Raw genomic sequence first — 57,671 nt, forward strand, 5'->3', positions numbered from 1 at the left:
GCTGAAAATTCTCAAAGCCACCGACACGGTGCTGAGCATCGGCGATGCTATCCGGCCGGGAGCCAATGCAGACTCGCTGGACCAGTCCCATCTGCGCGGGCTGATGGTGGCCGGCGAACTGACCAAACGGGCGCTGGAAGCCGGCGTTCAGGTCATGGTTGAAGGTCCCGGACATGTGCCGCTGAACCACATTCCTTCCGCAATGCTACTGCAGAAACGTCTCTGCTACGATGTCCCCTACTATATTCTGGGCTTTTTGGCAACGGACGTAGCTCCGGGTTACGATAATATTACCGGTGCTATCGGCGGCGCCTTTGCCGGCATGCACGGTGCTGACTTCCTCTGCTACCTGACGCCGGCTGAGCATCTGGGTCTGCCTACTGAAGAGGACGTGCGCATCGGCGTGCGGACCACCAAAATCGCCGCTCAGGCCGCCAATGTTCTGAAACACGGTACCGCCTGGGATCGCGATCTGGCGATGGCGAAAGCCCGGGTTGCGCGCAACGACGAGGAACAGATCCGTCTGGCCATCAATCAGGCCAACCTGACCGCCGCTTTTGCCAAAAGCCCGTCTCACGGCTGCGCCGTCTGCCGTGACACCCGCTGCCCCGCCGACGTGGCGGCCGAATTCTTCGGCCTTGCCTGAAAGCGCATTAACTGCTAAACTAAAAGCGGCAAAGCAACGAATGAAAGGACAAGACATGATCGATACAAAATATACACTCAAAAAAGTCATCGAAAACACCGCGCCGGCTGATCCGAAATGGCAGCAGGCGGCGCGAGATCATATTGAAAAACTGGCGATTCCGCCATGGAGTCTCGGCCAGCTACTGACTCTGGGCGAACAGCTGGCCGGCATCCAGCGGACCATCCATCCCAATGTCGACAAAAAGATGGTGATCACCATGGCCGGCGATCACGGCGTGGTTGCCGAGGGGGTTTCCGCCTGTCCTCAGGAGGTGACGCCCCAAATGGTTGAGAATTTTGCCAAAGACGGAGCCGGCATCAATGTGCTGGCCAAGGCCGCCGGCGCTAAAGTCATCGTTGTGGATATGGGCATCGCCGTCGATCTGCCCGAGCTGGTGGCAAGTGGCAAACTGATCGACTGCAAGGTCGACTACGGCACCAAAAACTTCTACCGTGAACAGGCCATGACCCGTGAACAGGCCATTGCGGCCCTGGAAGCCGGCATCAATGTCGCCTCAAAGGTGATCGAGGAGCAGGGCATCAACCTGCTGGCCACCGGCGACATGGGCATCGGCAACACCACCCCCAGCGCCGCAATCCTGGCCGTGATGGCGGAATATCCCGTTTCATCCGTCACCGGTCGCGGGACTGGCATCGACAACGCCGCCCTGATCAACAAGATCAAGGTGATCCGGGAATCCATCAACCGCCTGCAGCCCGATAAAAATGACCCCATCGACGTGCTGGCCAAGGTCGGTGGCTTTGAAATCGCCGGGATTGCCGGCGTGATCCTCGGCGCCGCCTATCATCAGGTGCCGGTTCTGGTGGACGGCTTCATTTCCACAGCCGGAGCCCTGATCGCCAAGGGACTCTGCCCCGCGTCGCTGGACTACATGATCCCCTCCCATCAGTCGGAGGAGCCCGGTCATCAGCTGATGTGGCAGTCGCTGGGACTGACCCCGCTGCTGAATCTGAATTTCCGACTCGGCGAAGGAACCGGCGCCGCTGTTGCCATGCATCTGGTGGAATCATCCGCCCGGGTGATGTGCGACATGCTGACCTTTGAAGATTCCGGTGTTTCCAAAGGAGCGGGCCATGACAATGCAAGCCTATGATCCCCATAAAAACGGCGGCCAGTATCTAGAGGACCTGGCCACCGCTTACTGGGCGTCCGACGCCCTGTTCACTGCCCTGGAGATGGATCTTTTTGAAACGATAAAAAGCTTTGAAAGCCAGGAGGCAACGCCGTCGGAGCTGGCCACGCAACTGGACTGTGACGCCGCCGCACTGGGCCGCTACCTTGAACTGCTGACCAGTCTGGGGCTGCTGGATCGCTATCAGAGTGTTTATTCCAATTCCCTGCTGACTCAGGAGTATCTGCTGAAGGCGAGTCCCCTCTACCAGGGTGACTCGATTTTGTGGCGGAAGAATCTGACAGCCGACTGGAATACCCTGAAGGCATCGCTCAAAGCCGGCGGCCGGGTCAATTTTCTGCCGGAGGATACCAGCGAGGACGAGCTCAATGCGCGCCGGGAGAGCTACATCCGGGCCATGGACAACATCGCCCGAATCAAGGCCCGAGAGTGTGTCACCTTCTGTGACAATCTGTCCGGCGCGATCCTCGATGTGGGCACCGGGTCCGGCGCCATGGCGCTGGCTTTTCTGGAGCAGTTTCCGGATACGACGGCCACCCTGCTGGATATCCGCCAGGTCCTGCCACACACCGAAAAGATGGTCGAAAAGACACCGTTTGCCGACCGGGTCACCTATCATCCCGGCAACATTCTGGAGCCGGAATGGGGGCTGACTGGGAAATACAAACTGATCATCCTGTCCAATATCGTGCATGCCTATGCTGACGCCGAAAATGAGTTGGTGCTCAAAAACGCCGCCAGCCATCTGGCCGACGACGGTATCCTGCTCGTTCATGATTTTTTCAATGAGCACGACCCTGTCAAAGCACACTTTTCGGATCTGAACATGATGCTCAACACTTACAACGGCAAGGTTTTCTCCGGAAAGTGGGTACTTGACGAGCTTGCCAAAAACGACCTGGCCACCACGCCGCTGATCCCGCTTGCGACCGACACCGCGCTGATTTTTGGCGCCCGGTCAGAAGCCGTTCTCGACGGTCTGGCTATCACGCCGGTTCAGAAGCTGATTCATCCGATCAAGGCGATCGGATTCCATGATGTCTTTGAGATTTCACCGGATTCCGTGGTGGTCACCGAGTTTCCCAAGAACAAGTGCAAGTTCGGCTGCTCGTCCGTCGACAAGAAACACTGCAAAGCCAACGACATCCCGCTGGATGAAACCAGACGGCTGCTGTCGACCTATTCCCGGGCGCTGCTGCTAAAGGGCGAACCGCCCACCGGCGATTTCCAGCACCAGATACTGGAAGCCGAAAAAATCGCCTTCAAAACGGGCTATCACAAGGCTTTCGCCTTCTGGGCCGGTCCCTGCACCATCTGTCCCAGCTGCGACCTCGACAAGCCCTGCCGCAACACCAAGAACCGCCGGCCTTCAATGGAGGGCTCCGGCATCGACGTTTTTGAAACCGTCCGCGGCAACGGCAAAACTCTGGAAACCCGATCGAACAAGGGCGACATCATCAAATACTATGGACTGCTGTTACTGGAGTAACGCGGTCTTTTCGTCTGTTACCAAGTGGTTCCGTTAAGGCACCGTACCGACCAATTGTAAATCAGTTGTATGCTGCAATTCGAACAGGCTACGCCGTGTTCGCCTTGATGCATAGAGCCTGCCCCTTAGGGTGCAACACGATATTACAATTGTCGGTACTACGTGATCCCATCTTGCTTTGATGGTGGTTTTCACAAACTATTTTGTAACGTGTAGGCGAACAGTGTAAAAATAGTTTCGTGTAAACCGGCAGCGAAGCTAACGGCAATTTCGTTACATGCAAAACTACATTCAAGGAGCAATCATGAAAATACTATTCGTTCAGGCGCTCTCGATGGAGGGCATCGATATCGAGCGGGTTTACCCCATCGGCATCGTCGTGCTCGCCTCCGCGGTCGAGCGTCAGACCAATTACCCGCTTCATCTATTCGACATGAACATGTCACCGGACCCCTATGGCGATCTGCGCCAGCAGCTGGATGCCCAGAAGCCGGACGTGGTCTGCGTTTCGCTGCGAAACATCGATCCCCTCGGCAATAAAACCTCCTCACTGATTCCTAACTTTGCGGTGACGCTGGCCTTCATCGACCGGTACTGTCCCGAAGCGAAGATTCTCGTCGGCGGCACCGGTTTCTCGCTGTTTCCCGAACGTCTGATGAGTGAATACCCGGAAATCGACTTCGGCGTCACCGGCGAAGCCGAAAAAATCATCGTCCCGCTGCTTAACAATCTGGACAATCCGCCGCATCTGCCCGGCCTGTGTTTCCGTGAAAACAATCAGGTCAGCATCGTCCCGCCGGTGGGGGATTACGACATGGGAAACTACCAGATGCCCAACCGGGAACTGCTGGATCCCCGCCCCTATCTGAGCGTCAACAAATACGTGGAAAGCATCGGCGTGGAAACAAAACGCGGCTGTAGTTTCAGCTGCGGCTACTGCTCCTATCCCCTGCTGCAGGGGAAACAGATGCGCTGCCGCACGCCGGAATCCGTGGTCGATGAGATCGAATTTCTTTATCAAACCTACGGCGTCACCAGGATTCATTTTACCGATTCTGTCGTCAATCTGCCGGTTGATCACCTGGATAACATCTGCGCCGAAATTCTCCGACGCGGACTTGCAATCAACTGGAGCGGCTTTTTCCGGGAGAACCTGCTGACCGAAGAAAATGTGGCGCTGTATGCCCAATCCGGCTGCGAATGCTTCTCCCTCTCGCCTGACGGTCTCAGCCAGACCGCTCTGGATGCGATGGATAAACACATGACCACCACCGACATTCTCAATACCGCCCGGGTGCTGGCCAACAGTGGCGTCGTGACTGTCTACCACTTCCTGGTCAACACCCCGGGCGACACCGAGGAAACGATTAGAGAAGCCAAGGCGCTGATCGATGCCATCTATGAGATTCATCATCAGTCGAAGACGCTGGGCACGATCGTTCTGAACAACATCCGCATTCTGCCCGGTACCAAGGTGGAACAGCAGGCGCTTGAAAACAGCGTGATCACGCCGGAAACCGATCTGCTCTATCCCACCTATTACAACCCCGCCCCGTTTGACCGGGTGCGTTACGACCTGGAAATCTATCATACCAAGAAAAATATCTTTATGTGGCAGGAGGTCACACCATGAAAGTACTTTTATTAGAACACCCCCGATCCTACGGGGAAGACCGCTGTAACGACATCGCCAATGCGCCGCTGTCCGCCTGTCTGAATACGGGCTATATCGGCGGGATGCTGGCTTCAAAAAATATCGACGTCACCATCGTCGACGGCTATCTGGAAAAGCTGGATTACCCTCAAATCGAGGCGGAGATTGCCAGAATCCGCCCGACGATCCTTGGGATTCACCTGGTTTACCACTGGGAGAACAACCAGACGCTCTACCAGTTCATCAAACACGTGAAAGCCGCCTACAGCATTTCTTACGTTACCGTTTACGGTTTCTATCCCACCTTTGCCTACGAGGAAATCCTGAACCGCTGCCCGGCCATCGACTCGGCACTGCTGGGCGAAAACGAACTGACCTTTCTGAGGCTGGTGGAGAATTTCCCCAACCAGGAGCTTCAGGGTATCGCCTACCGCAAGGACGGCGGCATCACCGCGTCCCGCGGGGAAATCATGATGGATGTGGATTCACTGCCGTTTCCACTGCGCAGCAAAGGCTCTTATTCTTTCGGCGAGGTCAACCTTGCCGGCAGCCGCGGCTGCTACGGCGGCTGCACCTTCTGCTACATTAACCCCTATTACGGCGAAGCCATACGAAAATGGCGAGGCCGAAGCCCCGAAAATATCGCGGCCGAAATCGACGCTATCATGAAGGAAACGGAGATCCGCTATTTCTATTTTGTGGACCCCAACTTCTTCGGCCCCGGCAATGCGGGCAAAGACCGGGTCCTCAAACTCGCCGCCCTGCTGAAGGAGCGAAACATCACTTTCGGTATCGAAGCCCGAGTTAACGATATCGAAGAACAAGCCATTTCGGCCTTGGTGGATGCCGGCCTGCGTCATATCCTGATTGGTCTGGAAAGCGGCCGGGATGAATCGCTCAAACGCTTGAACAAGCTGACTTCCGTATCGGACAATGAAAAAGCGCTGCGCATTTTAAGAAAATACGGCATCGAGCCCAGCGTCGGTTTTATCATGTTCGAGCCAGACTCCACCATCGAAGATCTCAAAATCAACTATGACTTCCTGAAGCGCAATGATCTGCTGGAGAAGCTCGAAATCAGCGTCAACGTACTCTATCATCATATGATCATTCTCCAGGGCAGTGCCTCCTACAAAGCCCTGCAGGATCAGGGTCGGCTCAATATTTCCGACCATTCCACATACGAGGCCGACACCGATTACCAGAACCCGAAGGTTGCCACCATGGCCGGCATGATGCGGGATATGACCAACCATATTTTCGCTTACATGAAGGATACCTGGGAACTGAGTTTTAAAAAGGATCCGGCGACGCTGAGCCAGTACGACCTGGTCAACCGGCTGCTGGTGTACTCCTTCGCCGGTTTGCTCAATGAATTCGAAAGCGGCGAAATGACAGCTGAAAATCGCGATATCTACGTGCGGTCATTCAACCAGTCGGTCGATCTGATCATGTCTTAGGATAAAAAAAACGTACCGGCTCTTGCTGCAGATCATGCGGCAAGGGCCGGTACTGTTTTATCACGAGTGTCTTATCTGGCGTCATCGACTAATAGATCAAGGGGACGGTTCTGTGCTGATTTTTTTGATCAGTACAGAACCGTCCCCTTATGTCCTATTGACTGCCAACACTAATCCGGCTATAATATAATTGATTTTAACTTTAGCCGAAGGAGTGATCTGATGAACTACCTACCCAGAGCCATAGAGCAGACGTTTCTGCGTCTTTCCCAGCAGTTTCCGGCATTGCTGCTCACCGGGCCGCGACAGGTCGGCAAAACAACCATGCTGCAAAAGCTGGCTGCCGAAGAGAATGCCGGGCGGGAGTATGTTACGCTGGACGATTTAACCGAGCGTCAAATGGCCAAGAATGACCCAAAACTGTTTTTGCAAATTCACAAACCGCCGGTATTTATCGACGAGGTGCAGTATGCACCGGAGCTGTTTACCTATATCAAAATCCACGTCGACGCAAACCATCGGGCCGGTGACTTCTGGCTGACGGGTTCGCAGGTATTCAAATTGATGACGGGAATCCAGGAGTCGCTGGCGGGGCGTGTCTGCCTGCTCCACATGGCCCCCCTGTCACAGGCGGAAATCGCTGGCGCCGCAACGACCCCTTTTGTGCTGGATTTGGAGCAACTGTCACAACGCATCAGACAGCGTCACAGCATTGATACACCCGCCCTCTATGCGCGTATTTTCAAGGGGGGGATGCCGGCCCTCATCAGCGGGCAGTATCGGGACGATCGCGCAGTTTATTCCAGCTACATCGGCACCTATATCGACCGGGATGTCAAAGAGATTTCCGGTGCGATCGATTCCCTGAAGTTTATGGATTTCATCACGGCGGCCGCCGCCCTATGTGGACAGATGCTCAACTACCGGACCATTGCCGACGCTGCCGGCATTAACCAGGTTACCGCTAAAAACTGGCTTGGAATTTTAGAGCGACTGGGCATTGTCTTTTATCTCCATCCCTATTCCAACAATATGCTCAAACGCATGGTAACCAAGCCTAAACTCTACTTCTACGACTGTGGCCTGGTGGCCTACCTGACCAAATGGAGTGACAGCCAGACCCTGATGAACGGTGCCATGAGCGGTGCGATTCTGGAGAATTTTGTGGTATCGGAGATTATCAAGAGTTATCAGAACTGCGGACGTGAAGCCTTTATTTATTACTATCGGGATAAGGACACCAAGGAGATTGATATTCTGCTCGAGGACAGCGGCAAGCTCTACCCCATGGAAATCAAGAAAACGACCACCCCACAGCGCAAGCTCACCCGCGTGTTTGAGGTCATTGATAAAGCGCCCCTGCAACGTGGGACAGGAGCAGTGCTTTGCACGACTGACCGGTTATCGGCATTTGACAGCCAAAATTTGATTGTGCCCATTTGGGGAATCTAGCAGATACAAGGGGACGGTTCTTCTTCTGTGCTGTCTGTGCTCTCTCCCTTGTGTTCTCCAAGCGTCTGCTCATAGTATTCCCGATTGAATTCGAACAGTCTCCCCTTTTCCGTGTTCTTCGCTTCATACATCGCAAAATCTGAAAGCTTCAGCAGTTCGGTGACATTATCTGCATCCTGAGGATACCAGGCAATGCCGGATGAAAAACGGATGCGCCGGCTTTCGCCATCCGGCGTCCTGAGACAAAAGCTTTCTTTCTGATCGTGGAATTCGCGGATAATGTCGCGCACCTGATCCGGATGATCAAAGTCATGCAGATAAACTGCAAATTCATCGCCGGAAATCCGCGAAATAATTCCGCCAAAAGGCTCAAAATAGCGAAAAATCTCGCCGGCCCGGACGATCAGGCGATCCCCGACTTCATGTCCGAAACTGTCATTGATGTATTTCAGATTGTCCAGATCCATGAAAATCATCGCCCCGATTTTATCGGGTTTTTCCCGAAGCTTCCGGTTCACCTCGCGTTTGAGCGCAGTCCGACTGTAAAGATGCGTTAACGCGTCGTAATCCAGCTCATTGACCAAACGCCTGTTTTCCTCAATCTCGGTGCTGACATCCTGAATGACGCCAACCACACCGCTTGGCTGTTTGGCTTCGATTATGCGCAGCCACAGCTGCGTTTCCCGTTGTTCGTCATCATAGCGGTAGATATTCGCGTGATCTTCCATCGGATTGGCCCTCAGCCGATTCAGACAGGCCTTCCATTCCTCTTTTGAAACCGGTATTCCCGGCTCGATATGAAGCAGCCAGTACAGGAAATCCGTGAGAATCACATTCCGGCTGCTGTCGTGCACCTCGTACCCGCCGATGGGCAGAAGGCTCAGCTCCAGGATTTTCGAAGTCGTCTGTGATGCCGTCACCAGACTCTGATTGAACAATTCCACGGCTGATGTCAGATCGTCGATTTCACGCATCCCGGTTGGCTTGAATTGAATTTCATCATAGGGAGAAAGCCCACTGACATACTCGGATAATCGTGAAATCTTGCGGGTGAAGAAATAGACCAGCACGAAAACACCTGAAAATGCGAGCAGCGTGGTGATCGCGATGCTAGCGAACAGCTTTTCTCTGACCGACTGTGAATTCTCCATCAGAACCTGACTCGGAACAAAACAGGCCAAGGTCCAGTTCTCGTCGACAAAGGGTGAATTTTCACTGTAGACCTTTAGTTCCCGCATCGAACTGTACATCGCGCCCAGATCATTCAGTGTTGTTTCAGAGATTCCTTCGTCTTTGAGCGCCTTCATTGGGAGCTGTTCACCGCTCTTGAGATAGGTTTTTGCCAGAACACCCCCGGGAATAAACCAGTTCAGATCCAACGCCTGATCGTGCATGCCGGCAATCACGTAAAAACTGTTATGATAGAGGAGATCGGAATCCGGCAGGTAATACTGCGAAAAATAGGGCATGTCGATTTCAACGCCGAGAACGCCATAGGGATTACCATCCTGGTCGAGAACCGGCAGCGTGTAACAGACCACCTGCTGATTGTCCTTTAGCAGGTCAATCGGTTTGGTCCAGTAACCGAACCGTTCGATTTCCGATCCTTTGTATGCAGTCCCAGCCCAGAACGGCTTTTCATAAAAATCAAACTGACTGCCGTCTTCATTTTCCTTCATATCGAGATCCCAGCGGATGCTGGTGGCCATCCCGTAGGATTTGGCTACCGCCGTCGGGCCGATCTCAAGGGAATAATTGGCCGTTTCTTCCGAGTCCGGCGTCGTGTTCCGGATGTAAACGGCCGAGTGAGCCTGACCGTTCGCTTTTTCCGCATTGGAGCCGTTCAGGATGAAAAATGCCCCAGTCACCCGATCCTGTTTCAGAATCGATACCAGCGCATCACTGGCAATCTGTGCCGACTCGTTGTAGGCGATGTCATCACGATAGATGGCCTGCGGCGTGCTTCCCGTTTGCTGTGCCAGATCTGTCATCCGTGTACTGAGCTGTTTTGACTCATCGGCCAGACCGGCAATCATCTGACCGACCGAGGTATCAAACGTTTCCGCCCGGGTTTCAGTCGTGTTGTTCAGCAGCCGGACCGCTTCCGCATCCAGCATGAAATACACCCGGGAAATAAATAGCGCAAAGACCAATGCAAGGCTTTGAAAAATGACAATCAATGCCAGTAGTATATTCAGCTGTCTTCGGAGTGTCCAAGTTTTCTTCATTCCTTTATCCTTTTGTAATTATTCTTCCGAGTAGGCAATTCCCAGTCCGTCGAGCTGGCTGCGGAGGCTCGCCAGCCACGCGTCAAAGCGGGCATCCAGATTCAGCGCGTCAAGCACTTCCTGTTCGCTCATTCCCTGTGCCCGGAATGCTGCTGCATCCTGGCGTCCTGCCACGGTTGTTGTCATCAGCGATTTTTCCAGAATCGTACGCAGATCATAACTCTCGTCAAACGGCGTGGACGCGTAAGTATCCGCATTCATGATCTGATCCAGGGCAATGCCATAGACCGCAGCCACATTTTTTTCGGACTGATCGCCGGCGCTCATCGCATCGAGGGAAGCCTTAAAATCCGTATTTTCGTAAGCTGCTTTTTCAACTGGTAAATAACCGGTGGTCATCGCAAAGTTGATATTCTGTTCTTTCGCGGTAAACCATTTTAAAAACAGCGCTGATCCTTCCTCTTTTGCGGGAGTGGATTTCGTCACCGACATACCGGCTCCCTGTTCAATCGCCGTCGGTATACCGCCAGCAAAGACCGGATAGGACAGAGCTAGAAATTCAATCGGTGACTGGGTATTGTCCTTTTCGATCCAGGTCGGAAAATAGGCCGCGCCGGATGATGAACCGACATAGGCGACGAGATCCCCCGCCTTGATATCATCCGAACGGAATTTGCTGACCGCATTGAAATAACCCAGGCACATCCCGCCATAATAGAGATCGAACACTTTTTTCAGATCGGCCCTATTCAGGACAGCTTTCGAATCCGTCCCATCGATGATTTCCGTTCCCAGCTGCTTGTTGCCGATGATAATGTAGTTGGCCACGGAATCAAATCCCATCAGGCTCTTGCCATCTCCGGCTGTTTCCGGAGTCTGGGCATCAGTCCACTGGTAGTAGGCACGCGCTGCATCATAGATCCCTTCAAAGGTTGACAGGGCACTGTCGTTCAGCCCACTTTGAGACACGAAAGCATTCCAGGCTGTTTTGTTCACGTAGAGAAGCTCTGTGCTTTTGACAATAGGGATATTCAGAAGCCGTTTTTCGTCATACTTTTCGGACTTCAGGAACTCGTCAACATATGAATTCTGTTCATCTTTTGTAAAATAATCGTTGAGGTCGCAGAGTTTTCCCAGCTGATCAATTTCCAGACCCTTGTCCGGATAGCAGGAAAACAGATCCGGCATGGGTTCGGCATTGATCACGCCCTTGGCCGAATTCGTGATGGCTTCCTCCAGATCGACAATACTGCCTTTAGCCACCGCATTGATCACCACCCCTTTTTCGGAACCGACGCTTTTGTTGAATTCATCCACCGCTTTTTCAAGGGCAATTTTATTATCGCCGACATAATAATGCCACAATGTGATGGATACCGGGTTTTTGGGATCCAGCGCGGTCTTTTTCTGACTGGCAGTTGAACACGCAGTCCCAGCCATCACAACGACCAGTAAACTCAAGAGCAGACAGGTTATTTTCAGTTTTCTTTTCATTTTCACTCCTTTTAATGACGATGGCCAGTGCAACGTTTGATCAGTTTTTCTGCCAGTGCAGCAGCGGCCCGAATGCTGGTGTGTGAATCGTTTTCAGATTTTTCCAAAATCCGATGGTTTATTCTTTTATTTTATCATCATACCAGCCCCATTGACAATTTAAATCGAGATAAAATTCAAAATAAAACTGATGGTGACTTAGCCCCATCTTTCAGGCGTTGCTCAAGCGTGAAAATCATGGCCATGGTACTTTGTTGCATTATATCAAATAACCACAAAGACAAAAAGCACTTTGTCCCCTGGCCTTTCTGACAGTGGATCAGAGGGACGGTTCTTTTTTGGGGCTACGATGGAGTTTCCCCCAACAAAACCATCACGCTCGTATCCCCTTTTTTTCTTGACATTTTTTATGATTAATATTATAGTGTGATTGACATCTATATGCAAGTAAAATATTTCAGTTGTGGATTTTGATGCAACCATCTTCTGTGAAAAAAGAAAGGAACCGAGCCATGAGACATGCTAAATATGGCCGTCATTTGCCGGCATTTATCTTATTGTTTTTAGCAAAAGATGCTACCTACGGATCCGCCCTGTTAAGACAGATGAAGGACGAAATGCCCTACAATTTTTCGGATGGTCCGGCCGTCTATCGAGCCCTCAATGAATTGGAAAAAAATGATGCCATCATCGCCCACTGGGATACTTCAGCAAAAGGAGCTGCCAAAAAGTTTTATACCATTACGGACAAAGGCATGCTGATGTTATCTGAATTCAAGACGGAACTGGAACAACGAAAGAAAAACATGGAATTCTTTCTAAATGAACTGGAAAAATTTGAAGATCGTGATAAAAAACATTAACATCCTTTATTCGATACGCACTGGAAGGATGGGCATTTGCAAAGAAATATGTAATCATGATCTATAATCAGATTCAAAATAAATATCAGAGGTGATTTTTTATGGAAAAATGTTGTTTATGCGGTATTGAACTGGAAAAAGAAGAAATCTATGCCGTCAAAGGAAAAATCTTTTGCGATGACTGTGCCCTCGGTCAGCACAAACTGGTTCAGGCCTGTGATCCGAGTGCCGTCCACAGTGCCAAACTGGATCGGCAACGCTCTGGCCACACCGGTATCCAGGGTTTAACCCCCCGTCAAAAAGAATTATATGAGTACCTTGTGGCCAATAACGGCGTCACTGTTGGCCAATTTGTGGAAAAATTCGGACTGACCGCGGAAGAGGTCAGCCTAGAGTTAAGTGTCTTAAGACATGCCGAGCTGGGCAAAGGCCAGAAACGCGCCGATGGTGTCTATTTTGTTCCCTGGGAATCCTGATTCATTATTGAAGTAAAACAAATCAACAGGCCGGCGTTTATGCCGGCCCTTTTTATTTGGAGGAACAGTCAGTTCACTGTGATTATTTCTTGCTCGATATCATTACTTTACTGTAATCGCAATGAATAGTTCGCGTCATTTCAAAACCGAACCGGCAAAAATACTGATTCATCTCACATTTCAGAAAATCCTCAAAGCCCTTGGGTTCCGTTTTTTTAACGAGATAAAACGGGATCTTTTTGAACCGGCTGACAGGTTCCTCCCACTCCACGACAATCAGCTTTCCGGTAGTTTTCAAAACTCTTCTGGCTTCCCAAAGCAGCTTCCCCGCCAGATCAGGGCTTAACTCATGCAATACCAGCGATATCAGTACCACATCAAATTTCTCATTTGGGAACTGCAGGTGTGCCGCATCCATATGAAGCAGCTCAACATTGGATATCCCCTCTTGTCCCAGTTTAGCTGCAGCTTGATGCAACATTGCGTCAGAAATATCAATACCGACCACCTTGGTATATTTTCTGGCCCCGGCAATGGCAATGGCATTAGCCGCGGTTCCGGTACACATGTCCAAGACCATTAACGGTTCATCCCCTAATATGGAAATGACAGCATTTCGGGGGCTGGTGGCTGCCTTTCTAAAGTAGGTCCGATCCAGCACATCGTAGACCTTGGCATTAAATTGATAGAATTCATCTGATCCCATTTTTTCTCACTTTCAGGTTTGTATTCATAGCCAATCTACTAGTTCAGTTGCTATCTCTTGTATTTGCCAGTGATGCTTCCCGTTTGGAGGATATGTCCGCCCATCGCTTCAAGCAAATCTTTCTTTCTGGTGCTGTTATCCAAATCTAAAAAGCAGTCAAGTGCATAAAAGCGAAAAACATATCGATGGCTATTTCTGACAAAAAAAGGCTGCTTCGGCCCTCGATACCGGTTTACACCATATCCAACACCTTGCATCGCCTGCTGAAACGAAAATACCGGTGAACCAGACGGAATATTTTCCGGGATTTTATCTGTTTTGGGAATATTCCATATTAGCCAATGATTAAACTCCTTTATGAAGGGAATATCCAAATCGTCCATGATGATGGCAATCGAACTCGTATCAGCGCAAAGATTTATTAATTGGAACTCCGGCGACATATCGGCATCAAAACCAGTGTGTTTTTTTAGCATATTTCCATTATTTTCAAACGATGGGCATTTTATTTCCAGATCTTTCATGTTTTCTGTTACCTTTCAATATGTTTTACACAAAGAGTGATCAGAGGAACCGTTATGTTAATTCAAGTAATCTTGATGGCATTCATCTGATCCCATTTTCTCATTTTCACGCAAGTCAATATTCTACTAAGCTTTGCTGAAGACAATGTTGCCAACAATCACGCCGTCAGCCTCGATCACAAAATCCAGCTCGCTAATAAAGTCCGCGCTTTTCTCAAATTGTGCAGGACAAAAGGCTCATCGTCACCGTCTTAACAACATCAGAAAATCCTCCTGCTGAACAGCAAGAATCTCAAAGCCGCATTTTTTATAAAGCGCCACTACCGGATTGTTTTGTGTCACACTGAGCGAAACCGTGGTATGACCGGCTTCACGAAGCCTTTTTAGCATCGCTGTCATCAAGTCAAACCCAATCCCCTGGCCCCGCCATTTCGGCTTCACTGCAATTGAGAGCTCTGGCGTCGTTTCGTCATAATAACCATATCCCGGGCAAGTAGCCGGAAACAGTCTCGACCATACCACGCCAATCACTTCTTTCTGCAAAACAGCCACCAAACACTCATCACCCAATTCTTACCGCATTCTCCTTAACTGCTTTGACAATCTCCACCAGCCGCTGCTGTTTGGACAGATCGAACAGCTTGCCGAAGCTTTGGGGTTTGTCGAAGGGCGGTTTCATCAATTCAGTGACGTTTTCGATGTAGCCGTTCTGAACCACGTAGTCGATGACCTTGTGGACAAAGACAATCTGCGGCTGATTCAAGGATTGGTCGTCAATAAAATCTGAGAAGGCCGCCATCGCCGCCTGGGGTTCCAGTTTGGCGATCTTGCGGATCAACAGGCCGAAAGGCGTTTCGCCGAATTCCCGCTGATAATCAGCCTTGCTGCCCAGCTCTTTGGTGAGGATGTGCTCCAGCACCCCATAGTCCGTCTGGGTCAGGGGGATATTTTTGCGCAGTTTCTGGATCGCCAGCGTGTCCTGATGGTCATTAACATAGCGGTTCACCTTCATTTTATAATCGCCATAGTCATAAGCCGCTTCCATCACCAGCCCCTCTTTGCGGTCGAGAATCGGGTCGTAAAGACTGGTGATCACCGGGGATTTTTCCTGACCGCCTTCAATAATAAACTTGATCAGCTCCCGGAGTTCCTGCCGCACTTTTTCAAAGGCCAGCAGATCTCCAGCCGCCCAGAATTCATCAGTGGTCACGGTCTGAATCAGGGGCAGTCTGGCCTTGATCTGGGGGATGGTGATTTTCTTTTCCAGTTCATTCATCAGACTGCAAAGTTGGCGTTTGGCGATTTTATAGGCTGGCAAGGCTTCAATTTGACCCAGCATCAAACCGTAGATCAGGTTGTCAAAGCGTTTGGCCGGCTCGTCGGTGTCATCGATAAAAACCAGCGGCGCAATTTCATTAACCAGGGCGCCCTGATCCGCTTCACTCAGGCAGATATAGGCGCTGGCCTGCCGAAACTGCTCCACAAACCGCCGTTTTAAGTTGACGGCAATCAGTTCCGGGTTGAGGCTCTGAACCTGGGTCAGCACCGTTTCAGTCAGCTCCCGGCGCCAGTCCTGATAGCTGTCCGCGGCAAAGTCGCTGACCTGCAGGTGGCGCATCAGCCGCACCCGTTTGGCAAAGATGGCTTCACTGAGAGAACTGGTCTCGCGGCTCTCAATCCCCTCCTTGTGAGCCCGGAAAAACTCAAAATTGCCCAGATAGTCAAAGATAAAAAAGCGCCGCTTGTCAGCATAGCTGCCGTCGATCAGATCAGTGCAGTCCAGCCCCGGGCAAAGCCGGGTGCCTCGGCCGATCATCTGCCAGAACTTGGTTTTCGATCGAACCTTTTTAAACAGCACCAGATTGACGCATTCCGGGACATCGATACCGGTATCCATCATATCCACCGATACGGCAATATGGGGTTCTTTTTCAGCGATCTTGAAATCGTCGATAATCGACTGGGCGTAGCTGTCCTCACAGGTGATCCGTTTGGCAAAGCCACCCTTAAGATGGGGATAAAGGTGGTTGAACCGTTTGAGAATAAACTCGGCATGCTGTTTATTCTGGGCAAAAATAATGGTCTTGCCGATCCGGTCGCCACCGGCCACATGGATGCCGTTGGCCATTAAATCCTGGAGCACCGTATCGACGGTTTTCTCATTGAACACAAAGGTATTGATTTTCGGTGATGGGATAAAATCCGGCAGGCTGCCGTCGTCCTCGGTGAAGTCCTGCTCATAGCGATCTTTATCGGCCTCGGACAGGTCATCGTAGCTGATCCCCGCTTCCAGAAAGGCGGTCGCGGTTTCGATATTGTAGTAGGGCACCAGCACGTGATCGGTGGCCACGGCGGTTTCGAAATCGTAGGCATAGGTGGGTACCCCCTTTTCGATTTCAAAGAAATCATAGGTGTTACGATCAACATCGGTTTTAGGGGTGGCTGTCAGTCCCACCAGAATGGCGTCGAAATAGTCGAAGATGGTTTTATATTTTTTGAAGATGCTGCGATGACTCTCGTCGATAACAATCAGGTCAAAATGAGCCGGCGTAAACAGCCGCTGACCGTCCTCGTTCTTTTCACTGTCGATGGCGTTGAGCATGGTGGGATAGGTGGAAAAGACAATCCGGGCGTTTTTGTCCTCCCGATTGGACAACAGATTGCACAGCGACAGATGGGGCAGATAATTTTTGAAATCATCCCGAGCCTGTTTGACCAGGGCGGTGCGATCGGCCAGAAACAGCACATTGGTGATATAGCCGCCCCGGGACAGCACATCCACCAGACTGGAGGCAGTCCGGGTTTTACCGGTGCCGGTGGCCATCACCAGCAGATTTTTGCGATGACCCATGCAGATGCTGTCGCACACCGCTTTAATGGCTTCTTTCTGATAATAGCGGTCGGTGATGGCGTTGCTGATGACTACCGTGTTCAGATCCCGCTTTTCCTGACGACGATTCATCAGCTTCTGCAGATCGGATTTGGCGAAAATACTGCTGACTTGCCGCTGGGGATAACTCTGATCGTCCCAGAAATAGGTTTCAAAACCGTTGGTGGTAAACATCATCGGACGACGGCCGGTCTGCCGTTCCAGGCTGTCGGCATAAAGCAGCGCCTGCTGGCGGCCGATGTTGGGGTCCTTACTGGTCCGCTTCGCCTCAATTACCGCCAGCGGCAGGCCGTCTTTCCCGAACAACACGTAATCCGCATAGCCCGCATGACCCGGCTGTCCGGTCATGTCCGTCACCGGCACCTCTTCCATCGCGTCGTCGCCGAGGGTCCAGCCCAACAGTTTTAAATCCACATCAATATAGGTTTTCCGGGTTTTAAATTCCGACAGATCATCAGCGGTAAAGGCCCGCTGTTCCTGGTGCTGATCCTTCTCGGCGGTATACTGCTGGGACAGGGCTTCAATTTTTAAACGCAGGGCGTCGATCTCACTGTCCTTTTGGGTCAGCAGGCTTTCCTGTTCCCGGATTTTGGCGGTATCCACCACCACCTTCTGCCGCGGGATGGCGGCCTCATCAAAGCGCCGTTCCCGATAGTCTGACCCATAACAGTAGTCGATCCACTGGACAAACTCAAACAGACCCTTCAGCGCCTGGATGGCATCGCTACCAGAGACGGCTTTTTCGGTATGCACCGCCAGATTCCCCAGCTTGATGATAAAGGGTATCTTTTTCCAGGTATCATAAACCACCGCATAACGGAAGCTGGCCTCATGGATCAGCGACTGGAGGTTGTCCTTATAGGGCATCTCGATGGTCGTATCCGCCGCATAGACCCACTTCACCGCCAGCTCCAGAGCTTTCCGGCAACCAACTGCGCACATCGCCGGAGCGGACGCAAAAACCCGCTCGGCTTCGGTGCAGGCATTAGCGAACAGGACGTATTCTTTTTGAGTGATCAGGTATTCAAAATTTGATGGCATAAGGTTACCTCGTTTTGATAATTGTTTTCTTCTTCACTAGTTTTCGTCTTTTTTGAAACGATGGATTTTTATAGTTCCAGTTTTCGCTTTTTTTGGAACTATGGATTTCTATAGTTCCAACTTTCATCTTTTTTGGAACTATGGATTTTATCTGCGAAGTCTATAACTCAAATCCGAAAGACATCGAGGTATTTTCTCATAGTATAAACTCGATTTCTCGAATATCCCGTTATTTCTTCTAGAATTCCTTTCTCATGCATTGCTGCCAGGATACGGCTTACCGTCTGCTTGCTAATCGAATTCGATTCTGATAAAACATTTGCATTCTGTATTGGGTTATCATAAAATGCATCGAATATTGCCTGTACATTTTCTGTGCTGCCTGATATCTGAGGCACAAGTCGATTATATTCATCAACAAGCATCACTGCATTTCCAAATTTGACCCGTGCCGATTTTGCCGTCGCAACAGATGCTTTTAGAAAAAAGATAATCCATCCAATCATATCTTGATTCAAACGTACCCGATTCAAGGCATCATAGTATTCAGTTCGATGTATCTCGAAATAATCAGAAATATAAAAGCACGGTTTTTTCAAAAGACCTGAGTCCAATAAAAAAAGAGGAATCATAATCCGGCCAGCTCTTCCATTTCCATCTAAAAATGGATGTATGCTTTCAAACTGGTAATGAATCATTGCGATACGAATGAGTAAAGGCACGTAAATTTCATCATTGTGAATAAATTTTTCCATATCGGTAATCAACTCCGGGATATGTAGATGCGAAGGCGGCACGTAGGATGCATTGGACGGCATACTCCCACCGATCCAATTTTGACTGGTGCGATATTCCCCTGGCGTTTTGTGTTCACCCCTTACCCCCTGCATGAGTTCATTGTGTATTTCTCGAATCAGCCGAGAACTGAGAGGAAAATCATCCCGAATAATGCGATCAACCCCATGTTGCAGGGCTCTAATATAATTCTGAACTTCTCGGGCGTCATCGCGTTTCTCTGGATCCAGATCTCTGATTGGCATAAGTTCTTCTTCAATGGTGGTTTGGGTCCCTTCGATTCTGTTTGACTTATTTGCTTCAACCTTAAGATGCATTCTAATGTATAAGTCTATATTTGGAACCAGTTCAGAATAACTGCCTAATCTCCCCAATTCAAGGTTAGCCTGTTCCAGCAACACATTAATTTCTGGTGTTCTCCATTCCCACTGTTTGTTAATATGTGACGGAATAAAAGCACTGTAATCCGTTTGGCGTTCATATGTACCAGCTTGATATTCTTCTAAATACATGTTTTTTTATTCCTTTCTTCTTAATTGTATTACATTTTGAGCAAGCATCATTCATGACAAAACCTTTAATAGTATTCCTTCAGCCGTTGAGTCGCCCAGATGCGAAACTGGGTGCCCCGGTGAGATTTAACCCGGTAGCCAACGGAGATGATGACTTCAGGTTTGTTACTCAGCTCAAACGCCTTCTTTTACCGCAAAAAAGACGGCAAAATTTAAATATTTGAAAATACAATCCGTTTTGGAAAATCCTTCCGCAAGGAGCCAATCCATCTGATCGTTCAAGGGGGCGGTCAACGCCGCATTTTTTATAACCAGCGGTTGTTTTCGACCAATTCCTTGTTTTTTCAAAAAAAGAAAGGGTGAAAGGATCAGTGGCTGTTTTTTTGTAATATAGTGATTAGAAAAATCTAATCAAGGATTTTCGCCATAATAGGGTTTTTGCCTTTCGATCCTTTCGAATGGCTTAATACAGCCATTTAATCCTTTCGAAAAAATACCCAATGGTTTCGGAAATAGTGCAATTTTACCTCAAATATACCTTGCAGACATATCCAACCCAATTCCCCGATAAAAATCCACCGAAAACCGCCAATAACCACAAATTTTCAATGCTTTTTCAGTCAAAATACTGGCTCATCAGGCTGTCAAAGAGGGTCTGGGTTTCATCGATGGATTGCTGGACCAGGGCTTTCTGCTGGTCGATTTTCTGGACGATGGCGGCGAATTGGTTTTGGAGGGATAATGGTGGCAACAAAATTTTCAAACTTAAAATATCACTATTCGAAATATTAGCTTGCCGAATTCCTCGACTTATACCAGTTAGTTTTCCCTTAATGGCAGGATCTTTAAAATAGTATGACAAATAGAACTTATCCAGTGATTTTCCTAGAACCAATTTAGCATTTCTCTGATTAAGATAATAACATTCAAAATCTCCCCCCAGAATACATACATTTGCGTAATCATCCTTACCTACTGTTCCAGTCAGCGAAATTACCAAATCTCCTGGATATAGTAAATACCGCTTAAGTGCAGTATCTTCTTCCCAATAAACTAAGTTCAGTTTTTTAAATACACCTGTATTAATATTACCAATTTTCAAAACGGGAATTCCTTTTTCAATGAAACCCGTACTTTTAAAAGCATATCCCGCAACAATTGAAAGATGTTTTGATAAGGTACCACTCTCCCACCCTTTTTCATTCCGTACCGGGTCACCAAACATCTGATAGAACACGGACTGGATCAGCGCCTCCAGCTCGGCCAGCTGCTGTTGGCGGAGCTTTAATAAAGTGGCGGCGGTGTCCAGAGTGGCCGCGATTTTTTGCTGGATTTCCAGGTGTGGAAGGGGGATTTGCATATTATCAAATCTAGATTTTGTAATATGCTTCATAGTTGAACCGTGTGTTTCTTTAGACATATCTTTTAACAAATGAGTAATTACATGGATAAAGTACTTTTTATTAATTTCCAATTTATCGAAAACAACTTTGAAAATATGTTGATTTAATAGTGCTCTCCCCTTCGACCATTGATATACACCAAGACTTGCCGACCATGAAATTAAAACATCACCGTCATTGATTTCATATTTATTTTTATCAGACTTTGCGTAATAATTAACTTCATTTCTGCTTTCAGTAAGGTTCTGTATTCTAATAATTGGCAAACCTTGACTAGACCAGTCTTCCGGTTTGAACGCAAATCCATTAACGTAGCTACCAACATCCCCCAACCTCACCTTCTCCCACTTACCCATTAATCATCTCCCGCAACTCTTCCATCTTTGCCCCAATCTCCCCGGCCAGCTCATCCAGTCGGGCCATAATCACTGCCGGTGGATCGTATTCCACCTGCTCGTAGATCACTTCTTTGTAGCGGTTGATCGAGAGGTCGTAGCCGTTGTCGACGATGGCCTGTTTGTCGACGAAGAAAGACGGCTCGGTTTTGGCCCGATCCACTTCCCCATCGAGATTATGGAAGCGGGCAATAATATCGGGGATATCGTTGGCGGCAATGGGGTTTCTTTTGTCGTCGAGGCTGTAGCCGTCGGCCTTCATATCGTAGAACCAGACCTTGTCGGTGCCGCCGGCGCCGGTTTTGGTGAATACCAGAATGGCGGTGGACACGCCGGCGTAGGGTTTAAAGACGCCGGAGGGCATCGAAATCACAGCCTGAAGCTGATGGTTTTCGACCAGTTCGGCGCGCAGGGTTTTGTGGGCTTTGGTGGAGCCGAACAGCACCCCATCCGGGGCGATGCAGGCACAGCGGCCGCCTTTTTTAAGCATCCGCAAAAACAGCGCAATAAACAGCAGCTCAGTCTTCTTGGTATTGCAGACGGCTTTGAGATTATCGTTGATGCTTTCGGCATCGACGGTGCCGGTAAAGGGCGGATTGGCTAGAATCACATCGTACTGGCTGGCAATCTCGTTCTGTTTGGAGAGACTGTCCTGGTAGTCGATATGGGGGTTGGTAATTGAATGGAGCATCAGGTTCATGGCCGACAGCCGCAGCATCGTGCGGTCGGTGTCAAAGCCGGAAAAGGCGGCGCTGTCAAAATGCTGCCACTGGTCGGCGGTCATCTGGGCCTCATAGGTTTCCCGGATATACTCGGCGCTGGTGACTAAAAATCCGGCGGTGCCACAAGCGGGATCACATATTTTGTCGTCCGGGGTCGGCGCCACCAGTCGCACCATCAGATCCCGGATCTGTTTGGGGGTGCGGAACTGCCCGTTCTGTCCGGCGGTAGCCAGCTTACCCAGCATATACTCGTAGAGATCCCCCTGCATGTCCCGGCCGCTGAGATCCTGCTCGTAGAGCTCGTCCAGGCCGGTGATGACTTTCTGGAGCACCTGGGGGGTTGGCATCAGGAACATGGCATCGTCCATATAGCGGGAGAAGGCGGTCTGGGATGACCCGTTCATCTTTTTGATAAAGGGAAAGACCTGCTGGCTGATGATCTCGTAAATCGCCCGGGGGTCTTTTTCCTTAAAGCGGCTCCAGCGCATGGCTTGTCCGGCCTCGGTCTGGGGAAAGACTTTGGGCATGGTTTCCCCGGTGAGATTTTCAAAGCTTTCATTCTCCAGTTCTTTTTCATCCAATGACCGGATAAACATCAGATAGGTTAGCTGTTCGATGACAGTGAGGGGGTTGCTGATCCCGCCCGCCCAGATATCGGTCCATATTTTATCGACTTTGTTTTTTACTTCGCCTGTGATCATTTTTTCTCCTGATTTCCTGTATCTATTTTATTTGCCCAAGCAGGTTTTATTCTGCAGTGTTTTATTTTTTCATTCATTCATAATTATACGCTTTTCATATGGATATGGCTATTCCCAATCACACTTTTACGCCATGCTTATTCCCTGCATTCACTTCTTTTAACAAATGTCAATAATCCACACAACAAACCACCCCGATGCTGTACCACAGTCTTTATTAAACAAAGAATGATACAATACCTTCATCAAATCTACCGATTGGAGTTACAAAAATGAAGAAAGACCTTATCCTGACCAAACAGCTGGCGATTCTTGAAAAGCAGGAGCAGAAGTTTTTGAATCAGAAAGACAGTCCGTTTATCAAATCAAACTTCACTCCTGTGGTCAATAAAATCCAGGCTAAAATACCGGAAAAACTGCAAGCCACCCTCGACACAGCCTTCTACATGGGCTTTCATTTTGTGTTCGAAAAAGGAAACAGTCTCATCGAAAAAACATACAACAAAGATAACATCGATGTAAAATACGATTTAAATAATTACGCGCTTGAAAAATATATGAGTAAAAAACATCTGAAAACGCTGGATAAATCCTCACAGCAGTCCAAAGCCATCAATGAATCCATTGCGGCAATCGAAGGCGGCGTTCTGGGCTTGCTGGGGATTGGACTTCCGGATATCCCGCTGTTTCTTGGCGTCATCATCAAAACCATCAATGAAATTGCCCTGTCCTACGGCTACCAGTACACCTCCCATGAGGAAAAAGCGTACATCCTTTATCTGATCTGTGCCGCCATGACGAAAGAGGATCTGCGAAAAGCCTATGATCAGAAAATCGAGCGTTTAGGCAAGCATATTGATGCCCAAACGCCGATGGACATTGATCTGAAAGCGGTCATGAAAGAAACCTCCGACCTTTTATCCAACACCCTGCTGACTGCCAAATTTATCCAGGGACTGCCCATCGTGGGCGTCATCGGTGGCGTGGTCAATCCCTTGATGGTCAATAAAATCGGTAAATACGCCCGGATCAAGTATAAGAAGCGTTATCTGCTTTCCAAGCTCAGTTCAATCAACGATTCGACCGGTCTATAAGAAATGTAACATGATTTAAAATGAAAACAAACAGGTTTTTTAAAAAATATTTTTCTTCATTTGCGAACCGATTCTGTAAGTCTGGCCCTACACCTCTTCAACTGACAAAACTTTATTGAATCTGAATTAAAGCAAGAAATGTCACATTTTTATACATAATCATTATAATAACTTGAATGTTGTTCGTGATCTGGGTATAATAAAGACGAGGTGATGCACATGTTGACCATTGATGAAATCAAATCTGAATTCGAACCAAATACCCCAATTTTTTTATCTGACTTGGAAAATAGAAATAAAATTTCAAGTGATGCATTAAGAAAATTTTTATCAAGGATGGTTCGTGCCGGCTTAATCAAGCGATTTCAAAAGGGCGTTTATTATATTCCAGAAAAAACAATCTACGGCGAATCATCACTCAACCCGGCTGATGTCATCAAACGAAAATACTTAAGTAACGGTAAAAAGCAGTATGGCGTACTGACTGGTTTGTCACTGTTGAATAAATGGGGGCTTACAACTCAGGTTCCAAACGTTATTGAAATAGTAACCAACAATGAAACGAACCGAAAAAGGTTGATTAAGGTCGGTAGCCAAAGCGTCATACTCCGGTGTGCCAAAACCCCAATTTCGGAAACAAACATCAACATCATTGAATTTCTGGAAGCCGTGTCAAATATTGATTTTAATGATAAAGAACAGGTCAATCGCTTGAGAACTTATTTGAAAAACGAACACTTTTTGAGAACTGTTCTTGATCCGGTGCTGATTAATTATCCCAAACAGACGTATAAAAAATTAGTAGAGAGTGGCATGATCAATGAATTTGCATAAAAACGATTATGGAAAATTGCGTGAAAAATCATGCCTTATTCATCTTAGTTTAGTCATTCTTTTCAATTACACAAAATAATTGAATATCGTCACCAATATGGATATAATAATATTAACCGATGGAAAGGAGCTGATTCAAATGTCACCATTGGCAAAAGAACATGAACCCGATTTGATCGAACAGGAAAAAAATCTATTCAAGCAACTTGATAAAGGTATCGATGAAATGGAGCGAGGACAGGCCATTTATTTAAATGAATCAATCGCACGGATTAGGGAGAAGCTGGAAATCCATGAAGTATAAGGTATTACAAACGCCTGAAGCTGAAAATGATATTTTTCAATTGGCAGACTATCTGGTTAACACTCTAAAAAACCAAATAGCTGCCAATGATTTTTTGAACAGGTATTATCAAATGGCTGAGAGCCTGGAAACCTTCCCTTTTGGCTATCGAGGCATCAGTTTTGAATACAGAGGTTACGAAATTAGACTGAAACCCTATGATTCTTATAATATTTTCTTTATCGTCGATACCAGCAAACGGACAGTTACTATTTTGCGGGTACTTAAAGACCGTCAAGACTGGAAATCACTGCTTTTAAGAAATGAGTAGTCTAAGTGTTTATCCCATTACATTCTTCAACAACTGCCAGACCACCCATATTTATATTGCATTCTGAAGTCAGTGGCTCCATATGCAATATAAATATGGGTGGTGTCTTTGAAAAACCGCATCCCTCCCGGATCCGGTTTTTTTTGATGCTGTCATTTTGTTTTCGCCTGTTCTATCATCGCCATGATCTGTCTGATGCCCTCTTCCCCATTGGTCATCACCTGTCTGATTTGCGCCTGGTCAATGTCGTCCAGATGAAAGCCGGCGCAGACGGTACAGACACAGTGGAATGCCGCGGATACTTTTCGGGCCAGGGGAATGGCCAGGGCGTCATCGCGGTGCTCCCGGGCGGTATAGACGCACATCCGGCCATCGTCGCCGACGGCCGTGCCGCCGATGTGGACGGTGCCGCCGGTCAGAAGAATCAGCACATCGGCGCCAACCAGCGTGATCTCGTAGTGCAGCGCGGTCGGTCCGCTGCCCACTGTCAATTTCATGATTCATGCCCCCAGCGCTGATACAGCGTATGAGGGATGCGCAGGAGATCGAAGACCTTGCCGACGCTCTGGTTGATGACATCGTCGATGGTCTCGGGCTTATGGTAGAAACCGGGCATCGGCGGCAGGATGATGCCGCCGGCTTCGGTGACGGTGGTCATGTTGCGCAGATGGATCAGCGTCAGCGGGGTTTCCCGGACCATCAGAATCAGCGGTCTTCGTTCCTTCAGCGCGACGTCTGCGACCCGGACGATCAGGTTGTCGCTGAAGCCATTGGCGACACCGGCCAGTGTTTTCATGCTGCAGGGGGCGATCACGGTAGCCTCAGTGCCGTAAGAGCCGCTCGAAACCGCCGCCGCCATGTCACGGCTGTCATAGACGACATCCGCCAGGGACCGGACGTCGGCTTCGCTGTAGTCCGTTTCCAGAGCGATGGTTTGGCGGCCCCAGTCGCTGAGAATCAGAGCGATGTGGTGCTCGGTTTCCTTCAGGGCTTCGAGCAGCCTGATGCCGTAGATGACGCCGGACGCGCCGGTTATTCCGACTGTAATTTTCATTTGGTGCCTCTCAGTTTTTCGGTTTTTTCAAAATCAATGCCGGCTGCGGTGATGGCAACGCCATAAACCGTCTCGGCCGTTTGTTTCGTGATAATCTCATCGCGGACATCCTCATAGACTTTTTCGATCGGACGCTTCAGGGGATCACCCCAGCCGCCACCGCCGCTGGTGTTCAGACAGACCCGGTCGCCCTTGACCGCATGGCGCGGGTTTTCCTTGCTCGCCATGACGATTTCCTGACCGTCGTGGACAAAGACGCCCCGATTCAGGCTGCCCTGCTGGCCGCCCCGCAGGCCGTAGGGGGCGAATTTGATGCCGTCGCCGAAATTGACGACATCGCTTTGTTCGGCATAGAGCTCGAAGGCGTATTTCATACCGCAGCCGCCGCGGTATTCCCCGGCTCCGGCCGTATCGGTGTCCATTTCATGATAGAGCGTGATGTGGGGATACTGCACTTCATTGGATTCGATATTCGGTGCCTTGACGCCGCCGAAATTCGACAGGGTGGCCATATAGGGATTGCCGTCATGCCCCTGCATCGCCCCACCGCTACCGAGGGAGCAGAATGAAAAGCCCACATAGTAGCGGTTGGTGCGGGGGTCCACGCCGTAATAGGATGGTCCCAGATAGCGGTGGTAGCCCGCCGCCACCCGGCCGGAAATGGCCTGATCCAGCGCCTGAAAAATCGTGCCGATGATTTCGCTGGCCGGGGTCAGGGTGCAGAGCGTCATCGGCGCCGGCTCATACGGATTGACCAGCGAGCCTTTGGGCAGATTGACATCGATGCAACCGAAGGCGCCGCCGTTTCGCGGAATATCCTTGCCCAGAAACCAGAGCACGGCGATGCCGGAGGCGCAGGTGGCGGTGACCACCGAAGTGTTGATAAAGCCTTTCACCTGCGGATCGGTCCCGGCAAAATCCACCAGCAGGTGGTCTCCCGTCACGGTGACGGAAACGGCAATCTTGACGGGTTCTTCCTGAAAACCGTCGTCGTCGATATAATCCACCGCCGCGTAGGTGCCGTCGGGGATCTCGGCAATGCGTTTCCGGGTCAGCGCTTCGGTCTGTTTGAGCGTATCCTGCACGGCTTTTCTGACCGTCTCAACCGAATAGGTCGCCAGCATTTCTTTGATCCGTTTGGCGGCCACCCGGTTGGAGCCGATCTGGGCCAGAAAATCGCTGGTCAGCATCTCCGGGTTCCGGGTGTTCAGCGTGATCAGATCCAAGACATCCTGGATCATCTCATTATTTTTCATCAGTTTGGTCGGCGGAATACGGATGCCCTCCTGAAAGATCTCCGTCGCCTTGGGATTGTAGCTGCCGGCAGTGGAGCCGCCGATGTCCCCGTGATGGGCGCGGCTGACGCTGAAGAACAGCAGCTCGCCGTCGTAAAAAATCGGCGTGATGATGCCGATATCCGGCAGATGGTTGCCGCCGTCGTAGGGATCATTGATGATGAAGACATCGCCGTCGTCGATGCGGCTGCCATATTTGCGCAGCAGCGCCTTGACGCTGAAGGCGCCGGCGGTGGCCAGAATCGGAATGCCGCTGATCTGGGAGACCAGCTCGCCGTCCTGGTCGCAGATGCAGCAGGCAAAATCACAGGCTTCCGCAAAAATCGGGGAATGGGCGGAATGCTCCAGAGCAATGCCCATTTCGCCGGTGATGCTGTCGAGACGGTTGATGATCACCGCCCGGTTGATAATATCGTCTGTTCGCTGATTCATGCTAATCTACCGCCTTTCTGAGGGCCAGAATTCCCTCGTCTGCCATCGTGCAGAAATAATGTTCCGGAATCACCAGCGTCGTGTAGGCAAAATCGATCAGCGCCGGACCAACAATTTTTTCCTGCAGATCGCCTTCATTGTAGACAGGAACCGCAATCTCGCCGTCCCGGTTAAAGGCGTAGCCAGAAACCTGCTTCGTGACTGCTGCTGATTTTTGGGACCCCATCGGAAACAGCGCATTCTGACCGTTTTCTTCGCAGCAGGCGAGATGCAGGTCGATGATTTCCCAGTCCTTGTCTCTTTGCGCATATTCGTAGATCGCTTCGTGGGTATTGTAGAATTCGCTCTCCACGCTTTTCCAGCTGTCCTGATCGAAGGTACCATGCGTCCACGGTACGCTGATTTCATGATGCTGGCTGACGTAGCGCATTTCCAGAATCAGGTCGAACCGCCGCTGCTCTTTCCCGACATCAAGCCGTTCCAGTTCGCGTTCGCCTTCCTGTCGCATCAGCGCCAGGGTCTGATTGATGCGCTGTGCATCCCACTGGCTTTTTTCCATGAAGAAGCTGCGGGTGACGTCGTAACGGCTGGACGCCCCCAGCATCCCCCAGGAGCAGAAAACCGGCCCCTGCACGGGAATCAGGACTTCCGGCATCTGCAGGGAATCCATGATTTTGGAAGCGAACAGCGGGAAAGCACCGCCGGCACTGATCAGGCTGTAAATCCGGGGATCGTTGCCCTTCTGGGTGGTGACCAGCCGGACCGCATCCGCCATCATTTCGGCGGCGATGCCGTAGATGATCCGGGCCGCCTCCAGCACTGACAGGTTGAGGGGCACGGCCACCTTTTCACGCACCGCCTGCTCGGCCTTTTCCCGGGACAGGGCCAGCTTGCCGCCGAGAAAGTTGTCCGCGTTGATCAGTCCGAGCAGTAGCAGCGCATCGGTCACGGTGGGTTCTTCCCCGCCGAGGTTGTAGCAGGCCGGACCGGGCACGGAGCCAGCGGAATCCGGTCCGATGAAGACGCGTCCGCCGACTTCGACGTGGGCGATGCTGCCGCCGCCGGCGCCGATGGAGCTGATGTCGATCATCGGAATGCTGAGCGGATAACCGGCCAGCTCGGTCTGGGGCACCAGCTGGTTGCTGCTGCCGCTGACGACATGAATGTCGAAGCTGGTGCCGCCCATGTCCGCCAGTACCGTATCGGTTTTGCCCAGCAGCCGGCCGATGGTTTCATTGCCGACGGCGCCGCCGGCCGGGCCGGACAGCAGGGTTTTGACCGCAAAGGTCGCCATCGCGTCGGTATCGCTGAGGCCGCCGTTGTTCATCATGATGTGAATCGGTTTTTTAAAGCCGTAGCGCGCCAGTTCCTTTTTGATCACGCCCAGGTAATCGGCCAGAACCGGGGTCAGATAGGCATTGATCACCGTCGTCGTGGTCCGTTCGTATTCACGGATGCGGGGCGCGACATCAGATGACAGAGACACAAACACGTCCGGCAGTTCCTCTTTGATGATTTCGGCCGTCCGCCGTTCATGTTCGGGATTGAGGAAAGAAAACAGATAGCAGACCGCGATGGCCGCAACCCCCTGCTCCCGGCATTTGCAACAGGCTTCCCGGACTTTGTCTTCGTTGAGGGGCGTGACCACCTCCCCCTGGTAGTCCAGCCGTCCTTCGATCCCCAGCCGTAGTCTGCGGGGCACCAGCACCAGCGGTTTTTCCACCGCCAGGTCCCACTGGTTTTTTAACTGGGAACGGCGGATTTCCAGCGCGTCCCGAAAGCCCTCCGTCGTGAAAAGCGCCGTCTTGACACCTTTTTTTTCGAGCAGGGCATTGAGCGCCAGCGTCGTCCCCAGCGTTATTTTTTCCGTTTCGGAAAGCAGTGTCGCAAGATCCGTCTGCCACTCGTCGGCCAGTTTCACCAGGCCTGCCATGATGCCCGCGGCGGGTCGTTCATGGTTGGTGGGATTCTTGACAAATAGTTTGCCGTCGGTCCGGCCGCCGAAACTCCCCACCGCGGTGTAATCCGTAAAGGTTCCCCCGGTATCAATTGCTATTTTTATCATCTTTTCGCCTTCTTACTTAATGTACTGATATAAACGTTTGATCGCTTCCTGGGCATTTGCATCGATCTCGATCTTTGGTGCAAAGCCGGACAGCGGTTTGGTGGCATCGATCCCCATTTTGTCGGTCCGGCTGAGCTCGTCGGAAGACGGGTCGAGGGTTTCGCCCATGGCATTCGGAATCACGATCACCCCTTTGGCGGCCTGGAGCCTTGTGGCCATGGCCCAGAGCACTTCCTGCTCATTGAAGACATCGACGTCCTCGTCGACGACGACGGCCATTTTGATGTGATGATCCATGCCCAGTGCCGTCAGAATCGCCTGCATCGGCTGGCCTTCGGCAATTTTCTTCATTGAAATATAGCAGTGAAAAATCCCACAGGATGACAGCGGCGAATGCACGGCCTTGATATTCGGCAGGTTCTGTCTGAGTGTCGTCAGGATATCGCCTTCGCGCTGGATTGAAACGATCGTGATGTGCTCGCTGCTCATCGCCGGCGTCAGATCGTGGAAAATCGGATTGTCGCGGTAGCGGATCGCATTGGCCTGGAAGACATTTTCGGTGCTGCGGAAGCATGCGTAGTTGGTGTATTCCGCAAAGGGGCTTTCCGGTTCCCGGACGTTGGCCAGCACTTCACCTTCCAGAATAATTTCGGCATAGGCCGGTACCTGCAGATCGATGGTGGCGCACTGGGCTACTTCCAGCGGTTCGCCGAACAGGCCGCCGATGGCACCGAATTTGCCCAGCTCATAGGGAATGCAGGCCTGGGAACCCAGCGAAATATTGGGATGCACGCCGATGCAGATGGCCATCTTCATATTTTCGCCGCGCTCCTCGCTGCGTCTGAAATATTCCCACATGCGGCCGCGGGAATGAAAGGAGATACCCAGTTTGTTTTTGGCCTTCAGCTGGAGCCGGTGGAAGCCGCAGGTATCGGAACCGGTTTCCGGATCCTTGGCGACGCAGAGTCCGGAGGTGATGTAGGGGCCGGCATCAATCGGGAAATGTTTGATGATCGGGAATTTATACAGATCGACCTGATCACCGGTCATCAGATTGGCATTGGCCGGCGGGTTCTCGATGACTTTGAGATCGTCGAAGCGGTTCTTGACCCGTTCGCCGAATTCGATCGAAATGTCTTCGGTCTCAACGCCCATGGCTTTAGCAAAGCGCTCGCGCGATCCCAGAATATTGGTGACCACCGGAATGTCGCTGCCTTCCACCTTATCGAACCACATGACCGGGTACTGGCGTCTTTTCTCCAGTTCCATCATCAGCGTACTGATTTCATACTCCCGCTTGACCTCTTCCGGCACATGGATAATGTCGCCGTCCTTTTCAAGCTGCTCCAAAAAATCGCGTAGATCCTGACTCATTTGTTTACCTCACTTAATATGATTTTGATGTTGACAAAAACGTTTGTCTGCTTGGCAGCCGGTTACGCGAACCAGTTGTTACACTGTACGGCGGACAGTCTGACGACTGTTCGCCTACACGTTACACAACAGGTTGCGAAACCGACTGCCAAGCGATCAACTTTTGCAATTTTAAATTTCTTTATAACGACTATAACGACAACTGCTTCATCCTTGTTCTTGCGAGCCCAGGGATAAAACAATTGCCGTTAATGATACTCATTTGATTTAATTAGGCCAAAAGATTATTTGACCAGACCTGATTTTTTAACTGCTTCATAGACTTTTTTGGTCAAGATGGTTGCCAAAGGCCAAGTGACCCCAATGGTGATCAGGGTTTCAATGATTGCCACGTTAACCGGAATCCCAAAGATAAAGAGCATCCCGATCCCGACAATGATATTACCTAAAATACAAACCCCAGCCTGGGCCAGAATATGATGCGACCATTTGGTCATATCGTATTTTGCAGCAATAATCGATACCCAAATCGTACCGATGCCATTGGCAAAGATAAAAGAGACCCAAAGCGGTGAATACGAGACAGATACCAGCGCCTCTACTTCTGCTGCAATGATTCCGCCGGGCTGTTTGTAAATAAGGGTAATTAGTGCGGTAAAAAATGCCCAGACGGTTCCGTTAATTAAATACATCCCCATTTTTCCGGTCGGCAGCATATCATCAATCTGCCCGGTGATCTGGCATGCAATAACAAAAACAATCCCCATAATAACGCCGCCAATCAGCGATTTGGTATCCGTTTTGAAAATATTTCCTTTTACTAAAGCCTGTTCTTTTTCCATTTCTTTCTCCTTTTTTATGTTGAATTTTTATAAAAACACTGTGTACAGCAACAGCGAAATGTACGCAATGATAATTAACAGAATGGCAATTCCTTCAAAAGTACTCATTTCAATGGGTTTGTTAAAACTTCTGGTATCGTATCTCCCATAGCCTCGCAATTCAATCGAAAGAGAAGCATCGTTTGAAATTCTCAAAGCCCGGTAAATCAGGGGCAACATCGCTGCCGGCAAATTTTTGATATGCTCCATCACCGTGTCGCAGGGAACGCCTCTCACCGAATGGCTGTCGCAGATCGACTTGTATTCGTTGACCATCACCGGAAAAAAACGTGCGGTAATGGGCACCAGCATGGCGTAGCGGTAAGGCACATGCCATTTAATCAGCATCTGGGCAATGTCAGTGGCATCGGTATTGCAGGCAAATTGAATGGCTCCCAGTGAAATCACACTGATTCTTAAAAAACCCATGATGGCGGCACTGATAAAACCGCTGTAAATACTCAGAAATCCCCATGAAAACAGCAGCGTCCCCGCTCTGCCAAACAGCAGATTAATAATCAGAATCTGGGAACCGACAAGCAGCAACAGGATTGCCGGGACTTTTAGCCGCTGCAAGCTCTTTTGGGTCATTATTTCGATGACGACAATGCAAAACAGCAACACGCCATTTTGCACCATGCTTTGCGAAACCAGAGCGGTCAATATCAGAAACAGGCACCAAGTCAGCTTCACACGGGGATCCAGTTCTTTCACGTTAATCATCTTAAATAGCCTCTCCTTCCAGCAATTCGATTTCTACCAACGCCTTGGTATATTCATCCATCTCGTCCGCCTTGAAATCCAGTATCAATTGATGCTGGTTCATCACGACGATCCGATTGGCAAAATATTTGGCCTCACTTAAATCATGGGTGACCAGCAGAATGGTTTTGCCCTGAGCAGAAAGTGTCGCCAGCTTTTCCAGCACCAGTCTGCTTTGGATTTCATCCAGTCCGGATGTCGGTTCATCAGCGATGATCAGCTCCGGTTCGTTGATTATAACCGATCCCAACGCCAGCAATTGTCGCTGCCCCCGGCTGAGTCGCTGCGGATGCACCTCATCCCAGCCCTTAAGTCCGACAAATTCCAGGGTATCCTGAATTTTTCGGTTTTTTTCCTCTTCTTCGCAGGCTTTTCCTTTTAAAACATATCCGATTTCCTCTTTAATGGAGCTGCAGAAGATCTGATCGTCCGGATTTTGGAAAAGAAAGCCGGTGCGTCGGCGGAGCTGACTGATATTTTTTTTGGTGACTTGCGTCCCAAACAATTCAACGGTGCCCTCGGTGGGCTTCAGCAGTCCTTCAATCAGTTTTAGCATTGTTGATTTTCCAGAGCCATTCTGTCCGATCACCGCGGTGAAGTCGCCCTTTTTCAAGGTGAAATGAATGTTTTGACACCCGACAATCCCACTTTTGTAAAGATGGGATGCTCCGTTTAATCTGACAATGTCCGTTTCCCGATCAACCCTGATGGGAAGGTTATTTTTTATCTTTGTGTCGGTCCGGTATTTATTCTGATAGTCGTCTACCGTCAAGCACTCCTTCATGGTGCCGTTTTCCATGACCACAACCCGGTTGGCATATTTTAAAACCTCTTTGGATTTATCCATGACCACCATGGTTGTGACATTTTTCTCGCGATTAATCCGGGCCAGATGTCTGTATAATTCCGCGCTGGTTTTGGGGTCAAGCTCTGCGGTGGGCTGATCCAGCAGCAGAACCGGTGACTTTAAGGTAAGGATACTGCCCAACACCACTTTTTGGGCCTGACCACCGGACAAAGCATCGGTATAGCGGTGTGCGAAATCATCGATGGACAAAAATGACATGATTTTTTTGACTCGGGATTCAATTTCGCCATTGCTCAGATTCATATTGGCGACGCCGAAGGCCAGCTCGTCGTAGACGGTCCGGCTGATCATCTGGTTCTGGGGCTCCTGCATCATGTATCCCACGTAATCCGCCATTTCACAAAGCGGAATTTCCGCCACATTCCGGTCTGCCACTCTGACGGTGCCGTCGATCGCACAGGGATAGAATTTCGGCGCAGCCGACGTGATGGTATGCAGCAGCAGGGATTTTCCCGAAGCCGCGCCGCCGGTTACCGCAATAAAATCGCCCTTTTTGATGTCCAGTTTTATATTTTTCAGGGCCGCCTCTTTTTCCTCCGGAAAAACCAGCGCCTTTATATCGATGCTTATCATGGATTCCATTTTTACTGATATTCCTCTCGTGAACAAAAAAAAGCTCCGACTATAAAATATAGTCGAAACTTTACCTTCGTTTCTCGCAAATAATTTCTGGCAGGTCTCCTGACTCAGGTCTATCTGTCTTTACGCCTTCCCGTTTTACCAGTGACATCTGTAAAAACAAAACCATTCACAGTGATGGGTTCGTCCAGGATTCGCACCTGATTCCCTATTCTCCTCTTTCAAGGCACCACAAATTCTTCAATATTATTCTTATATTATAATAACCGATTTCTGCGCGCTTGTCAAATCAAATTGTCAGATTTTCTGCTAAAATATAAGCAGCTGCGAGCTTCGCTGCCAGTTTACACGAACCAATTTTTACACTGTACGGCGGACAGTCTATCGACTGTTCGCCTACACGTTACAAAATTGGTTGTGGAAACTGACATCAAAGCAACAACGGTTCGATTCATTTGAATCGTTATTCACTAAACAATTTTGATAGCCGGATAATGCCCGTCCCAGACGATGCAACGGTAGTTCTTTCGGTCGGTGTCCCCTTCGGTGCTGAAGCACAATATCCTGGCATGTTCATCGAGTTTCAGTTCGTCTTTGAGCCATTTCAGGTCCGGCCGGGTCATCACAGCGACGACCAGACCGGTGGTGACCGCGCCGCTTTCACCGGAGATGATCTTCGGATCCGCACCGGCCGCATTTCCCAGCACCCGCATGCCTTCCGCCGCTACCCAGTCCGGGCATGAAACGGCGTAGTCGCAACATTCCCGGATCACGTCCCAGGCAATGGTGCTCGGTTCACCGCAGGCCAACCCGGCCATGATCGTGTTCAGGTCACCGGTCACGAAATGCAGCTGACCGTCATCGGCTTTCGCCGTCTGATAGATGCAGTCGGCACCGTTGGGTTCCACCACTGTAATCACGGGTTTCTGGTCGCCGTAGAAATCCGTCAGGAAAGCCGCGATCGCCGCGGCCAGACTGCCGACGCCGGCCTGCAGAAAGACGTGGGTCGGCACCGCCTCCCCGAGCTGGGTGACGGCTTCCATGGCCATGGTCAGATAGCCCTGCATGATCAGGCGCGGGATTTCCTCATAGCCTTCCCAGGCGGTGTCCTGGACTACGATCCAGCCGTTTTCTTCACCTTTGCGCAGCGCATGCCGCACCGCTTGATCGTAACTCAAGTCTGTGATGGTGGCGTCAGCCCCTTCGGCCCGGATGTTCTCAAGCCGCTCTTTGGCGCTGCCTTTGGGCATGTAGACCACAGCGTGGCTGCCCAGCTCCCGGGCGGTCCAGGCCACACCCCGGCCGTGGTTGCCATCGGTGGCGGTTACAAAGGTCAGCTTGCCGAGCTGTTTCTTCGTCTGGGGCAAGGTCAGCTTGTCATAGGTCAGTTCCGCTTCACTGATTCCCAGCTGCTTTGCCAGCCATCTTCCAATGCTGTAGCTGCCGCCGAGCACCTTGAAGGCGTTCAGACCAAACCGGCACGACTCATCCTTGACGTACAGGCCTGTAAGCCCCAAGATGCCGGCCAATTTGTCAAGCTCGCAAAGCGGCGTTTCGGTATAAGCCGGAAAGCTCCGATGGTAGGCAGCGGCGCGCTCTCCCGCCGCGACGCTCAAAAAAGCCCGGGCATCCGCCCCCACCGCTGCCTTCGGCACCGCGGCCATATAAAATCCGTCTTTCATGAGCTATCGTTTGATTTCCAGCATTTTCTGTTTCAGATCATTTTCCAGTTTCTGCAGCTCAACCTCGGCCGTCTTGCGTCTTTCGCGGCCTTCCTGCTGGATCTTGAGGACTTCATCGAAGGTTGAAATCAGGGATTCGTTGGATATCTTCAAGGTTTCAATATCGACAATGCCGCGTTCGGATTCTTTGGCCGTGTTGATGGTTTCCATCTTCAGGGTTTCAGCATTTTTGCGCAGCAGCTGATTGGTCATATCCGTGACTTCCCGCTGAGCCCGGGCCGCCTCGCCGGAATGAGCCACACCCAGCGCCAGCACCATCTGACTTTTCCACAGCGGAATGGTGTTGACCAGGGAGGACTGGATTTTTTCCGCCATCAGGGTATCGTTATTCTGAACCAGACGAATCTGCGGTGCCATCTGCAAAGAGATCATCCGGGTCAGCTCCAGATCATGGAGTTTTTTCTCGAAACGGTTGGCCATCGCGGAAAAATCGTTGACTGCCTGGGCATCCTCCGGCAAGCCGGTCATCTGGGATTTCTGAATCAGCGCCGGCATTTCCGTGCTCTCGATCAGTTCGAGCTTTTTCTTGCCTGCCAGAATATACATCGACAATTCCTTGAAATAGGTCTTGTTGACCTCGTAGAGTTTGTCCAGCATCGCCACGTCTTTCATCAGCTGGATCTGGTGTTTTTCCAGCGCCTCGCAGATCCGGTTGATATTGGTTTCCGCCGCCGCGTATTTCGTCTGCATTGAAGCAATTTTATTGGCATTTTTCTTGAAGAAACCGAAAAAGCCCTTTTCCTCTTCCTCGGCATCGAAATTTCTCAGCTCATTGACCATGTCCCCGAGCATCTGACCCACTTCGCCCAGATCCTTGGTGCGCACATTAGTCAGTGCTGTTTCTGAAAATTCGGCTATTTTTTTCTGCGCCCCCACGCCGTACTGCATAATCAGCGCCGAATTACTCAGATCGATTTTCGCAGCAAATTCGCTAACCATTTTCTGTTCTTCCGGTGACAGACGGGACTCGTCAAAAATCCGGTCTTCCGTCGCCAGCTGATTTTTCTGAGCTGATGCCGGCGCAGCATTTGCACCGAAAGGCTCAAAAGTGAGGGTTGGGGTTACCTGGTCAAAATCATTCTGTTGATCTTCCATGTTATTCTCCTTTTTCAAAATCTTTTTTCGTCAGCCCTTCCTGAGCCAACATGGTGTTTAACACCGATATGTCCGTTGAAACATCCAATGCGGTATCTTCATAAAAACCGTCAAGCAGGTTTTCGAAAGCGTGATTGATGGTATCCAGGGTCTCTTCGATCTCTTTTTTTGTGGCCATGATATTGGCGCCCTGAATCGGCTCCGCATCCATATCCTGATAGACCTTCACGAGCTTCAGCGTAGTCGGGAGATAATAGTTCATAAATTTGCGGATCTCGGGAACTTCCCCGGGGTTTTCGTCGATATAAGTGAATATCTTCGTGATGACGGTTTCGAGCCGATCCAGCTTGCTGGAAATGGCCTCGCCCGGGATGTCGTCGTTGGCTTTCCGGATCTGACGGATGGTTTCCTCACCCTCGTCGATGACATCCTGGACCGCCTTCAAATCCGGATCACTGCGGTTGATAACTTTCTGCCGTTGTACTTCTTCCATGCGCTTCTTTTCCTCATCCTGGAGGCGTTTGCCCGCGAGCATCTTCAGCTGGGCATCATAGGATTCATCGCTGATAAAAAGGTAGGTCCCTGCCTCATCGATATGTCCCTGGGGAAACATCCCCACCTGGAACATTTTTTTCAGATCTTTGATGACGTATTTCGGATTGCGTCCCAGCGGCTGGGCCAGCTCCCTGATCTCGCAGAAAGTCCGTCCCTTGAGACGCGAAACGTACTGACGGAAGCGCTTGACCCGTCCGCGCAGGCTTGATCCTTTCGCCACCATGCCGATGCACAGCAGCAGAATGAACAGCAGGGTTCCCAACGAAAACTCCATTGCCCCGATCGATGCGGTGATCACGCTGGACAGAATCAGAACCACCAGGGAAAAGATCACGGTCAGACCGATCCCGATACTCCCGAAAATGGTCAGCAGCATCCCTGAGATGCGGCCGTGGGGTGACTTTGTGATATAATTTGTCTTTTTGTCGGTTAAGTAATTTGTTTTATTTGGTTGCAGCACGGTTTTGTTTTGTTTTAACTCCTTCGTTTCCACGGTTTCGTAATCAGTAAACGTCTCCGGTTTTTTAAACTGTTTCGAACCGTCGCTGCCCTGGTTCCAGTTCTGCGAGTTTTTTCTGACTTCATCCAGGGCGCGATTGACTGTTTCCGTAATATTCTGATTCAGTTTCTTGAAATCTGTTGAGCTCAGAGCATCTTGTACGATATTCCTGATATCGTCCCCCAAGTTCGAGTAGTCTTTTTTCGCCATCATCTAACCTCCAACTAATGAAAACATTATATCGTATTGAATCTTAAAATACAATTATGAATCCAAACCTTCTTGCCTATTCTTAAGATTAATCAGCATAAAAAAAAACGGGCAGGCATTGCCCGCCCGATGCTTGTGATGCTCTGGTTAAATCTGGTTTGAAAACAGGGACTGCCGGTTTTGTTCAATCTTGATCCGTTCCAGCTTTTCCAGTTTCTGCATGCACAATGGCAGCTCCAGGCTGCATTGCAGCAGCAGTTCCTCATCAAGCAACAGCTTTTCCACGGGGCCGTCCGCAAAGACACTGCCCTGGTTCATGATGATGACGCGATCGCAGATTTCGAGGGCCATGTCCATATCGTGAGTCGCGATGATTTTGGTCATTTTGAGTTTATCCAGCGTGTTGATCACGTTGCGTCTAGCCTTCGGGTCGAGAAATGAGGTCGGTTCGTCAAAAAGGATGATCTCCGGTTTCATCGACAGCACCGACGCGATGGCGATCACCCGCTTTTCACCGCCGGAAAGGCGATGGGGCATCCGATCCCGCAGATGGGTAATTCCCAACACTTCCAGCGCCCCGGTAACCCGTTCTTCGACTTCCTCGTCGGACAGCAGTTCGTTCCTCGGTCCGAAAGCGATGTCGTCATAAACCTTGGTCATGAACAACTGGTCGTCGGGATTCTGGAAGACCATGCCGACTTTTTTGCGGATCTCCTTCAGGGTTTTCTTCTCCACCGGCAGGCCACCGATTTTGATGGAGCCTTCCTTGATATCTGAGATCCCGATGATCAGCTTGAAGAGGCTCGATTTTCCAGCACCGTTGGCACCAACCAGAGCCACGCTTTCCCCTTCATTTATTTTCAGATCGATCTCCCGGATAGCGTTATGTCCATCCGGATAAACATAGCTCAATTTTTCTATCTCTAACACGTTTTTTACCTCTCTATAAGAAACTGCCGATAAACTGGCTTAAATTGAAGAATCGCATCAATAACAATAAACCAGCGGTCAAAAGCAAAAATAGCCAGTCCGCCGACTTCATGGGGTCCGGCTTGGCGTAGACATAATGACCATCGTACCCCCGGCACTTCATCGCAAAATAAATATTTTCCGCCCGGTCAAAACTCTTGAGCAACAGCTGCCCCACAAAAATGCCCATGTCCTTCATCTTGATGCCCTTGGCTCCGGGCGACCGCAGCATATAGGCCGTGTACATATTTGAAACCTCCTGCATCAACACCGAGATATAGCGGTAGGTCAGCATGATCTGCTCGACAATCAGTTTCGGCACCTTGATGGACAAAAGCTGATAGGAAATCTGGGGCAGTGAGGTGGTGGCGATCAGAATCAGCACCGCCATGACCGTAAAGACCGTTTTGATCATGATTGAAAAAAACGAGATGACACCCGTCGTAACCGGCACCGTTCCGATCAGAAACAGCAAGTCCCGGTCGAAGATGATGTTCGAAACGCCGGCAAAAAAAGCGAAGGGCAAAGCCACCAGCAGCCGTGTCAGCAGTGGTTTGTAGGGAATTTCCGCCAGCGCCATCATGATCACCGGATAGAAAGCAAAGAAAACCAGGCCGGTAATATTGTAGGGATCAAACGACACCACCAGGACAATATATAAAAGTGTGATCACCAGCTTGACCATCGGATGAAACTGATGGATGATGGTTTTGCCGTCAGCCATTTCTTCAAGCGAATTGATGGTGCTCATGGAATCTGAAATGTTTGCCATAAGTAGTTCCTTCCAGAAAAATTTATAATCCGGGACCGCCGCAGAACGGTTTGCGCAACGATCTGTCAGTGCGGCCGCCCCGGTTCGTTACATTCACATAGACAAAGAATAACCTCTACTTTTCAGCAGAGGTTATCAGCAGAATCTTTTATTATTTTATCATATGTATCAGTAAATGATAAGCGAAATATCAAACTTTTTAAGCTTCCGGTTGATTTTTCTTTTTATGCTTGACCGCATAAATCAGATAGCCTGTTCCGCCGGCCAGCAGCAGCGTTACCCCTGCTCCCAGAAGCCCCGAGAAACTGGTTCCGGCCGCCGAGCCTTCTTCACTGCCGGATTTGAAGCCGTAGTCCGGCAGGAATGCCGTTGCTTGCTGAATGCCGGCAAAGGCATTGTGGACACTGTCGCTGGCTTCCAGTTCGCTGGTGCCGGCAACACGTTGCATCGCCCATTCCAGTCCATCCGGATTGGCGGAAGCGAAGAGTGAAATTGCGCCGCCTAAAACAACCGCGAAAACCAGCAATGACAGCATGACTTTTTTAAGGGAAACGCCGGGCGTCAGTTTGCTATTTTCCAGCGAGGATTCCAGAATCTCCGGTCGCATTTTGTAGACAAACACCAGAATCGCACCGGTGACAATGCCCTCCACGGTACCGATGACCAGATGAATCGGCATCATCATTCCGACAAAAGTTGAAAACGGCAGTTCCGTAATGCCGGATGCCAGGGTTTCAAGTACGACTGAAAATGCTCCGCATGAAAGCGCCAGAACGACGGATACAATCGAGGCAACTGTCAGCCGCGTCGGCGTGAAGCCTTTTTTGACAATCGGTCTGAATACCAGCGGATAGACCAGCAGGCAGGCATAAAAGCCCATGTTCCAGATATTGCAGCCCAGCGCCAGCAGCCCGCCGTCGGCAAAGAATAAGCTCTGAATCAGCAACACTGCCGTGATGGCTAAAAACGCCGGAAATGGTCCGAGCAAAGCCGCCAGCAGAATGCCGCCGCCGATATGTCCGCTGGAACCGGTTCCCGGAATCGTGAAATTAATCATCTGTCCCGCAAAAATAACGGCTCCCATTACACCCATCAAGGGGATTTTCTTTTCATCCAGATCGTCCTTGCATTTATATGCCGAATAAGCGATTGCTCCGGCACTTGCCGCAAGCATGATTCCTCCTATCGCCGGTGAAACCAGCGCGTCTGCCATATGCATGATAAAACCCTCCTATTAAATAAAAAATGCCATGAAGTAATAAACCCTGCTTCTGCAAAGAAAATACCTTCATGGCATTGTTAATTTTATTAAACTTTTATGGTCATCCAGATCATCTTGATCTTTGTTATATTATAGTCAATCCTGCCGTTTCTGTCAAGGAAAATATTCAAAACCTGATTAGCGCTGCTCCGGCATCATCGCCTGTTCCGGCCGCTGCCATTGCGACTGCTTCGATTACCGCTGCTGTTTTTGAGTTTGATTTTTTTATACTTAATTTTATTTTTGCGCATAAAATCGACATACATGATTCGCAGAATCGCCGCGAGAATCAGCAGCACGACGATGGTCACGTACCAGTACATGATCGGATAGTCGATCCAGTTGCGGGCCTTCATCGTATTGGCCGCATAGACGGGTGCGGACTCGACCATTTTATCGCCGTTGTAAACCTCCAGCACGCCGAGCTCGTCCCCTTCTTTGACATCGCTCTTGAGCGAGGCAAGGGTTTCATTGCCGATCAGACGGTTTGTATCCCATTTGATATCTGAAGTGTAGCCATTTTTTTTGGCTTCGGGAACAAGGCTGATCAGCGGTTTATCAGTGCGGATCTTCAGCATTTTACCGTCAAACACATGATAGTTTTCGATCTGAACTTCGCCGCAGGCATTGTCATCTTTGGTCCATTCGATAAAATCATATTCCTTGATCAGGGTATTGATGGTATCGCTGGCTTCTTTGAATACCGTCGTTTCCTCCCCATCCATGATGATCCCGATGATATTCTCGCCATTGCCTTCACCTTCAAAAACCAGGCATTTTCCCGCTTCTTCCGTGAATCCGGTTTTCCCGCTGGTGGCATAGCCGTTGAAAAGCGCATTGGTGCCGGCTGAAAGGTTGTTCGCCACGCGGTAGTCTGCCGGCAGTTCATCAAAGTTGGCATACAGCATCAAATTGGTATTGTACCATTTATGTTTGACCTTGTTCGTCTGGATCTCATGTACCTTGGCCCGGGTCACATCCCTGATCGTCTTGTCGGCAAAGGCTGCCTGGGCCAGCTTTAGCATATCCGCCGGTGTCGTGTAATGATTGCTGTCCTGCAGGCCATGGGGATTTACATAATTGGTACCTTTCATGCCCATTTCTTTTGCTTTTTCATTCATCGCCTTGATAAACAGATCATAGGCTTTTGTCGCATCGAGGGTCGCATCGCCCCCTATCTTTCGTCCCACACTGACAGCGATGGTTTCCGCCGCATCATTGCCCGAGGGCAGCAGCAGTCCGTAGAGCAATTCCTTCAGGGTGATCGTCTCGCCGGTTTCCAGATCCGCCACACTGCTTGAGGCATCAATCGTGTCGATCTCTTCGCCGATCGTGATGGTTTCATCCAGATTTCCTTTTTCAACCGCCACCAGCGCCGTCATCAGCTTGGTGGTGCTGGCCGGATAGCATTTTTCGTCCTGTTTCTGTTGAAAAAGCGTATCCCCGCTGTTGGTCTCAAAAATTATTACACCTTCGTCGGTGCCGTAGGTTGGAAGACCTGCCGCACAGATGCCTGTCGTAAAAAAAACAAGGCTAATTATCACCAATAGTCCTATTTTTCGTTTCATATCCCCTCCATGCAAACGCTACTTGATATAACGTGTGATCTTGAACAATTCTTCATTTTCCTTGATTGCTTCTTCACTGCCCAGGACGCAAAGCACGTTTTTCTCAAGAACCGCTTCAATCATCCCGGCGAAGCTTTGCAGCTGTTCAACCGTGGTCTCCAGAATCTCGTTTCTTTCTCTCTGAAGGTCTTCCGGCGTAATGCCGCTGAAATAGAAATTGTCCGCAATCTCACCTTTTACCGACGTGCTCAACGGCACATCTTTGCTGCTGATCGTTCCGATAATGTATTTCTCCAACTCCCGCTGCGAAAGATCCAGATTTCTGATATAGTCCACCGTGCCGGCATAGGCCTCGAACGTCTTTTTCAGCTTCGGATCGCGATAGGAGCCGAAATAGAGATCACCGCTGCGGCCGATGCTGAAAAATGCACCGTAGGCACCGCCCTGAACGCGGACCCGGTTCCACAGATAATCCATCGACAGAATGCCTTTGAGTACCAGCTGCGCGCCGGAATAGGTATAACCCAGCTCCCGGATATTGTATCCCTGGGATACGTACTGAATTTTAGCCGCCGTCAGAAAGCCTTCGTTGGCGATGCCGATATCGAATCGATAGGGATTCTTTTTTTCCTCCCGCTGCTGCAGTGGCGACAGATAGCCAGCCAGCGCGCTTAGCGTCTTGTCTTTGATCGCTTCCGATCCGGTAATGCTGATCACCGGTTTTTTGGTGGTGAATAAAGCCTTTGCAATCTGGGCCAGTTTTTGGGCCAATTCATCGAATTTTTCGTCAAAATGCGCTTCCAGCTCGGCAATAAAACGATAGAATTCAATGCCGCCGAATTCTTCAAACAGACGGGCCGACTGCGAATAGTAGGACTGCAGCCGCTGAACGCTGACCACATGCCCGGCGGTCAGAAACTGCGTTTCCTTCTGCGTCTTGATTTCCCGGATCATATCGTAGATCAGATTTTTTTCCGTGAACTGCGTCTGTGTGAGCACATCCGTGATCAGACTGATCAGAGTCGGTATTTTCTCGGTAATCGCTTTTCCCTTCACATAACAGTTGGATCTGAACGCACCCGGCTGATGGACATCATCGTAGGATTCCACGCCAAAAGACAGTCCCCCGGTATGGATTTCGATTTCCTGATTGAGGCGATGGAAATCCATATTTTTTGTGCTCAGTCCGCCCAGCATTTTGCACAGCAGGGACAGATATTTCAGATCCTGCTGGGGCAGACTGCTGTAATCAAAATAGAGTTTCAGGTAGGAAATATCACCGGTGTATCCCGGATGAAAAAGCAGCGTCGTATCCAGCGCTTCTTTGATTTCAAGCGGATATTTGCGTCCTTCCCGGCTGATATCTGAAAGTGCCAGCTTGGGAATTTTTTCCAGGTTCTCCGGACTGTCTTCCTCATTCTGCCTCTTGATCAGCGTCTGCGTTTCGCTGACCAGATCCGCCAGCTCTTGCTCTGACCGGGAAGCCTTGAAAGCCGCCAATTTTTCTGCGAGTTTCTGGTCTGCCTGTTCCTGCAGATTTGGATCCGGCACGATGGTCACCAGTGATTTGTGCGTGTTTTCAAGCAGAAAATGCTGAATCATCTTTTCAAAATAGCCGTCTTGCCAGCTGGCTTTGAACTTCTTGAACGCGCCTTTATACTTGAGATAGTCCGTCGGTTCATGGTCGTAGAGCCAGTTGTCCATGATATCGATGCCATAGATCAACCCCTTTGGATAGGCGCCGTATTCCGCTTCAATATGGGAGAATTCATAGATATTGATGCCCGCTTCCACGCTCAACGGGTCGAGTCCGTCTTTGACAAGCTTGCTCAGCACCGCTGCCACAGTCTCTTCAAAAAGCGCCTGATGCTTGGCCTCAGTGTTTTTCAGTACGATTGAAAAATAGGGCTGTTTCAGGGCACTGCTGTAATGATAGCTGACATCCTCGGCAATCTGCAGCGCCTGCAGGGCTTCCTTCAGGGGCGATGAATTATTGTTCAAAAGAATATGCGACAGGATATCAAAGGCCAGGGCCTCCTCATAGGATAAGCTGTCTTTCAGCACATAATTCAGTGACAGATAAGCGCGGTTCGCCAGCGGTTCTTCCCGGGAAACGCCATAGGGAACGACGAGATTCTGCTCCTGCAAAAGCGGTTCCTGCTTCCCGATCGCACTGTCGATTGTCTGTTTTTCAAAGGCATTCAGGTATTCCTCATTGAGATATTTCAAGTGTGCCCTGACGTCACCGTCACCATAGAGGTAAATATAGCTGTTGGACGGATGGTAGTATTTCTTGTGGAAAGCCAGAAATTCCTCATAGGACAGCTCCGGAATCACATCCGGATCACCGCCGGATTCAAACCGGTAGCAGGACTGGGGATAAAGTGATTCAAAAACCTTGTTCTGAAGCACCTCCTCCGGATTCGAGAAAGCCCCCTTCATTTCATTATAGACCACCCCGTTGTAGGTGATCGGATCTTCGGGTTTTTCAATATGGTAATGCCAGCCCTCCTGGTAGAAGGTATAGGGATTCTCATAAATGTTCGGATAGAACACGGCGTCCAGATAGACATCCATGAGGTTCATAAAATCCTTGGCATTGGTGCTGGCAATCGGGTACATCGTTTTATCCGGATAGGTCATGGCATTAAGGAACGTGTTGAGCGAACCCTTGGCCAGCTCGACAAACGGTTCCTTGACCGGATATTTTCTTGACCCGCACAGTGTCGAATGCTCGATAATATGCGGCACCCCGGTGCTGTTGGCCGACGGCGTTCGGAAACTGATCGAAAAAACCTTGTTTTCATCTTCCGTTGAGATGTACAGGCATTGGGCGCCGGTTTTTTGATGAACAAAACTCCTGGCAAACCCATCTATTTCTTCGATGAACTCTTCCTTCTTCAGGATAAAGCCCTCGACATTTTCTTCCAATTTAAACATTATTTTCTGTTGATCCATTATTTCTTTTTTCAAATGTCTCTCCTTCTCTATGTTCTGGTTTTGGCAATTGCAAAATTCAAAAGAACCGAACAATCGTTGCTTTGATGCCGGTTTGCAGATACCTATTCGATTATTTTATTTTTTTTGAGATATTCCATCATTTTTTGTTCAAAGCCCATCTCGGTGGGTTCATAAAAATGGGTGCCCACCAGGTCATCCGGCAGGTACTGCTGAGGCACATAATGCCCCGGATAACTGTGGGGATACTTGTACGTCAGCCCCCGGCCCAGTTTTTCGCTTCCCGAATAATGGGTATCCTGGAGATGCGCCGGCACGTTGCTGTTTGAAGCATGCGAAACCGCCGCCAGCGCCGCATCAATTGCCACATAAGAGGCATTGCTTTTGGGCGCGCAGGCCAGAAAAACCACCGCCTGGGCCAGATTGATCCGCGCTTCCGGCATGCCGATAAACTGAACCGCATCAGCCGCCGCCATCGCCACCGGCAGTGCCAGCGGTTCGGCATTGCCGATATCCTCCGAAGCCGATATGACAATCCGTCTGGCGATGAATTTCGGGTCCTCGCCGGCCGTCAGCATTTTGGCCATCCAGTACAGCGCCGCATCAGGGTCCGATCCCCGGATGCTCTTGATGAACGCGGAAATCGTATCGTAATGATTGTCCCCGTCCTTGTCATACTGAACCGCTTTCTGCTGAATGCACTCCTGCGCCGTTTTCAGATCGATGCGAATCACGCCCTCCTGATCCTTGTCGATCGTAAGGATGCCCAGTTCCACCGCATTCAGCGCCCTGCGCACATCGCCATTGGACACTTCCGACAGGTAATCCATGGCGTCCTCATCGCATTTCACTTTCATCGCGCCGTAACCGTTGACTTTGTCGGTGATGGCTCGTTCGATGACGCCCCGGATATCTGCCGGAGTCAGTTTCTTGAATTCAAAGATGGTCGAGCGGGAAAGAAGCGGTGAGTTGATCTCAAAATAGGGGTTTTCGGTGGTTGCCCCGATCAGCGTAACCAGTCCTTTTTCGACACTGGGCAGCAGTGCATCCTGCTGCGCCTTGTTGAAGCGGTGAATTTCATCGATGAACAGAATGGATTTCTTGTTGTAGACACCCAGATTGTTTTTCGCTTTTTCCAGCACTTCGGTGATTTCCTTTTTTCCCGAAGTGACCGCATTCAGTTCATAAAAGGCGGAATTCGTGCGGTTTGCCACAATTTTTGCCAACGACGTCTTGCCGGTTCCGGGCGGGCCGTAGAAGATCACCGAAGCAAGCTTGTCCGCCTCGATGAGCCGGTACAGCAGCTTTCCCTTTGCAATGATGTGTTTCTGACCCGCAAATTCTTCAAGGGTTCGGGGCCGCATCCGAACAGCCAATGGCGAATTATCAGCTATTTTTTCCTGATAATTGATTCCAAAAAAACTTTCCTGCATCTTCCCCTCACCCTTCTTTTTCTATTTCCTGTATTTCTATTTCTGTCAAATTAAAATATGCGTTGATCCATTGATCGACTGTTTTAAGAATTTCGGCACGATTGTGTTCATCCCCGCAACCGCCGGTCCTGATAATTTTATCATAGAATCCCGCAAATAGCCTAGTGCTTTCTTCATCAAGATCCGGAATTCTGAGTTTCAGCAGTGTATTGGGATAATACTCATATAGTTTTTCGCCCAGCTTTTTGGCATAGGATTTGAAATAATAATTATAAAGCCGGCTGTTCAAAAGCACAACCAGAATTTCCTCCGTGATTTGGTGATAAAGCCGGGGCATCAGAATCAGCCCGTAAACGTCCGCACTGAAATAGCATTTATTCTCATCGATGGCAAAACGGTTTTTGGTCGCCTTGTAGGGGAAAATAATCTTTTTCCCGTCGAAATGGCCGGCGTCCCGGCCCCATTGCAGCGCGGTCCACGGCAGTTTGCCGTTTCTGCATTCCCGGCGTTTTTCAAGCTTTGCGCGGTGTTTTTCCAGATGCTTGATGATCTGGGGATAGGTCTCGATGGCATCGATGCCGTTGGTGTAGAGAATTTTTTTCTGCGGCTTCGCGATCGCGAAAGCGCCCACATCCTTGTTTTTGATCCAGGGCCGCAGCTGATCATCGCAGAAATCATCCAGTCGTTCATCTGTATCATCAAAAATAAAGGCCTTGTCGTTTCCGGTGATAATCCCCTGAAAACTCTGGACGATATTTTCCAGAACAAACGGCGACTGCTTCTCGATTTTTCCGATGATCGCGTTGGTGACCGGTGAATAAAGGCACCAGAGGTCATCACCCAGAGTATCCTGAAGAACCGGATAGCCTTCAAAAGGCTGCTCGCCGGCAGTGCTGTTTTCCCGCAGCGAACGGATTAGCTCGGAATAAGTATCCGGCTTATGATTTTTTATAAAGAACCGTTTGACGTCAATCTCCCAGTTTTCTCCAACCGTCGCGGCCTTTCTCAACCTGATGATGGCCGGGTCAATCCCGACTCCTGGGATGATCCGCACACCATTGAAATCGACGATTTCTTCAATTTCAAAGGAGTTTTTCATGAATCGCCGCAGCGGTTTTCCGTTATAGGCTTCCAGGAAATAGCGGGACGTGATGTGTATCAGGGTGCCGCCCTGTTTGAGCAGTTCCCAGCCGCGGTTGATGAAACAGTAGGACAGATCGCCCTTGTCCTGATAGACCAGCGGATACCGGCTTTTGAGTGTTTTCATATAGCTGCTGTCGATTTCCTTGTGGCCGACGTAAGGGGGGTTGCCGATGATGACGTCCACCGAGTTTCCGGTAATCAGATCTTCGGTCAGAATATCGCCGCAGGCAATGCCCAATGGTCTGACATAGGTGTCCCCTTTCAGAACGAGAATCAGCCGGGTCACCAGACAGGCAACCGGATCCCGGTCGACGCCTATCAGGTTTTTTTCCAGCAGCCACCGGTGTAAGTCCTCTTTTTCGTTGCAGTTCTTTCCTTCTCCATATAGATGAAATATCCGGTCATATGCGGCATTTAAAAGGGAGCCACTTCCACATGCCGGGTCAAGAACCCGGGTGTTTTCAAATTCTTCCCCCACTTTTAATTTTTCCACTGCTTTGATTGCCATATAATCAGCGATATTAGCCGGCGTGTAAAAAATCCCGTGATTTTTTTTGTGATGCAGCAGCAGCCCTTCCTCGTAGAGATCTCCGATGATCCCGGGGTTCTCTCCCGCAAAATAAGGCGGTGCCATCACAAAATCATCGATCCACGCCCAGATGTCACTGCCAATAGGTTCCCCATCCGGTTCTTCCCAGAAGCTTTCATCAATGGGGTGACCTGTCCATAAACCGAGGAAATAATCAAAGGTGAACTGGTTTTTCAGATCTTTTTCATGCTGACCGAAATCCACATGATGGTTGTTCACCAGATATTTTAAAAAAATACACTTCAGAAAAAAAAGTGTATTGCTTTTCGTTTGGCTCAGATAATTGTATCGCTTCAAGAAAACCGCCATCTTATCTGAAATACTTTGGAGATTCATCATTACCTCTCAATTTTAGGATGTTTTTTGTCGTTTTTTTATTATAACATTTTTTTGACAAAAAAGATAAATTCAGGACGAATTTCCATTGTCTTTTTATCAACTAACTCAATATTTTTATTGCATTTCAACGGATTATATTGTATAATAATAAAAACTCCGAAGTTTAATGATTCTAAGGTCATCAGGACTATGAACGTAAACCGGAAGGGTATAGTCGGAAACGATTATGTCTCCCAATGTGGAAAAGGGGCTTGACTTGGGTATATCCCTCGTTATTTTTGCATTTCTATAGTGCAGAATAAAAAGGCCATTTCTACGGAAGTGGCCTTTTTATTTTTCCCATATGTTCCTGAATTCTATTTATTTGTAACCGCAATAATGATATTTGGGACGCCTTAAAAAATAAAACCAGAGTCGAACTAACCAATTGACTCTGGTTTTATTTTTTTTTGTTGCTCAGCCTCCTGCAACCGGCGGAAAGATCGCCAGATAGCCGCCATCCTTCACCGGCACCGTCAGCATGGCATCAACCTTGCCGTCAACGCCGTCCACAATAATCGCCGCAATTTCAGGTGCGGTGATGCCCAGGGCGTCAATGACATCCTGGCCTGTCATCCCCGGGGTGTAGTCCATCTGCACGATTTTTCCCCGGCCTTCTCTGAAATTCGCAAACAGTTTGATGCTAATTGCCATAATCCCTCCTGAAAAAAAGGGACGATCTGAGACCGCCCCTTAAATTTATTCTATCGTCAACAGTGTTTTATAAGCCCAGTTTTTCAAGCCGTTCATCTGTCGGAATCCCGTCTTCATCCCAGCCTCGTTCCTGATAGTAGAGTGGAAGCAGTTCATCCAGTTTGTGAACCCAACCTTTGGTCGGTCCTTCCGGCATTTCTTCTTCCAGAAAACGTGGTGGCAGGGTATCTTCTTCCGGTGAAATACCGGCTTCAAGATTGAAGAGTTTTTCAAGATTCCAGATACGTTCTCCGGCCAGCAGAATATCATCCGCTGTCCATTCTGTTCCCAGAACTTCGTTTAACATATCCGCATACTGCTGAGCGCCCAATGCGAATGATGTAAACAGACATAAGCCGGTGGAATCGATCAGCGCCGTCAGATCCTGGAAGATTTTTGCCCATACCGGTTTACCCGCTAATTCAAAACGATCCAGTTTTTCCGGTAAACCGAGGATTTCCGGAGAAATCAGGTAGCCACGGACATGACAGCCGCCACGGTTGGAGGTTGCATATTGAAGACCCATCCCCTGGATACCACGCGGGTCATAGGCCGGCAGATCCTGTTTCTTGACTGACATGGAGTATTCCGGTACGCCGAAAAAATCAGCCAGTCGGTAGGAGCCTCTGGCCAGTAAATCACCGAAGCCTTCCCGTTTGCCCATTTTCTTGAGCCAGTGGATAACCGATTCAGCATTGCCGAATTTCAGGATCACGTCATCATCCAGCATTTCATCGGTGATATAACCGCGTTGGTACAGTTCCATGGCAGCCGCCAGGGTTGCACCGGCAGAAATAGTATCCAGACCGAATTCGTTGCACCAGTAGTTGGCATCGATAACGATATTCATGTCATTGATTCCCAGATCTCCGGCAAATACCCAAAGGGTTTCATACTCTGGTCCGCCGACACCTTCCGGGCTGTGTTCGCTTTTGACCCAGCGGCCGCAACCGATCGGGCAGTGATGGCAGGGATTACGCTTGATCAGGTATTCTTCCGTCAAGGTTTCGCCGCTGACTGCTTCAGCGCCAGGATCATGGCCGCCCTGGAAGTTGTTCGTCGGGTAGACACCGTGTTCATTGATGATATTAACCAGTACGGCTGTTCCGTAGGTCGGCAGGCCGCCGCCGGTAACGCCGTTTTCCTTGAGCATGCCACGACATTCTTTGGTAACCGCCTTCAATCCGTCCGGATTGGCAATGACCGGTTTCTGAGCCCCTTTAACGGTGATGGCTTTGAGATTTTTAGATCCCATCACCGCACCGACGCCTGAACGGCCGGCAGCACGATCGTTTTCATTCATGATGGCAGCCATCTGAGACAGCTTTTCGCCTGAAGGTCCGATGGTTAAAACCTTAGAGTCCGGATGTTTTTCTTTAAGTGCAGCACTTGTTTCTGATGTGTATTTGCCCCAGATATCCAGTGCCGGTAAAATTTCAACTTTTTCTTCTTCGATATTAATATATACTGGAAGACTTGCTTTTCCTTCGATGATAATCGCATCATAACCGGCATATTTCAGATATGCTCCCCATTCTCCGCCTGAGTTGGAAGAAGCGATGCATCCTGTTAACGGCGATTTTGTCACTACCATGTACCGACCACCAGTAGGGGTAGCTGTTCCTGTCAACGGACCGTTGATAAAGATGATTTTGTTCTCTGCAGCAAAAGGATCAATTTGAGGATCAACCTCATCCATATACATTTTTGTTCCCAGACCGCGACCGCCAATATACTTCTTGGCCAGCTCAAAATCCAAATCCTCAGTGCCAATAACACCAGTCGTTAAATTGATACGTAATATTTTTCCCATATAACCAAACATTTCGTACGCCTCCTAAATTTTATTTATTTGTAACCAATTTCATTATAGCTAATTTTTATCCTTTTATCAATTAAAATATCAAAATTAATGAATATTTAAACTTTTCTTTGCCTTTGTCGTTGAAACGCATTCATTGTAATCGCTATTATTTTCATGGTTACAGTAAATTTTTTCTCTATTATAAGGGTTGCGAAATTTTTTGGCTACAAAATGGTCTATTTTCGACTGCTGCCTAGCGCTGCGAATTTCACAAACCGGTCATCACGGTCTGATGATTTCTCCCGGCCGGTCCAGGCCGTAACCGCCCAGCTGATCCAGGGCCGCCTTGAATTCACCGGACTTGAGCACGTCGATGAAAGTCTGAATCCGGGGATCGTCAAGATTCTCCTGCAGCACGACAAAATCGTATTCCTCATCGCCGATGGGGATGAAATCCAGATCCATCATATTGGCCGCCGACAGCACCCCGATCCCCACATCGCAGGAGCCGGATTTCACCGCCGAGGCCACCATCATGTGGGTGTTCATCTCGCGGGTGTAGCCCAGCACATTTTCCGGATCGATGCGGTTCTTTTTCAGCAGGAAATCCAGCAGCACCCGTGTGCCTGATCCGCGCTGGCGGTTCACGAAGCTGATATCATCCCGGGACAGATCCGTGACCGCGACGATATTTTTGGGATTGCCCCGGGGAATCATCATGCCCTGGGTGCGCCTGACCCCCTTGATCAGAACCACATTCTCCTTCTCCAGATAGCGTTTGAGATAGGCGAGATTATAAATCCCTGTTTCTTCATCCAGCAGATGCACCGGCGCGATGTGGCATTCTCCCTTTTTGATGGCCATGATGCCGCCGAGGCTGCCCACATGGGCCGAAGACAGGCTCATGATTTTGCGGCTCTTGTGAATGATATTCGCCACCACATCCATCAGCACGTCGTGGCTGCCGATGGAAACTAGCGTGTTTTCGATTTCCTCCCGGGGCCGCATCAGAACGATCTCCACCATTTCGCCGGCCTCGTATCCCTCGACATTCTTGGGAATCTTCAGAATGCCGTCCGCATTCACCAGCGACATGGTCACGCCCGCCCCGCGGTCCAGCGGGGTGGCCACAAATTTATCGTTCACCCGGCCGCATTTCATCCGGACAAACTCCAGATGTTTCAGCGACGACATCAGGCGTTTGGACAGAACCGCCATGATCGAGCGCTCCTGCGTCAGCGTCTGGTGATTGAATGAAAATATAATCGGCTTGACAAAGCTTTCAAAGACAAAATAGGCTGATACCGGATAGCCGGGAATGCCGATCACCGGCTTCCCCCTGACAATCCCCAGCACCACCGGTTTACCCGGTTTGATGGCTACTCCGTGAACGACCACTTCCCCCAGCTCCTCGATGAGCCGGCGCGTGTAGTCCTCGGTGCCGGCCGACGAACCGGCCGAAATCAGCACGATGTCATTTTCAGCCACCGCCTGCTCAATGGCGTTCTTGATCAGCCCGTAGTCATCTTTGACGGTCGGATAACGGTTGGGCTCGCCCCCGTATTCGCTGACCAGGCCGGCAAACATGTGGGTGTTGGAATCGATGATTTTTCCCGCCGCCATCGCTTCTCCCGCTTCCACCAGCTCGGTTCCGGTGGGGATGATGCCAACCTGCGGTTTTTCCATCACTTCGATTTCAGTGATGCCCCCGGCCAGCAGGGCGCCGATATCCATCGGACGGACGCGGTGGAAAGCCGGAATGATCAGTTCGCCGGCGACGATGTCCTCTCCGATCGGACGGACATGCTGCCACAATGCCACCGGGGCGTTGATGCTGACCTGCTCATCATCCGTCACAACGACGTCTTCGATCATGATGACGGCATTGTAGGGCTCATCAATCACGTCTCCGGTATCGACGAACTTGAAATCCGCTCCCTTGGTCAGCATCTTCGGGTGGCGCTCGTCGACGCCGGCCATCTCCAGCGCATTAACGCAGATTCCATCCATGGCGGAGGCGTTGTAGAAGGGTGATGATATTTTGGCAAACACCGGCTCTTTCGTCACTAGCCCCCGGGATGCGGTCACCGGCAGAAAACGGCTCTGCTGGTCCTGCTCGTCAAAGGACAGCAGCGCCAGATACTTTTCTACCGCCGCGTCCAGATCCTCATTCTTCAGATATAAATTCCGTTCATCCTTTTTCGCTGTATTCTCTGTGTTCATTCGTCGTCTCCATTTCTTTATTTTACTGCTACCAACTTAAAACAGGGTTACTTCCACCAGGTCGCCGGCGTTTTTGCCTTCTTCGTTTTCCGTGATTTCAATGTAGCCGTCGGAATAGGACAGCAGGGTGATCATGCCGGATTTTCCGTGGGTCGGCGTCACCTCAATGGCCCCACTGTTTTCTTTGATCGAGACGGTCTGAAAGGTCCGTCGGCCCGGCGCCGCATGGATGTTCTGCATCAACCGGCCCTGAACCCGTTGGTACCTGACACCATCTCGGCCGTAGTAAAGCGTCATAAATTCCCCGAGCATGATCATGAAGACCATGATGGCGGAGGCCGGCTGTCCCGGGAGTCCGACGACCGGTTTATCGTCGACTTTTCCCAGAATCGTCGGCTTTCCCGGCTTGACGGCCAGACCGTGGAGCAGCACCGTTCCCATTCGGTCGATGACTTTGACGGTATAATCCTTTTCTCCCATCGAGCTGCCACCGGACAGAATCACCATGTCGCTTTTTTTAAAGGCGTCCCGGACGGCTTCCTGAATGACGTCGAAGTCATCTCTGGCATAGGAGGTCGCAACCACATCTGCTCCCAGACGCCGGGCCACTGCCGCCAGGGCCGGTGTATTGATGTCGATGACTTCGCCGGGCTTCGGCATTTCCCCCGGGCGGATGATTTCATCCCCGGTGGAGATGATGCTCAGCTGCGGCCGTCTCAACACTGCCACCTGCAGATAGCCCAGCGCGGACAGCACACCGATGTCCTGGGGTCTCAGAAAATGTCCCCTGACAAAGGCCGTTTCACCGTCGCGGATGTCGTCACCGATACGCATCATGTTTTCATTGGGGCCCGCATTCTGATAGACGGCCAGATCGCCGTCGCCCATTTTTTCGGTGTATTCCACCATCACCATGGCTTCGGTTCCCCCGGGAACCATCCCGCCGGTGGGAACATAAACGGTCTCGCCCTGTTCAAGCGTCAGATGGGTCTCCATCCCCATCTGCACTTCGCCTTTTATCTTCAGAAAGCCGGGAATCGATGCCGATGCTCCCTGTACATCCGTCAGCTTCACAGCGTAGCCATCCACCACGGAGCGGTCGAAATGCGGTACATTCATCGTCGCGACGATGTCTGCGGCCAGCACGCGTCCCAATCCGTCATCGATGCTGATTGTTTCCTTTTCCAGCGTCAGATGGCTGAACTGTTCTTTGATCATCGTCTTCATTTCATCGACGGTTTTGACTTTAAGTAACTCCATAATTTTCTCCTTATTTTGTTTTAGGCTTATTGCCTGCGGTGCTATTTTGACAGCCGCATGCCTGCTCCGGACAGAATCGCGGCAATGTTTTCGTCGGTGAGATCCAGATCGAACCACTGTTTGTAGTAGTCCTTTGTGGTCTGTGAAAGATCGATGTCCGAAAACTGCTCCGGATAAAAATGCATCGCGATAAACAGTGCCGCCATATGAGGTTCCATCGATCCCGGATGACACCATCTGGTGACGCCGATGGGCAGCGTCGTCACGCGCTGATTGACGACGGCCCCGAGTCCGGACCATTTCGAATCGCTGAGCATATATTTGGTCGCGTTGATGTCGTTAGCAATGATCGCGTCCGGATTCCAGGTGTAGATCTGCTCCAGTGTCGTCATCGTTTTTTCGGCATCGGTAATCAGACTGCCGCCCTCCGTCGATACATTGATGACGCCGGCCACATCGGTAATCTGGGAACAGAGATCCCCCTTGAGATCGGTTCTGGCCGCCTCATTGACGGCATGATAGACGCGAACCCGGGAGGTCTCGGGAATCTGGCTGACCCGGCTGGCCACCAGATCGAGCGTTTGCTGAAGATCGGCATTGTAGCCGGCGGCCCGCTCCTGCCGGTTGAACACTTCACCGGTGACGGCAACGGCTTTTTTCAGGCCTGCCAGGCTGGCGTAATCCACCACCACCCAGGGAATGCCGGCTTTATCGAGTTTTTCGGTTTCCCCTTTATTAACGGCCGTGCTCTGTCTGATCAGAACCAGATCGGTATCCGTCGCCAGCAGCTCCTCGATATTGATAGCGCCGTCCTGAAACGGCACCGAGATCGCATCGATGTCCGGTATTTTGTAGGCCATCAGCACGTCGCGCTTGATACCGTTGGGGATGCCGACGATCTTGTCCGCTTCCCCCAGCATCGCCACCATATGGGCGGTTGATGCGTAGAGGCAGGCCACCCGTTTCGGTTCCTGCGGAATCACCACTTGCCGGTCCATGCAGTCGACGATGGTTTTTGTCGGCCCCGTGGTCGTCGCCGTCTGTGTCTGGCAGCCGGTCAGTGCCAAAACCGCCAGCGCCAGTAAAAACACGATGCCCAACCTCACGATCCAGGTTTTTTTCATAGCAGCTACCGCCTTTCCTAAATTGTCGTTGCTTCCCTACCGAATATTTTTCAGGGGAACGATGTATTTCCGGCAGATGCCGTCTTCATTGGTGATTCCCAGCGAAGTGATGATTCTGAAGACATCCTTCAGGCTGTCCTTTGTCAGCACTTCAGTCGGCGTTCCGACGGCTTTGAAGGTTCCCTGATTCATCAGGGCGACGCGGGTTTTAACCCCGGCGTTTTCCAGATAAAAGGCCTGGTTCAGAAAATGGGTGGCCATGATGATGGAGAAGCCTTTCTCCTGCACCAGCCAGGTGATGATTTCCATGACCATCAGTTCATGGCGAAAATCGAGATGGGCGGTGGGCTCGTCCATCAGAATAATCCGCGATTCCTGTGCCAGAGCTCTGGCAATCAGCACCAACTGAAGCTCGCCGCCGCTCAACTCGGTGTACAGCCGGTCCTCGAATCCGGCCAACCCCACCTGCGCCAGACTTTCCAGCGCCCGATGGCGTTCTGCGGCATTCGGCGCCGTGAACATTCTGGCGGCATGGGTCCGGCCCATGACCACAATGTCGAGAACCGAGTAGGGAAAGGTTTTGACATGATTCTGCGGAATATAGGCGATGTTTTCGGCAAATTCCCGCGGCTTCATCCGCCGCAGATCGGTACCCGATACTTCAATGTGTCCGCTCTGGGGCTGGTTCATTCCCAGAACGCTGTCGATGAGCGTCGTTTTGCCGCAGCCATTGGGTCCGATAATACAGAATACTTCGCCCGGCCCGATCTCAAAGCTGATGTTTTCAAAGATCGGCCGATCGGCCTGATAACCGAAGGATACCTCGTGCAGACTTAATAATGACATTACCAGTTCCTCCCTTTTGTCTTTTTGAGCAGGTAAATAAAAAACGGACCG

45 protein-coding genes, 2 pseudogenes and 2 riboswitches (2 of these 49 cut by a window edge) are annotated in these 57,671 nt (G+C 50.1%); of the genes and pseudogenes, 12 read left to right on the plus strand and 35 right to left on the minus strand.

The genetic code is table 11. The annotated features are described in order from the left end of the window. From bzaB to GH808_RS06625, 6 genes are all read left to right on the plus strand, one after another. Positions 1-646, plus strand: partial view of a B12 lower ligand biosynthesis ThiC-like protein BzaB gene (bzaB, locus tag GH808_RS06600; protein WP_186841991.1) — the 3' portion only. The gene continues 632 nt to the left of window position 1, outside the view; the window shows 646 of its 1,278 coding nt (coding positions 633-1,278); the start codon falls outside the window, past its left edge; it ends in the stop codon at positions 644-646. Positions 647-686: 40 nt separating this feature from the next. Continuing rightward, positions 687-1,802 carry a nicotinate-nucleotide--dimethylbenzimidazole phosphoribosyltransferase gene (cobT, locus tag GH808_RS06605; protein WP_243166137.1) on the plus strand — a complete coding sequence of 372 codons (1,116 nt, stop codon included), beginning with the start codon at positions 687-689 and terminating at the stop codon, positions 1,800-1,802. Beyond that, on the plus strand, positions 1,783-3,330 hold the full coding sequence (locus GH808_RS06610; protein ID WP_186841993.1) for a DUF2284 domain-containing protein: 1,548 nt from the start codon (positions 1,783-1,785) through the stop codon (positions 3,328-3,330). The genes cobT and GH808_RS06610 overlap by 20 nt, the downstream gene beginning before the upstream one ends. 304 nt (positions 3,331-3,634) lie before the next feature. Continuing rightward, positions 3,635-4,963, plus strand: a complete 1,329-nt coding sequence (bzaD, locus tag GH808_RS06615; protein WP_186841994.1) for a B12 lower ligand biosynthesis radical SAM protein BzaD — start codon at positions 3,635-3,637, stop codon at positions 4,961-4,963. Further along, positions 4,960-6,444, plus strand: coding sequence for a B12-binding domain-containing radical SAM protein (locus tag GH808_RS06620; protein ID WP_186841995.1), 1,485 nt, complete (start codon positions 4,960-4,962; stop codon positions 6,442-6,444). Before bzaD ends, GH808_RS06620 begins: the two co-directional genes overlap by 4 nt. 222 nt (positions 6,445-6,666) lie before the next feature. After that, positions 6,667-7,896: an ATP-binding protein gene (locus tag GH808_RS06625; RefSeq protein WP_186841996.1), complete on the plus strand. Its 1,230-nt coding sequence runs from the start codon at positions 6,667-6,669 to the stop codon at positions 7,894-7,896. On the opposite strand, the gene GH808_RS06630 is transcribed toward GH808_RS06625, so the two are convergent. Together GH808_RS06630 and GH808_RS06635 are read right to left on the minus strand one after the other, a co-directional pair. Continuing rightward, on the minus strand, positions 7,893-10,124 hold the full coding sequence (locus GH808_RS06630; RefSeq protein ID WP_186841997.1) for a GGDEF domain-containing protein: 2,232 nt from the start codon (positions 10,122-10,124) through the stop codon (positions 7,893-7,895). The two genes, GH808_RS06625 and GH808_RS06630, sit on opposite strands and share 4 nt — an antisense overlap. Positions 10,125-10,142: 18 nt before the next feature. Beyond that, positions 10,143-11,618 carry an extracellular solute-binding protein gene (locus GH808_RS06635; protein ID WP_186841998.1) on the minus strand — a complete coding sequence of 492 codons (1,476 nt, stop codon included), beginning with the start codon at positions 11,616-11,618 and terminating at the stop codon, positions 10,143-10,145. A 512-nt stretch (positions 11,619-12,130) separates the two neighbouring features. Between GH808_RS06635 and GH808_RS06640 the strand changes: the two genes are divergently transcribed. Then, a complete protein-coding gene (locus GH808_RS06640) occupies positions 12,131-12,481 on the plus strand; it encodes a PadR family transcriptional regulator (protein WP_186841999.1) in 351 nt (116 codons plus the stop codon). 101 nt (positions 12,482-12,582) lie between these two features. Continuing rightward, positions 12,583-12,957 (plus strand): hypothetical protein, encoded by a 375-nt coding sequence (locus tag GH808_RS06645; RefSeq protein ID WP_186842000.1) that lies wholly within the window; start codon positions 12,583-12,585, stop codon positions 12,955-12,957. Positions 12,958-13,039: 82 nt separating this feature from the next. On the opposite strand, the gene GH808_RS06650 is transcribed toward GH808_RS06645, so the two are convergent. From GH808_RS06650 to GH808_RS06685, 8 genes and pseudogenes are all read right to left on the minus strand, one after another. Next, positions 13,040-13,663 (minus strand): class I SAM-dependent methyltransferase, encoded by a 624-nt coding sequence (locus tag GH808_RS06650; protein ID WP_186842001.1) that lies wholly within the window; start codon positions 13,661-13,663, stop codon positions 13,040-13,042. A gap of 50 nt (positions 13,664-13,713) precedes the next feature. Next, a complete protein-coding gene (locus tag GH808_RS06655) occupies positions 13,714-14,187 on the minus strand; it encodes a YbhB/YbcL family Raf kinase inhibitor-like protein (protein WP_186842002.1) in 474 nt (157 codons plus the stop codon). Between the two features lie 243 nt (positions 14,188-14,430). Then, positions 14,431-14,757: a GNAT family N-acetyltransferase gene (locus GH808_RS06660; RefSeq protein ID WP_186842003.1), complete on the minus strand. Its 327-nt coding sequence runs from the start codon at positions 14,755-14,757 to the stop codon at positions 14,431-14,433. Continuing rightward, positions 14,750-18,118, minus strand: a complete 3,369-nt coding sequence (locus GH808_RS06665) for a DEAD/DEAH box helicase family protein (RefSeq protein ID WP_186842004.1) — start codon at positions 18,116-18,118, stop codon at positions 14,750-14,752. Before GH808_RS06665 ends, GH808_RS06660 begins: the two co-directional genes overlap by 8 nt. Before the next feature lie 167 nt (positions 18,119-18,285). Further along, a complete protein-coding gene (locus GH808_RS06670) occupies positions 18,286-19,425 on the minus strand; it encodes a Fic family protein (RefSeq protein ID WP_186842005.1) in 1,140 nt (379 codons plus the stop codon). Between the two features lie 46 nt (positions 19,426-19,471). After that, positions 19,472-19,583: pseudogene (gene rhuM, locus GH808_RS06675) on the minus strand (RhuM family protein); the annotation flags it as partial. Positions 19,584-20,041: 458 nt separating this feature from the next. Beyond that, a complete protein-coding gene (locus GH808_RS06680; protein WP_186842006.1) occupies positions 20,042-21,184 on the minus strand; it encodes a restriction endonuclease subunit S in 1,143 nt (380 codons plus the stop codon). Then, a complete protein-coding gene (locus GH808_RS06685) occupies positions 21,177-22,646 on the minus strand; it encodes a type I restriction-modification system subunit M (RefSeq protein WP_186842007.1) in 1,470 nt (489 codons plus the stop codon). The genes GH808_RS06680 and GH808_RS06685 overlap by 8 nt, the downstream gene beginning before the upstream one ends. 272 nt (positions 22,647-22,918) lie before the next feature. Here GH808_RS06685 and GH808_RS06690 point away from each other — a divergent pair, with 272 nt between their 5' ends. The 4 genes from GH808_RS06690 to GH808_RS06705 all read left to right on the plus strand — a co-directional run bounded on the left by GH808_RS06690 (position 22,919) and on the right by GH808_RS06705 (position 25,188). After that, positions 22,919-23,740, plus strand: coding sequence for an EcsC family protein (locus GH808_RS06690; RefSeq protein WP_243166138.1), 822 nt, complete (start codon positions 22,919-22,921; stop codon positions 23,738-23,740). Positions 23,741-23,959: 219 nt separating this feature from the next. Continuing rightward, positions 23,960-24,574, plus strand: coding sequence for a DUF6088 family protein (locus GH808_RS06695; protein ID WP_186842008.1), 615 nt, complete (start codon positions 23,960-23,962; stop codon positions 24,572-24,574). Positions 24,575-24,713: 139 nt separating this feature from the next. Next, a complete protein-coding gene (locus GH808_RS06700; RefSeq protein ID WP_186842009.1) occupies positions 24,714-24,878 on the plus strand; it encodes a hypothetical protein in 165 nt (54 codons plus the stop codon). After that, positions 24,868-25,188, plus strand: a complete 321-nt coding sequence (locus GH808_RS06705) for a type II toxin-antitoxin system RelE/ParE family toxin (protein WP_186842010.1) — start codon at positions 24,868-24,870, stop codon at positions 25,186-25,188. The genes GH808_RS06700 and GH808_RS06705 overlap by 11 nt, the downstream gene beginning before the upstream one ends. A gap of 152 nt (positions 25,189-25,340) precedes the next feature. On the opposite strand, the gene lpdD is transcribed toward GH808_RS06705, so the two are convergent. The 25 genes and pseudogenes from lpdD to GH808_RS06830 all read right to left on the minus strand — a co-directional run. Then, complete coding sequence (gene lpdD, locus GH808_RS06710) at positions 25,341-25,685, minus strand: prenylated flavin chaperone LpdD (RefSeq protein WP_186842011.1); 345 nt, start codon at positions 25,683-25,685, stop codon at positions 25,341-25,343. Next, positions 25,682-26,242, minus strand: coding sequence for a UbiX family flavin prenyltransferase (locus GH808_RS06715; protein WP_186842012.1), 561 nt, complete (start codon positions 26,240-26,242; stop codon positions 25,682-25,684). The genes lpdD and GH808_RS06715 overlap by 4 nt, the downstream gene beginning before the upstream one ends. Beyond that, positions 26,239-27,969 carry a hydantoinase B/oxoprolinase family protein gene (locus GH808_RS06720; protein WP_186842013.1) on the minus strand — a complete coding sequence of 577 codons (1,731 nt, stop codon included), beginning with the start codon at positions 27,967-27,969 and terminating at the stop codon, positions 26,239-26,241. Before GH808_RS06720 ends, GH808_RS06715 begins: the two co-directional genes overlap by 4 nt. Position 27,970: 1 nt before the next feature. Next, the gene (locus tag GH808_RS06725; RefSeq protein WP_186842014.1) at positions 27,971-30,034 is read right to left on the minus strand and encodes a hydantoinase/oxoprolinase family protein; all 2,064 of its coding nucleotides are present in this window, start codon (positions 30,032-30,034) and stop codon (positions 27,971-27,973) included. A 12-nt stretch (positions 30,035-30,046) separates the two neighbouring features. Further along, on the minus strand, positions 30,047-31,408 hold the full coding sequence (locus GH808_RS06730; RefSeq protein WP_186842015.1) for a UbiD family decarboxylase: 1,362 nt from the start codon (positions 31,406-31,408) through the stop codon (positions 30,047-30,049). A gap of 284 nt (positions 31,409-31,692) precedes the next feature. Next, positions 31,693-32,250, minus strand: a complete 558-nt coding sequence (locus GH808_RS06735) for a hypothetical protein (RefSeq protein ID WP_186842016.1) — start codon at positions 32,248-32,250, stop codon at positions 31,693-31,695. Positions 32,251-32,277: 27 nt separating this feature from the next. Continuing rightward, positions 32,278-33,012 (minus strand): energy-coupling factor transporter transmembrane component T family protein, encoded by a 735-nt coding sequence (locus tag GH808_RS06740; RefSeq protein ID WP_186842017.1) that lies wholly within the window; start codon positions 33,010-33,012, stop codon positions 32,278-32,280. A gap of 1 nt (position 33,013) precedes the next feature. Continuing rightward, the gene (locus GH808_RS06745; RefSeq protein ID WP_186842018.1) at positions 33,014-34,501 is read right to left on the minus strand and encodes an ABC transporter ATP-binding protein; all 1,488 of its coding nucleotides are present in this window, start codon (positions 34,499-34,501) and stop codon (positions 33,014-33,016) included. Between the two features lie 72 nt (positions 34,502-34,573). Continuing rightward, positions 34,574-34,747: riboswitch (cobalamin riboswitch) on the minus strand. Positions 34,748-34,968: 221 nt separating this feature from the next. Continuing rightward, entirely contained in the window at positions 34,969-36,180 is a 1,212-nt protein-coding gene (gene dpaL, locus GH808_RS06750) for a diaminopropionate ammonia-lyase (RefSeq protein WP_186842019.1), read from the minus strand. A 3-nt stretch (positions 36,181-36,183) separates the two neighbouring features. Next, positions 36,184-37,335 carry a toxic anion resistance protein gene (locus GH808_RS06755; RefSeq protein WP_186842020.1) on the minus strand — a complete coding sequence of 384 codons (1,152 nt, stop codon included), beginning with the start codon at positions 37,333-37,335 and terminating at the stop codon, positions 36,184-36,186. A gap of 1 nt (position 37,336) precedes the next feature. Further along, the gene (locus GH808_RS06760) at positions 37,337-38,602 is read right to left on the minus strand and encodes a 5-bromo-4-chloroindolyl phosphate hydrolysis family protein (protein ID WP_186842021.1); all 1,266 of its coding nucleotides are present in this window, start codon (positions 38,600-38,602) and stop codon (positions 37,337-37,339) included. Between the two features lie 366 nt (positions 38,603-38,968). After that, a pseudogene (locus GH808_RS06765) lies at positions 38,969-39,529 on the minus strand (energy-coupling factor ABC transporter ATP-binding protein); the annotation flags it as partial. A gap of 13 nt (positions 39,530-39,542) precedes the next feature. Further along, positions 39,543-40,340, minus strand: coding sequence for a cobalt ECF transporter T component CbiQ (cbiQ, locus tag GH808_RS06770; RefSeq protein ID WP_186842023.1), 798 nt, complete (start codon positions 40,338-40,340; stop codon positions 39,543-39,545). Between the two features lie 199 nt (positions 40,341-40,539). Next, positions 40,540-41,559: an energy-coupling factor ABC transporter permease gene (locus tag GH808_RS06775; protein ID WP_186842024.1), complete on the minus strand. Its 1,020-nt coding sequence runs from the start codon at positions 41,557-41,559 to the stop codon at positions 40,540-40,542. Between the two features lie 197 nt (positions 41,560-41,756). Next, on the minus strand, positions 41,757-43,169 hold the full coding sequence (locus tag GH808_RS06780) for a D-alanyl-D-alanine carboxypeptidase family protein (protein ID WP_186842025.1): 1,413 nt from the start codon (positions 43,167-43,169) through the stop codon (positions 41,757-41,759). 18 nt (positions 43,170-43,187) lie between these two features. Continuing rightward, on the minus strand, positions 43,188-46,142 hold the full coding sequence (locus GH808_RS06785; RefSeq protein WP_243166139.1) for an insulinase family protein: 2,955 nt from the start codon (positions 46,140-46,142) through the stop codon (positions 43,188-43,190). Positions 46,143-46,231: 89 nt separating this feature from the next. Next, positions 46,232-47,560 carry a replication-associated recombination protein A gene (locus GH808_RS06790; RefSeq protein ID WP_186842026.1) on the minus strand — a complete coding sequence of 443 codons (1,329 nt, stop codon included), beginning with the start codon at positions 47,558-47,560 and terminating at the stop codon, positions 46,232-46,234. Positions 47,561-47,567: 7 nt separating this feature from the next. Further along, positions 47,568-49,628 (minus strand): Eco57I restriction-modification methylase domain-containing protein, encoded by a 2,061-nt coding sequence (locus GH808_RS06795; protein WP_186842027.1) that lies wholly within the window; start codon positions 49,626-49,628, stop codon positions 47,568-47,570. A 145-nt stretch (positions 49,629-49,773) separates the two neighbouring features. Continuing rightward, a riboswitch (molybdenum cofactor riboswitch) is annotated at positions 49,774-49,897 on the plus strand. A 190-nt stretch (positions 49,898-50,087) separates the two neighbouring features. Beyond that, entirely contained in the window at positions 50,088-50,324 is a 237-nt protein-coding gene (locus tag GH808_RS06800) for a MoaD/ThiS family protein (protein WP_186842028.1), read from the minus strand. A gap of 67 nt (positions 50,325-50,391) precedes the next feature. Further along, complete coding sequence (locus GH808_RS06805) at positions 50,392-52,188, minus strand: aldehyde ferredoxin oxidoreductase family protein (protein ID WP_186842029.1); 1,797 nt, start codon at positions 52,186-52,188, stop codon at positions 50,392-50,394. Between the two features lie 261 nt (positions 52,189-52,449). Next, complete coding sequence (locus GH808_RS06810) at positions 52,450-54,390, minus strand: molybdopterin biosynthesis protein (RefSeq protein ID WP_186842030.1); 1,941 nt, start codon at positions 54,388-54,390, stop codon at positions 52,450-52,452. A 36-nt stretch (positions 54,391-54,426) separates the two neighbouring features. Next, entirely contained in the window at positions 54,427-55,650 is a 1,224-nt protein-coding gene (locus tag GH808_RS06815) for a molybdopterin molybdotransferase MoeA (protein WP_186842031.1), read from the minus strand. A 41-nt stretch (positions 55,651-55,691) separates the two neighbouring features. Beyond that, on the minus strand, positions 55,692-56,774 hold the full coding sequence (locus GH808_RS06820; protein WP_186842032.1) for an ABC transporter substrate-binding protein: 1,083 nt from the start codon (positions 56,772-56,774) through the stop codon (positions 55,692-55,694). 36 nt (positions 56,775-56,810) lie between these two features. Then, entirely contained in the window at positions 56,811-57,620 is an 810-nt protein-coding gene (locus tag GH808_RS06825) for an ABC transporter ATP-binding protein (RefSeq protein WP_186842033.1), read from the minus strand. Beyond that, positions 57,620-57,671, minus strand: the final stretch of a protein-coding gene (locus GH808_RS06830) for a FecCD family ABC transporter permease (protein ID WP_186842034.1). 962 nt of this gene lie beyond the right edge of the window; only the last 52 of its 1,014 coding nucleotides appear in the window; its start codon lies off the right edge, out of view; the stop codon is at positions 57,620-57,622. Before GH808_RS06830 ends, GH808_RS06825 begins: the two co-directional genes overlap by 1 nt.

This window comes from Acetobacterium fimetarium (genome assembly GCF_014284475.1).
Classification (GTDB): domain Bacteria; phylum Bacillota; class Clostridia; order Eubacteriales; family Eubacteriaceae; genus Acetobacterium; species Acetobacterium fimetarium.

Bases quoted from the DNA above. Each gene is read 5' to 3' on its own strand.
- GH808_RS06685 (WP_186842007.1), bottom strand. From the start codon at position 22,646: ATGATCACAGGCGAAGTAAAAAACAAAGTCGATAAAATATGGACCGAT.
- dpaL (WP_186842019.1), bottom strand. From the start codon at position 36,180: ATGAAAGACGGATTTTATATGGCCGCGGTGCCGAAGGCAGCGGTGGGG.
- GH808_RS06760 (WP_186842021.1), bottom strand. From the start codon at position 38,602: ATGATGGCGAAAAAAGACTACTCGAACTTGGGGGACGATATCAGGAAT.
- GH808_RS06735 (WP_186842016.1), bottom strand. From the start codon at position 32,250: ATGGAAAAAGAACAGGCTTTAGTAAAAGGAAATATTTTCAAAACGGAT.
- GH808_RS06635 (WP_186841998.1), bottom strand. From the start codon at position 11,618: ATGAAAAGAAAACTGAAAATAACCTGTCTGCTCTTGAGTTTACTGGTC.
- GH808_RS06800 (WP_186842028.1), bottom strand. From the start codon at position 50,324: ATGGCAATTAGCATCAAACTGTTTGCGAATTTCAGAGAAGGCCGGGGA.
- GH808_RS06630 (WP_186841997.1), bottom strand. From the start codon at position 10,124: ATGAAGAAAACTTGGACACTCCGAAGACAGCTGAATATACTACTGGCA.
- GH808_RS06725 (WP_186842014.1), bottom strand. From the start codon at position 30,034: ATGATAAAAATAGCAATTGATACCGGGGGAACCTTTACGGATTACACC.
- GH808_RS06670 (WP_186842005.1), bottom strand. From the start codon at position 19,425: ATGTATTTAGAAGAATATCAAGCTGGTACATATGAACGCCAAACGGAT.
- GH808_RS06640 (WP_186841999.1), top strand. From the start codon at position 12,131: ATGAGACATGCTAAATATGGCCGTCATTTGCCGGCATTTATCTTATTG.
- GH808_RS06625 (WP_186841996.1), top strand. From the start codon at position 6,667: ATGAACTACCTACCCAGAGCCATAGAGCAGACGTTTCTGCGTCTTTCC.
- GH808_RS06820 (WP_186842032.1), bottom strand. From the start codon at position 56,774: ATGAAAAAAACCTGGATCGTGAGGTTGGGCATCGTGTTTTTACTGGCG.
- GH808_RS06775 (WP_186842024.1), bottom strand. From the start codon at position 41,559: ATGCATATGGCAGACGCGCTGGTTTCACCGGCGATAGGAGGAATCATG.
- GH808_RS06690 (WP_243166138.1), top strand. From the start codon at position 22,919: ATGAAGAAAGACCTTATCCTGACCAAACAGCTGGCGATTCTTGAAAAG.
- bzaD (WP_186841994.1), top strand. From the start codon at position 3,635: ATGAAAATACTATTCGTTCAGGCGCTCTCGATGGAGGGCATCGATATC.
- GH808_RS06680 (WP_186842006.1), bottom strand. From the start codon at position 21,184: ATGGGTAAGTGGGAGAAGGTGAGGTTGGGGGATGTTGGTAGCTACGTT.
- GH808_RS06610 (WP_186841993.1), top strand. From the start codon at position 1,783: ATGACAATGCAAGCCTATGATCCCCATAAAAACGGCGGCCAGTATCTA.
- cbiQ (WP_186842023.1), bottom strand. From the start codon at position 40,340: ATGGCAAACATTTCAGATTCCATGAGCACCATCAATTCGCTTGAAGAA.
- GH808_RS06695 (WP_186842008.1), top strand. From the start codon at position 23,960: ATGTTGACCATTGATGAAATCAAATCTGAATTCGAACCAAATACCCCA.
- GH808_RS06815 (WP_186842031.1), bottom strand. From the start codon at position 55,650: ATGGAGTTACTTAAAGTCAAAACCGTCGATGAAATGAAGACGATGATC.
- GH808_RS06795 (WP_186842027.1), bottom strand. From the start codon at position 49,628: ATGAATCTCCAAAGTATTTCAGATAAGATGGCGGTTTTCTTGAAGCGA.
- GH808_RS06650 (WP_186842001.1), bottom strand. From the start codon at position 13,663: ATGGGATCAGATGAATTCTATCAATTTAATGCCAAGGTCTACGATGTG.
- GH808_RS06645 (WP_186842000.1), top strand. From the start codon at position 12,583: ATGGAAAAATGTTGTTTATGCGGTATTGAACTGGAAAAAGAAGAAATC.
- cobT (WP_243166137.1), top strand. From the start codon at position 687: ATGAAAGGACAAGACATGATCGATACAAAATATACACTCAAAAAAGTC.
- GH808_RS06780 (WP_186842025.1), bottom strand. From the start codon at position 43,169: ATGAAACGAAAAATAGGACTATTGGTGATAATTAGCCTTGTTTTTTTT.
- GH808_RS06825 (WP_186842033.1), bottom strand. From the start codon at position 57,620: ATGTCATTATTAAGTCTGCACGAGGTATCCTTCGGTTATCAGGCCGAT.
- GH808_RS06810 (WP_186842030.1), bottom strand. From the start codon at position 54,390: ATGAACACAGAGAATACAGCGAAAAAGGATGAACGGAATTTATATCTG.
- GH808_RS06740 (WP_186842017.1), bottom strand. From the start codon at position 33,012: ATGATTAACGTGAAAGAACTGGATCCCCGTGTGAAGCTGACTTGGTGC.
- GH808_RS06730 (WP_186842015.1), bottom strand. From the start codon at position 31,408: ATGAGTCAGGATCTACGCGATTTTTTGGAGCAGCTTGAAAAGGACGGC.
- GH808_RS06805 (WP_186842029.1), bottom strand. From the start codon at position 52,188: ATGTTTGGTTATATGGGAAAAATATTACGTATCAATTTAACGACTGGT.
- GH808_RS06755 (WP_186842020.1), bottom strand. From the start codon at position 37,335: ATGGAAGATCAACAGAATGATTTTGACCAGGTAACCCCAACCCTCACT.
- GH808_RS06715 (WP_186842012.1), bottom strand. From the start codon at position 26,242: ATGAAAATTACAGTCGGAATAACCGGCGCGTCCGGCGTCATCTACGGC.
- GH808_RS06705 (WP_186842010.1), top strand. From the start codon at position 24,868: ATGAAGTATAAGGTATTACAAACGCCTGAAGCTGAAAATGATATTTTT.
- GH808_RS06665 (WP_186842004.1), bottom strand. From the start codon at position 18,118: ATGCCATCAAATTTTGAATACCTGATCACTCAAAAAGAATACGTCCTG.
- GH808_RS06700 (WP_186842009.1), top strand. From the start codon at position 24,714: ATGTCACCATTGGCAAAAGAACATGAACCCGATTTGATCGAACAGGAA.
- GH808_RS06745 (WP_186842018.1), bottom strand. From the start codon at position 34,501: ATGGAATCCATGATAAGCATCGATATAAAGGCGCTGGTTTTTCCGGAG.
- GH808_RS06790 (WP_186842026.1), bottom strand. From the start codon at position 47,560: ATGCAGGAAAGTTTTTTTGGAATCAATTATCAGGAAAAAATAGCTGAT.
- GH808_RS06620 (WP_186841995.1), top strand. From the start codon at position 4,960: ATGAAAGTACTTTTATTAGAACACCCCCGATCCTACGGGGAAGACCGC.
- lpdD (WP_186842011.1), bottom strand. From the start codon at position 25,685: ATGAAATTGACAGTGGGCAGCGGACCGACCGCGCTGCACTACGAGATC.
- GH808_RS06655 (WP_186842002.1), bottom strand. From the start codon at position 14,187: ATGAAAGATCTGGAAATAAAATGCCCATCGTTTGAAAATAATGGAAAT.
- GH808_RS06720 (WP_186842013.1), bottom strand. From the start codon at position 27,969: ATGAATCAGCGAACAGACGATATTATCAACCGGGCGGTGATCATCAAC.